Here is a 57671-nt window from a genome sequence, read left to right as displayed (position 1 = left end):
GTGCGCGGATTTTTTTGTGCCGGCGGCGACGTTGCTACGACGGGACGGCCGCAATCCCTTCCAGCGCGATGATCCGCGTCCTCGCGCATGTTTCGCGGATCGCCTTCAGAGGGGCGTACTCGGGCGACTCATACCACGCCATCAACGAAGCCATGTCCGGAAACTCGATGATGACGAGACGATGCGGCTGCCAATCGCCTTCGAGAATTTTCGTCAGTCCGCCACGGCCCAGATATTTGCCGCCATAGCGCGCCTCGGTAGCGGGCACTTCTCGTTTGTACTCTTCGAAAACGGCGGGGTTGGTGACATCGACATCGGCAATCAGATAGGCGGTCATGGCGCAATCCTTTTCGCGGTGTCGTCCCACCGCCGACTGTGACCCATCCATTGTAGTCGGCAAGGACAGCAGTCATTTTTAGCTTTACCCTGGCGCAGTTTTCCCCTACTCCATCTCACTACGGAACCAACCAGCGGTCCGCGCCGCCGGCCTCCCGAACGCCCTCGCTCGACGCCCCGCGAGCCCAAGGTTTGCGCGATCCTCTGTCATCGTGCTATCATGTTCATCGTTCCAACAGCATTTCACCTCATTAACGTTTCTTTTCATTGTGGCCCGCAGTGCGGGTGCCATGTTGAAATCGAACAGTTTTTATACAAGAAGGCTTGTCGGTCGTTTTCCTGCCTGAGGTTCCCTCGCGTTTCCCCAGCGGCGAATAAAGCACCGGCCTTTTTCGTTTCAAGCCTTCCAGCGGCGCCTGGGCCAGCTTTCGGCCAACCCAGCGTCCTCATGCACCTGCCCCCCTTCCACGGCCACGCAGGTGCAACAGTCAGCACGATCCAGACGAGTGTTTTTCGCGAATCATCCGCGAGGCACGGGCGTTGTGTTTTTGCGCCCCGCTTCTTCGTTCCTTGCGACGAGGCATACGCCATCGCGGGTTTCGTGAAACGCACTTTTCCAGCAACCGTGGCGGAACGTTCATGCGCATCATGAGTTTCGTCGCAGTCATCGGAGTTTTAACCTTGACCGCTTCCAGCAACGGCTTCTGGCGACACCACAAAGAAGAACAACGCCTCTCTCTGGACGACATCACCGTCGTCGACAAATCACTCCTCAAGCGGGCCGTCGGCGCAATGGCGCTCGGCAACGCGATGGAATGGTTCGATTTCGGCGTGTACAGCTACATCGCCGTCACGCTCGGCAAGGTGTTCTTCCCGTCGTCGAGTCCGTCCGCGCAGTTGATCGCCACCTTCGGCACGTTCGCCGCGGCGTTTCTCGTGCGGCCGGTCGGCGGCATGGTGTTCGGGCCGCTGGGCGACCGCATCGGCCGTCAGCGCGTGCTGGCGATGACCATGATCATGATGGCGCTCGGCACCTTCGCAATCGGCCTGATTCCGAGCTACGCGACGATCGGCATTTTCGCGCCGGTGCTGTTGCTGGTCGCGCGCCTCGTGCAGGGCTTCTCGACCGGCGGCGAGTACGGCGGCGCGGCCACCTTCATCGCCGAATTCTCGACGGACAAGCGGCGCGGCTTCATGGGCAGCTTCCTGGAGTTCGGCACGCTGATCGGCTACGTGCTCGGCGCGGGGACGGTTGCCGTGCTGACCGCGGCACTGTCGAACGAGGCGCTGCTGTCATGGGGCTGGCGCGTGCCGTTCCTGATCGCGGGTCCGCTGGGTCTGGTGGGTCTGTACATCCGGATGAAGCTGGAAGAAACGCCCGCGTTCAAAAAGCAGGCCGAGCAACGCGAAGCCGAGGACAAGTCGCTGCCGAAGCAATCGTTTCGCGAGCTGCTCGCGCAGCAATGGAAGCCGCTTTTGCTGTGCGTGGGCCTCGTGCTGATCTTCAACGTGACCGATTACATGGCGCTGTCGTATCTGCCGAGCTATCTGTCGGCCACGCTGCACTTCAACGAAACGCACGGTCTCTTCCTCGTGCTGCTCGTGATGGTGCTGATGATGCCGATGACGCTCGCCGCCGGCCGTCTGTCCGACGCGATCGGCCGCAAGCCGGTCATGCTGTTCGGTTGCGTGGGGCTGTTCGCGCTGTCGATTCCCGCGCTGCTGTTGATCCGCATGGGCACGGTGCTGCCGGTGTTCGGCGGCCTGATGATTCTCGGCGTGCTGCTGTCATGCTTTACCGGCGTGATGCCGTCGGCGCTGCCGGCGCTGTTCCCGACCAAAATCCGCTACGGCGCGCTCGCGATCGGCTTCAACATTTCCGTATCGCTGTTCGGCGGCACGACGCCGCTGGTCGCCGCGTGGCTGGTCGACAGCACCGGCAATCTGATGATGCCCGCGTACTACCTGATGGGCGCGTCGCTGATCGGCATCGTCTCGGTAATCGCGCTGCGCGAAACGGCGCGCAAGCCCCTCCTCGGCTCGGGCCCGTGCGTGGCCACGCACGCGGAAGCGCATGCGGTGCTGCGCGGCGAGCGTGAAGCCGCGGAGATGGACGAAAGTTATGCAGCGGCGGCGACGGCGCGCGCGTGACGCCGGGTTGCGCGCTAGCGCGGTAGTTGAGAACTGACGTGTCAGAACGGGTCGGCAAGTTTGCCGGCCCGTTTTTTTATGTCAGCAGGGAATCGAATCGCGCCGTCGCGTGCGCGCCATCGACGATCAACATGCCGGCCGAAACCGGCAGCTTGAAGCGCCGTGGGCCGGCGCTGCCGGGATTGACGAACAGCACACCGTCGCGTTCGCTGACCGACGGCTTGTGCGAGTGACCGGTGACCACCACGCCGATGCCCTCGCTGTGCGGATCGGCAAGCACGTCGGCGATGTCGTGCGCGACGAGAATGGTCACTTGCTGGACGGCGAGCCTGGCGTGCGTCGGCAGCGATGCGGCCCACTCGCCGATGTCGTTGTTGCCGCGCACCGCCGTGACCGGCGCGATCTTCACGAGCGCCTCGAGCACTGCCGGATTGCAGATGTCGCCCGCGTGGATGATCGCGTCGCAGCCGGCGAGATAGCGCAGCGCTTCGGGACGCACGAGGTTGTGCGTGTCGGAGATGAGGCCGACGCGGGTGGAGGAAGCGTTTTTTGTGCGGGCAGTCATGACGCAAGTATCAGCGAAACGGGCTCGGTTTGCGCGCAACGGTTTGCGCGAGTTCGTGCTTGCGACCGAACCCCGCAGCGGCTTGGCCAACTAACGCTGGCAAGCCGCGAATTCAGGTTCGGCGGATTCCGCGCCTGCAGTCAACTAGCGGGGGCACAACGGCCCTACGGCTTCAATCCACCGATTGCCGCTCAACAAGCTCACGCGACAAAGCCCCAACCGGCCGCTTGGCAGCAAGCATCCGCTTGCTCGCGCCTTGCACGATCACCGACACCACCGCCGCGCACGCAAAGCTCAGCCATACACCGTCATGCGGCAGCATCGTCGCGGTCACCGCGAAGAACGCCGTGAACGACGCGCGGCCGATCACCATGCCGCGCATGAGCAACGCGACGAAGTCCGCGCCGTGCGCGCGTTGCGCCGATACCGCGAGCACGATCCCGAGCAACGGAAACACCGAGAGCAATCCGCTCCAGGTCGCGCCCATCGACGCGGACAACGTCGTGACCGCGACCGTCAGCAGCGCGCCGGTAAGCATGCGCACGGCGAGATCGCCGAGCCCGCCGCGCGCGGCCGGCACAGGCCCCGACGCACGCGGCAAGCCGCCTTGCGAAACCGCGACGGCCACGCCTGCCGCCGCCACCGCCCACATGAGCCCGCTCGCCAGTTGCGTGAGCAACATCGCCACGCCGACCCACCCCGCCATGCCGACCGTCAGCGCAAGCGGCCACGCAAAACGCCGGCACGTCCACGCATATGTAAAGTTGAACGCTTCCGATGCCGCAATCGCCGCGATCGACGCCGCCGACGCCTGCGCCGCGAATGCCGGGCCGCGTTCGAGCGCGAGCAGCAGGACGATCGGCCCGGCGACGACCGGCAGCCCCGCCAGCCATCCCGCCACCGACGGTCCCCAGACGCGCCCCGCCACGGTCAGCGCGGCAAGAAACGCCGGCACCAGTGCGAGCTTGAGCGCCAGCAACACGCTTACGCTTCCAGCACGTGCTCGATACGCCGGTCGGGCACCAGCCACCACGCCGCGACCAACGTATAGAGCGCCGCCGAGACCCACGGCACGACGAATGCGAGCGCGATGCCCACCAGGTTGATGACCACCGAGACCTTGCCCTTGAAGTCGCTGCCGACCGCCTTGGCAAGCGTCGAGTCCCCGCCATGCTCGCGGATCAGCACGCGCGTGAGAATGAAGTAGGCGATCGCCGACATGCACAGCACGACGCCGTACATCGCGGTCGGCCACGAGGCCAGATGGCTCTCGCCGATCCAATGCGTGACGGCCGGCATCAGCGACAACCAGAACAGCAGATGGAGATTGGCCCACAACACCGCGCCATTGACCCGCTGCACCGCATGGAACATGTGGTGATGATTGTTCCAGTAGATGCCCACGTAGATGAAGCTCAGCACGTATGCGCAGAACACCGGCAGCATGGGGCGCAGCGCGGCGAGATCGTGGCCTTCCGGCACCTTCAGTTCGAGCACCATGATCGTGATGATGATGGCGATCACACCATCGCTGAAGGCTTCGATGCGTCCCTTGCCCATCGGTCGGTTTCCTGATGATGAATGCGGTTGGGCGCATAGCGTCGCCCGCGTCCCGCGGACGGCTCGCGCCGCCGCCGATTATCGGCGATGCCGCGCCGCTTTGTCGATGCGGGTTCGAACCGCTTGCACACATGCGCGCCGACTCTCGACCGACAACGCATATCTACGGCGCAAGCAACAACGCTCAATCCGCGGCGCCGTCCGGGTAATACACCGCAAGCCATACGCTCGGCTCCGTCTCGCTCGTCCATGCGACCCGATGCCGGCAATGCGCTTCGATCAGCACGTGGTCGCCGGGCTTCATCGGGTGCGGCTGCGGTTCGCCCTCGAATTCGAGCGCGGCCGCGCCGCTCAGCAGCACGACCCATTCGGCGCGCGGGCTGTCGTACCAGAAGCCCGGCGGGCTGGCCTGCCCGGTCGATACGATCCGCTCGATGGTCACCCCGCCGCGCTCGACGAGCGCGTCGACTCGTTCGTCCGAGCTTGCCGGCTCACCGTGGTCGAACAGATTGCCGCTGCGGATTGCGCGTTTCATCGCATGGACTCGCTGCTGGTATTGGTCGATGGTGCTCGTCGATCGCACTCGCCGTTCACTTCATCGGCTTCAGTCCGTCGAGCAAGGTCGGCACCAGTTCGCTGATGGTCGGATGAATGTGCATGGCGTACTGCAAGGTCGGATACGGCGCGCCCGCCGTCATGATGTCGATGAACGTGTGAATCGCTTCGTCGCCTTCAATGCCGTGAATCGCCGCGCCGAGAATCCGCTTGCTTTGCGCGTCCACCAGCACCTTCATGAAGCCGTCGGTCTCGCCGCGTTCGCGGGCGCGGCCGACGCGCGACATCGGCAGGGTGGCGATCAACGCGTCGCGGCCCGACTTGCGCACGTCGGCCTCCGAGAGCCCGACGCGCGCGAGCGGCGGATCGACGAACACCGCATACGCCATGATCCGCGTGTCGACGCTGCGCGCGCCGCCGTCGAGCAGATTGGCCGCCACGATCTGATAGTCGTCGTAGGACGTATGCGTGAACGCGCCGCGCCCGTTGGCGTCGCCGATGGCCCACACGCCGGGCACGCTGGTGCGCAACTGGCCGTCGACGGGAATCGTGCCGTGCTTATCCGTCGCGATGCCGGCGGCGGCGAGGCCGAGGTCGTCGGTATTCGGCTCGCGGCCGGTGGCGAACAGCAAATGCGACGCCTCGAGCGCGGGAACGTTCTGCTCGAAGCCGATGCACACCTCGTTCGCGCGATGCGGATGCGGCTCGACCCGTGAAGGCTGCACGCCGAACCGAAACTCGACGCCTTCGCGCGCCAGCACCTTCTGCACGGATTCGGCGAGATCGGCATCCTCGCGCGTGAGCACGCGCTCGCCTCGCACCAGCACCGTCACGCGGCTACCGAAGCGCCGGAAGATCTGCGCGAATTCGAGCGCGATATAGCTCGCGCCGACGATCACCAGATGACTCGGCAATTCCGTCAGCTCAAGCAGACTGGAGTTGGTGTAGTAACGAATCCGCTCGATGCCTTCGAGCGGCGGCACGACCGCGCGCGTGCCGGTGTTGATGAAGATTTCGTCGGCGTTGAGTTCGTGGAGCAGCGCACCGTCCGGCCCGCTGATGGAAAGCGCATGCGCGCCGGTGAAACGCGCGTGGCCGTTGAAGACCGTCACGTTGTGCGCGCCGCGCAGCCATGTCTCGACACCGTCGCGCGATTGTCCGATGATCCGGTCCTTGCGCGCTTTCACCGCCGCCAGATCGACGCCGACCGCCCCGCTCACCTGCACGCCCAGTTCCGCCGCGTGGCGCGCCACGTGCGCCGCGCGGGCACTGGCCACATAGGATTTGGTCGGCGTGCAGCCCACGTTCACGCACGTTCCGCCGAAGGCCGCGCGTTCGATGACCGCGGTTTTGCGGCCGCTTTGACCGAGACGCACGGCGAGCGGCGCGCCGCCTTGTCCCGTGCCGATCACAACTGCGTCGAAGTGCTGTGGCATGGCAACTCTCCAGAGGCTGGGGTGCAGGTCGTAGCATCTTACGCCCAGCGCCTGAAGTCGCGTCACCGCGTTACCGCTTTACCGCGTTTCCGTTTTTGCGCCGCGAACCGGCACGGCGCGATTCTCCTGTCGCCGCGCTCAGGCGTGGCAATGCGCGGCGCAGATCAATTCGCGCGAGCGTTGCAGCGCGGCCCGCGCGCCGCGCGCCGCCATGACCCAGCCGACCTGGCCGAGATTGAAGTCTTGCGACACCATGACTTGCATGAGGGCGACCATCGGCAAGACCACCGATGGCCGGTAAAGCTGGTTTTTGATCAAGGCTGGCATGACGGCTCCCATCGCACGGGACCGCCGTGGCGCCGCGCTCAACTTCCATTTCGATGGGAGGATTCTAGGGAGAACGACGTCGCGGATAAATACCGCGAACGCGAAGGCACTTGTTTGGGAAACTGAACAATCGGCGCTCCGTGCCGGGAAGCGGCTTGCGCCTGCCCAGCGCCTGCCCAACGTGCGCCCGCGCAAGCGGGATAGCGGCGCAGGCCGCCTACGCGCTCATGACACGTTGACCAGCCGCGCTTGCGCGTCGCACAGGCTGCGGGCGTAAGCATTCGCGCCGACCGGCCGGCTATAGAAGTACCCCTGCTGCTTGTCGCACTTGATCGTCCGCAAGAACGCCGCCTGCTCCGCTGTCTCCACGCCTTCCGCCGTCACGTTCATGCCGAGCGAATGCGCCATTGCCACCACCGCCTGGGTAATCGCAATGGAGTCGCGATGATCCGGCAAGCCCGCGACGAACGAACGGTCGATCTTCAGGTTATGCAGCGGAAACCGCTTCAGATACGACAGCGACGAATAGCCGGTGCCGAAGTCGTCGACGGAAATGCGCACGCCCAGCGCGGTCAACGCGTTCAGCATGGGCAGGACCGTATCGGTGTCGCTCATCAAAAGGCGTTCGGTGATTTCCAGTTCCAGCGCCGCCGGTTCGAGCCCGGAGCGCGCGAGGCAGCGCTCGATCCGCGCCACCAGACCGTCGTTGAACTGCCGCGGCGACAGATTCACCGCGACGATCAGATCCGGCGCCAGCGTGCGCCGCCATTGCGCGACCTGCTCGCAGGCGCGCGTCAGCACCCAGTCGCCGATCTCGACGATCAGACCCGAGTCCTCGGCCACCGGAATGAATTCCACCGGCGAGACGTTGCCGAGTTCGCTGTTGTACCAGCGCAGCAGGGCTTCCGCGCCGATCGTGCCGCCGTCATGACTGTCGACGATCGGCTGATACACGAGGCTCAGTTCGTCGGCGGCGAGCGCGCGCCGCAACGACTGCTCGATCATGAAGCGGCGTTGCAGGTGCTGATTCAGCTCCGCGGTGAAGAACTGGAAGTTGTTGCGGCCGCGCTGCTTCGCGTGGTACATCGCCGAATCGGCATTGCGCATCAGCGTGGCCACGTCCTGGCCGTCCTCGGGAAACAGGCTGATGCCGATGGAAGCGCCCAGGTAGTACTCGTTGCCCGCCACCGCGAACGGCACGGCGATCATGTCGAGAATGCGGTGCGCGAAGCCGATTAGCTGGCCGCTATTCTCATAAGCGCTGATCACGATCACGAACTCGTCGCCGCCCACGCGCGCGAGCGTGTCGTCGCGGCCGATACAGGCCGAGAGCCGCTGCGCCACGCTGCACAGCAGCGCGTCGCCGGCTTCGTGGCCCGCCGTATCGTTCACCTTCTTGAAGCCGTCGAGATCGACGAACAGCACGGCCACGCTCGCAAGCTCGCCTGTGCCTGCCGACCCGCCCGGCTCGAACAGATCGCGCATGCGCTCGGTCAGATAGGCGCGGTTATATAGCCCGGTGAGCGGGTCCCGGGTGGCGAGAAACTTGAGCTGCCGTTGCGCCTCGCGCACCGGCCCGATGTCGGTGAAGGAAATCAGCACCGAGCCGGGCTCGCTCTCGCCCGGCTTGACGATCGGCACGATGTTCTCCGTGATCCAGACGACATCGCCGTCGACCAGTTCCACCCCGATTGTGACGCCGAGCATCGGCTTGCCGGTCGCCAGCACCTGCACGGTCGGGCGCTCGGCCTCGCTCACCAGCGAGCCGTCCTCGTGATAGGCGCGCACCATCGCGGTTCGGATACTGCGCCCGACGATCTGCGGACCGGTGCGCAGAATGCGCTGCGCGCTCGGATTGCAGGCCAGCACCAGGCCCGAGCGCGACTGCACGACGATGCCCTCGTTCAGATGATCGACCACCATCCGGTGATGTTCCTCGCTGTGCGCGAGGCGCCGCGCCATCGTGTCGTGATGGACGGCGAGGCCGACGCTGCGGCCGATGTCGCGCAGCACCGCCTCTTCCTCCACACTCGGGCGGCGCGGCGTGCGGTGATAGACCGCGAATGCGCCCAGCACGACGCCGGCGTCGTTCTCGAACGGCACCGACCAGCACGCCCGCAAGCCGAGCGGCAAGGCGAGATGCCGGTAGTTCGCCCACAGCGGATCGGTTTCGATGTCTTCCGCGACCACGAGACGCCGTTCGAACATCGCGGTGCCGCACGAGCCCACTTGCGGGCCGATCTCGACGCCGTCGATCGCCGCGTTGAACTGCGCCGGCAGCGACGGCGCGCCGCCCACTCGCGCGTGCCGGCCGTCCGCGTCCAGCAGAAGGATCGAACAGGACGCACCTCCGCCGAGCAGCGCTTCCGCGCGGCGGCAGACTTCTTCCAGCAATTCCGGCAGCGGCGTGTTGCGGGTGATGAGCCGCAACACGCTGCGCTCGGACGCCAACACCTCCTTGGCCAGATCCGGCCGATGGCAGGCGCCTTCGGGCGTCGCTCCCATCGCGTTCTCTGATGTCGCTTTCCAGCTCATATGTACGCCCCCTAACCGAACATCGGCATTTCAGTGTAGGCGGCGCATCCGGGTTTACGCGAGCCGCGTGCACTTTTAATCCCCGATGCATACGACGAGGGAGGCAGACGGCGGAGCGGGACGCATGAGGCGGCCCGGATGGCTGGCGCGCTTCTGGAGCGCCAGCCGGCCCCGCCGTTGCTGTTATTGCCGGCCGTTCCCGCTGTTGCCGCCGCCGGGCGGCCGGTTCGCGCCGCCCGGCGGCGGACCGCCTTGTGGACGCCCGCCCCCGCCGCCCTGCGCAGCGCCGCGCGACCCGCCGCCCCGGTTGCCCGATGGTTCGGCCTGATGCCGTCCGCCAGCGTGCTCCCTTGGCTGGCCGCTCGGCGGACGCCCACCCGCATTCCCCTGTGACCGATCTCCGGACGGACGCCCGCTCACATGCCCTTGCGGCGAGCCGCCCGGCGGACGCCCGCCCGCATTCCCATGTGGCCGATCTCCGGACGGACGCCCGCCCACGTGCCCCGGTGGCCGATCTCCCGGCGGACGCCCACCTGAATGTCCCGGCGGCGGCCCGCCCGACGGACGCCAGCCCGGTGGCCGTCCGGCGCCCGGTCGAGGCGGCGGCGGCGGCGGCGGATGATGCACCCAGCGCGATTGCTGGCCGTACCACGGCCGGCCGCGATAATAATTGCCCCAGTAGCTGCCGATCGAGAACGTCACGATCGGCAGGCCGATCACCAGGCCGTAATTGATCAGCGGCACATTGCTGCCCTGGTACGGATAACTGAGCCGCGCCGCATACACCCAGCCGCGCAGGTTCGGCGCGGCGACGTCGCACCATTCGTAGTTGCTGAGGCAGCCCATCACGCTCACCGGCACGCCGCCTGGCAACTGCGTCACGATCGGGTAATCCGGCGCGGGGCCGGCGCGCACGTTGACCGGGCCGTTGGTATAGGCCTGCGACTGCGCGTAGACCGCAGCCGGCAGCGCCAGCAAACCGGCCGCCGTGCAGATACATCGAACGAGGTGTTGTTTCATTCTTGCTCCCGTTTTGCGGACGGCGCTCGCGCGGCCCGCTCTGTGTCCCGGTGCTGTTCCCGGTGCTGTTCCCGTTGAGACAGACCCAGGCGCGCCGCCCCCACGGCGCAAGATTTGGTAACCACTCATCCGAAGTCATGCGTTTTTCGGGCCTCTGCATCGAGGCGTCCCGGCCGATCATCCATTGCATGAAACAACCATGCAACGCCGGGACCGCCATGAAAATCTTCCGCCCGCTTCTTATCGCCGCGCTGACGCTCACGCATCCGCACGCCGACGCCACCAGTTTCGACTGCAACAAGGGGCGCTCGCTCACCGAGAAAATGATATGCAACGATCCCGCGCTCTCGAAGCTCGACGACACCTTGGGGCAACTGTACTGGAAAGCGCGGCGCGGAATCGTCGACCGGCGTGCCTTTCGCACCGACAGCGACAGCAAGTGGGCGTGGCGGGAAGCGAATTGCCGCGATGCGGATTGTCTGGGGACGTGGTACTCGACGCGCATCGAGGAACTGCGGCGGCTGCTCGAAAGCATGCGGACGGGAACGCCGGCCGCGCCCGCCGAACCGGGCACCCGGCGCAAACCGCCGATGCCGGCCGCGCAACCGACCGAAACCACGATGCTTCAATGCACGGCGGCGAGTCCTGGGATCGTGGTGAACGAGCCGTGCCCGACCGTGCTCCGGGAGAAGAGCGGCCAGTGGCAGTACAAGCCGCACGGCGGCGACTGGTTTTGCGGCGTGGCGATGCTCTCGCCGATAGAAACGCAAACGCAAACGCGAACGCAGATGCGCGATGGAGCCGCGCAATAAGCCGAGATAGCGTGCTGGTGCTTGCTTGCCCTGCAACCATGCCCGCACGGCAGGCACGGCTAACCCAACCGCGGTTGAAGCCGAAGAGGAACCGCTATCTGCCGTTCCAGAACCGGCGCTGAACCTCCATCACTTCGCCTTCCACCTCGGCCACCGGCCCGATCACTTCGACCCGCTTCTGGCAATGATCGAAGACATACCGGCAATCGACGCTCATGGTCGGATTCTCGACATGATCGCCGGTCGCCTCGAGCAGCCGCTTCTCGGTCATGCCGAACACCACCCGGCCGATGTTGGCCCAATACATCGTTCCGGCGCACATGCAGCACGGCTCGACCGACGTGTACAACGTGCAACTCCACAGGTACGCCGGCGTGAAATTCAACGCCGCCACGCGAGCCAGCACCGACTCGGCGTGATTCACCGTGTCGACATTGCCCTGCTCCATCAACACGGTTTCCTGGTCCGGGCCGATCAGCACCGCGCCGAACGGATGGTGGCCGAGCAACGTCGCCCGCTCGGCCACCCGGCTCGCATGCCGCAGATGCCGCACGATCTGCTCGTGCGTGGGCGGCAAACCCTGCGGCGGATATTCGGCCGCCGTTGCGGCGGCCCCGGTCGAGACGCTCAGGCTCACGGGCGATCTCCGTTGAGGAGGGTTGATCTGGCAGGCCGATCGATTGGTCACTTCGGCAGCGAGCCGTCCACGCCCTGCACGAACCAGTTCAAACGCAGCAGTTCGGCATCGCTCAGCGACTTGCCGGCGGCGACCTTCACCGTGCCCGACTGATCCGCGATCGGCCCGGCGAACGGATTGAACTTGCCGGAGATGATCTCCTCGCGCTTCTGGCTCAACGCTTTTTGCGCGACCGGCGAAACCGCCTCGGTGTTGATGTCCGCGAGGTCGATCGCTTTCTCCTTCAGCCCCCACCACACCGGCGCGTTGTTCCACGTGCCCGCCATCACCTGCTGCACCAGATAGCTGTAGTACACGCCCCAGTTGCTCACGCAGGCACCCAGTTGCGCGTTCGGACCGAACTTCTTCATGTTGGAGTCCCAGCCGAACGCATGCACCTTCTTCTGCTCGGCGGTCTGCATCGTCGCGGTGGAATCGGTGTTCTGGATCAGCACGTCGGCGCCCTGGCCGATCAACGTTTCCGCGGCCTGCTTTTCGAGGCCCGGATCGAACCAGCTATTGATCCAGACCACCTTCACGCGCGCCTTCGGGTTGACCGAGCGTGCGCCCATCGTGAACGCGTTGATGTTGCGCACCACTTCCGGCACCGGCACCGAGCCGACAAAGCCGAGCGTGTTCGATTTGGTCGTATAGCCGGCGACGAGACCGGCGAGATACGCGCTCTGATAGGTGCGCACGTCGTAGGTGGCGAAGTTGGCCGCTTTCTTGTAGCCGGTCGCGTGTTCGAACAGCGTGTCCGGGAAGTCCTTCGCGACCTTCAGCTCGAAGTCCTGGAAGCCGAAGCTCGAGCCCACCACGATCCTGTTGCCCTTGGACGCCAGATCGCGAAACACGCGCTCCGAATCCGCCGACTCCGGCACGTTCTCCACGCGCGTCACCTTGATCTTGTCGCCGAACTTCGCCTCCACTTCCTTCACGCCCTGTTCATGCGCATAGGTCCAGCCGGCATCGCCCGGATTGCCGAGATAGACGAAGGCGATGCCGAGCGGCTGCGCGGTCGCGGCGGCCGCCGTCGCGGCGCTGAGGGCCAAGGTCGCGCCGACGGTCGCGGCAAGAACGGATCGGATGGTTTTGATGCGCAATGAACGATGCAGCACCCGCGCCAGCTTTGTTTTCATGGATTCTCCGAAGATGTTCGAACGTGCCTGCCACCGCGCGCGGGACTTCTCGCGCAAGGCTCCAGCATAGGGGGCCATATTCGAAGGTCAATTTCACCGCCAAAATTTTTATTCGTTATTCCGGCCATAACCGGGCGCGTATGCTGATCGCGGGCAAACACGTTCGATTCCGTCGAACGGGTACATCGGCAAAGTGGTACGGCAAGCGCCCGCCCGAAGCGCACTATCCGTACATCAACCCGTTTCCACTCTTTCGGAGAAATCAAATGACTCGCTTCCAAGGTAAATCGATCCTCGTCACCGGCGGCAGCAGCGGCATCGGCTTCGCGGCCGCCAAGGCCTTCGCCGACGAAGGCGCACGCGTCGTCATCACCGGGCGCGATGCCGATGCGCTCGACACCGCGAAAGCCGCGCTCGGCGCGAACGCCGTGGCCGTGCGCAACGACGCCGGCTCCGTTGCCGCGGCCCGCGAACTGGCCGCCGCGATCGGCGCCGCCGGCATCCGGCTCGACGCGGTGTTCGTGAACGCGGGCACCGCGAAGTTCGCGTCCTTCCCGGATGTCGAGGAAGCCTTCTGGGATGCGATGTTCAACACCAACGTGAAGGGCGCCTATTTCCAGATTCAGGCGCTACTGCCCCTGCTCAATCGTGGCGCCTCGATCGTCATCAACGGCTCGATCAATGCGCATATCGGCATGCCGGGATCGTCGGTGTATGCGGCAAGCAAGGCCGCGGTGATTTCGCTCGCGAAGACGCTGTCGGCGGAATTGCTGCCGCAAGGCGTGCGCGTGAACGTGGTGAGCCCAGGGCCGGTGCAGACGCCGCTTTACGGCAAGCTCGGTCTCGACGCCGCCGCGCTCGAAGCCACCGCCGCGCAGATTCTCAGCCAGGTGCCGGTCGGCCGCTTCGGCACGCCGGAGGAAATCGCCTCGACCGTGCTGCATCTGGCGGCGCCGGAATCGGCGTTCATCGTCGGCACGGAAATCATCGCCGATGGCGGCATGAGTCAGCTTTAAGGCGGCGCACGGCGCCGGTGGCCCGGCAGGGTCGATATGCGATGCCTGCCGGTGGCGGCGCGGCTCAGGCCGCCCGCGCGCTTAGTGAAGCCGTGGCGCCGGGTCGGCCTGATCCTCGTCCGGCGTTTCGCCATCGCCGAACAGTTCGGCGCACAGGCCCGCGCCGAGTTCGCTCAAGCGCGCCGTGCCCGTGCCTTCCTCGTTGAAGGTGGTATCCACCAGTCCCCCATCGACCAGGGCCGTCAACTGTCGCCGCAAGCCGCTCATCGGCACGGCCGCCTGCTTCGACAATCTGGCGAGCGACCATGCGCCGCCGGGCGTTTCCCGGTGCGCGCGCCACAGTTGCGCCAGCACGGCGACCAGCACCGGATCGAGTTCATCGTTTTCGCTTTCTTCCATCGTGTCTCCTCGTTCTCTGCTTTCAAGCCATGCGCGCCACCAGTTCGCCCAGCGTCTTCAATGCCGCCTCGGTCTGCGCCGTCCACGGATAGCTGTAATTGAGCCGGATGAAATGGCGAAAATCGTCGCGCGTCGAAAACATCATGCCCGGCCCGACCGTGATGCCGCGCGCGAGCGCCGCCTGGTAAAGCCGCATCGAATCGACGCGTTCGGGCAACTCCACCCATAGCACGTAGCCGCCTTGCGGCGCCGACATGCGCGTGCCGACCGGGAAAAACCGCCGCACCATCGCCGTCATGATGCTCGCCTGCTGCCGGTAAACCTTGCGCACGTGCCGCAGATGACGGTCGTAGCCGCCCTGCTTCAGATAATCGGCCACCGCGACTTGCGGCACCGAAGGCGTGGTCAGCGTATTGAGAAACTTGAGCTTCTCGACCTGCGCGCGGTAGCGCCCCGGCATCGCCCAGCCGATCCGGTACGACGCGGTCAGGCTCTTCGAAAACGACGCGCAATGCAACACCAGTCCCTTTGTGTCGAAGTTCTTCAGCGTCGAAGGCCGGGCGTCGCCGAAATAGAGTTCCTGATAAACGTCGTTCTCGATGACGGGAATCTCGTGCGCGGCGAGCAGGTCGACCAGTTGCCGCTTGCGCGCGTCCGGCATCTGAAAGCCGAGCGGATTCTGAAAGTTGGGCATCACCATGCAGGCGGCGATCGTCTGCGTCGCGATCACCTGAGCCAGCGCCTCGATGTCGATGCCGTGCGCCGGATGCGTCGCCACCTCGATCGCGCGCATGCCGAGGCGCTCGATGGCGTGCAGCATCGCGTAATAGGTCGGCGATTCGACCGCCACCGTATCGCCGGGTTTGGCGACCGCCTGCAAGCTGAGGTTGATCGCCTCCGTCGCGCCCAGCGTGATGACGATTTCGCCGGGATCGACCGGCACGCCGTTCTCGGCGTAGCGGCGCGCGATCTGCCGGATCAGTTCGGGATTGCCGGGCGGCAGATCGTCGATCAGATTCCAGCTCGCGCTACGCCGGGCGATCGCGTTCGCATACTGATTGATGCGCCGCCACGGGAACAGCGACGGGTCGGGATAAGGCGAGCCGAGCGGCACGGCGTCGTGGGCGCGGATGCTGCGCAGGGTCGATAGCACCAGCCGGCTGACGTCGACCTCGGCGGCCACGGGCGCGGTCTCGGCTGCCGGCTTGCCGCTCAGGCGGGGCTCATCGAGCGCCGCCGCCCTGGCCGCTCTCGCCGCGGCGTCGCGCACGAAGTAGCCGGACTGCGGACGGCTCTCGACCACCCCACGGCTTTCGAGCAACGCATACGCGCGCAGCACGGTCTTGATGCTCACGCCGTGCTGCTGGCTCGCCTGCCGCACCGACAAAATCCGCTCGCCCGCCGCGAACACGCCACGGCGCACGGCTTCGGTCATGTCGTCGGCGAGTTTTTCGTAGAGTTTCAAGGACCTGGCTCAAACGGAAAGCGTGAGTTGAGGCGCCAGTCTATGACAAAACGCAGACAACTGTATCCCTCGGCTTTCCATTTTTCTGTATGCTGCGCTGCCTTTGGAACACAGTAGGCTTGCAGGTATCGGCTTAAAAGCCTCGTCAAAGCGTATCCGCGGCAACCATCATGAAGAAACCCGAAGCTCGCATCGAACCGTACACGCACCCCGCCGCAGGCTGGGGCGCGCTCAAATATGTCGCGATCAATCTGATCAAGGAAAAGGTCACGGGCGGCAATTACCGCACGCTGTTCAAACAGAATCAGCCCGACGGCTTCGACTGCCCCGGCTGCGCGTGGCCGGATCGGGAGCACGCGTCCACCTTCGAATTCTGCGAGAACGGCGTGAAGGCCGTGGCCGCCGAGGCGACCAGCAAGCGCGTGACGCCGACGTTCTTCGAGGCACACACGGTCGAGCAACTGATGGCGCAGTCGGACTTCGAACTGGAACAGCATGGCCGTCTGACCGACCCGCTCGTCTACGACGCGCTGCGCGACCGCTACGTGCCGATCGGCTGGGACGAAGCCTTCGACCTCATCGCCGGCCACCTGAAGCGCCTCGACGATCCCGACCGCGCCGCCTTCTATACCTCGGGCCGCGCCAGCAACGAAGCCGCGTTCCTGTATCAGTTGTTCGTGCGCATGTACGGCACCAACAATTTCCCCGATTGCTCGAACATGTGCCACGAAGCGACCAGCCGCGGCTTGCCGCATACGGTCGGCATCGGCAAGGGCACGGTCACGCTCGACGACTTCGAACACGCCGACACGCTGCTGATCTTCGGCCAGAATCCGGCGACCAACCATCCGCGCATGCTCGGCGAACTGCGTGAATGCGCGAAGCGCGGCGCGACCATCGTGTCGATCAATCCGCTCAAGGAGCGCGGCCTCGAACGTTTCGCGAGTCCGCAGCATCCGGTCGAAATGATCACGATGGGCAGCACGAAAATCAGCTCCGTGTTCATCCGGCCGAAAGTCGGCGGCGATTTCGCGCTGCTCAAAGGCGTCGCCAAGCGCGTGATCGAACTCGACGACGAGGCGCTCGCGTCGGGCCTCGAGCGAGTGCTGGACGTCGGCTTCATCGCCGGACACACGGTGGGTTTCGACGCGTTCGCCGACGATCTGCGGGCGGAGAACTGGGACACCATCGTCGCCGAATCCGGCGTGCCGTTCGAGGACGTGCTGAAGCTCGGCGACATCTACGTGAAGGGCCGCGCGGTGATTTCCACTTGGGGCATGGGCCTCACGCAGCACAAGAACTCGGTGCCGACCGTGCAGTTGCTGTCGAACCTGATGATGATGCGCGGCAATATCGGCCGGCGCGGCGCGGGTTTGTGCCCGGTGCGCGGGCATTCGAATGTGCAAGGCGACCGCACGGTCGGCATCGAGGAAAAACCGACCGAGGCGTTTCTCGACCGGCTCGGCGAGGTCTACGGTTTCGAGCCGCCGCGCGAACATGGACTCGACGTCGTCAATACGATTCAGGCGATGCTCGACGGCAAGGTGAAGGTGTTCATCGGCCTCGGCGGCAATTTTTCGATTGCGACGCCGGACACGCCGCGTACCTGGGAAGCCATGCGGTCGTGCGACCTGACCGTGCACATCACGACCAAACTGAACCGCAGCCACCTCGTGCACGGACGTGACGCGCTGATTCTGCCGACGCTCGGGCGCACCGAGATCGATTCGCAGAATGGCGTGCCGCAAGGCGTGAGCGTCGAGGATTCGATGAGCATGGTGCATATCTCTTACGGCATGAACAAGCCGGCCTCGGACAATCTGCTGTCGGAGATCGCAATCGTCGCGCGCATGGCGCATGCGACGCTCGGCAGCGACAAGGTGGACTGGCTCGCGCACGCGGCCGATTACTCGCTGATCCGCGACGGCGTCGCGAAGGTGATCGAGGGCTTCGAGAACTACAACGAGCGGTTGAAGCATCCAGGCGGATTCCACCTGGGTGTCGCGTCACGCGAGCGGATCTGGAAAACGCCGAGCGGCAAGGCGCAGTTCATCGTGCACGCGATCGCGCTCGACACGCCGATACATCGCGCGCGCGAAGAGCACGGCGAGCGCCTGATGACCCTGATGACGACGCGCTCGCACGATCAGTACAACACGACCATCTACGGCCTCGACGATCGCTATCGCGGCGTATACGGCCAACGGCGCGTGTTGTTCGCCAACAAGGAAGATCTCGCGATGCTGGGCTTCGCCGCCGGGCAGCGCGTGGATATCACGAGCGTATGGGCCGACGGAATCGAACGTCACGTGAAGGGGTTTCTGCTCGTGGAATACGACATTCCGCGCGGATGTCTCGGCGCTTACTATCCTGAGACGAATCCGCTCGTGCCGCTTTCCTCGGTGGCGGATGGCGCCGGGACGCCGACTTCGAAGTCGATTCCGGTCTTGCTGAAGGCTGCGGAAGCTGACGCGCTGGCTGCTTGATGCTTGACGCGTCGTCAGGCCGGACTTTTCGTCAGTTCCCGATGCGTGAGATAGAGGCGCAGATCGAATTCGATCTGGTGGTAGCCCGGCTGCATGAACTCGCACAGTCGATAAAAGGCTTTGTTGTGGTCGCTCTCTTTCAGATGAGCGAGTTCGTGCACGACGATCATCTTCAGAAATTCCGGCGCAGCGGATTTGAACAGCGAGGCAACGCGGATTTCCTTTTTCGCCTTCAGCTTGCCGCCTTGCACGCGCGAGATGCTGGTGTGCAGGCCCAATGCGTGACGCACGACGTCGAGCTTGCTGTCGTAGGTGACTTTGTCGATTTGCTCCGCGCTGCGCAGATGTTCGCGTTTCAGGTCCGCGCAATAGGCGTAGAGCGCCCGGTCTGTTTGCACGTCGTGTGTGTTCGGGTATCGCTCAGCGAGGTACGGGCCCAGTTGCGCGTCGGCTATCAGCTTCCTGACTTTTTCCTGCAGCGCCGGAGGGTAGCCGGTTAGATATTTCAGGTGAGACAGTCCGGTCATTTTGCCTGGTCTTTGCGTTTCGGGGCAGCGGCGATCGGTGTCGGTAGTGGATTCGAAACGACACCGTCTCTTTGCTGATCCGCATTCTAAACGCATTGGCCTCACCGTTCGGCGTTGCTTCGCGAAGTCGAGGCTCGGGCAACTGTAACGGCAACCAGGAGCCCTCGCCCCTCCCTCGCGTTTCAAGAGAAACGTACTTTCATTCCATAAGCAGTTCGCCCCATTCGAAATCGACGCGGTCGGGAAACATGGGTACGACGCCCGCGCCAGGCGTAAACGTGAGCTCGCCAAAGTACAGCGCATTGTCCGGTGCATAAAGATCGACCCGAACGTAATCGAAGCCGTTGGATAGCTTCGCGGCGGCCTCGAGTATCGCGTCCAGGTTATCTGGCGGAGCGCTCGGCGTGGTGCCGCGCGCGTACTCGCCAATCGTTACGTCGAGATGGTTCCAGTCCGCGTCATACACATCGCCACGCGGCAGCGGTCCAAACCGGTCGCTGATTTTCACGATGTACATGACCGGTCGCCCCGCACTTCGACGAAAGCAATGCACCTTGTAGTCGGCGGGAACCTGACCGTTTCGATCGAGCAGGAGCGTCTCGAAGAATAGCCCCGGTTCGATGTCCCGGTAATGGCGCTCGCGCGCCACCTTGTAAAAATCGGTCGATAGCCACCGGACGGCCAACTGGTGAAGCCGCTCAAAACTCTCTCGTGATTTGTCGCGGACGATCTCGACGAACGTGCTGCCGTGATTCGCCTTCATGACAAACGAGTCTGGAAGAGAATCGAAGTCCGCGCGCGTGAACCTGGTGGGCGCGGCAATCAAAGGAACGAGAAATTCTTCTCCCAGAATCCGGCCCACGTAGTCGCGCACGGCAAGCTTGTCCGTCAACGGCGCAAATCGAGGATCCGGTTGCAGGTTTCGCCTGAGAATGCGTTCGTTGAATGTTCTCGGCTTGATGAGATTGGGAAAGCGGCCCACCTCTTTGCGATGCAAAAGTAACAGGAAGAGAAAATCCGGCAGCAAATCCTTGGCATGCTCTTTTATCCGCCTTTCGAGGCCGACAGGTGTCCCGCCAATGCTCTCTCCCCTCCCGAATGGTGCATTGAGGGCATGGCTTACCTGAAACGCGGTTTCCGCTTGAAAGACTCTTCTTGGACGTGACACAGAAGCCTCCTTAATCGTTGAGTTATCACAGACGTCGACTATTGCGTTGACAGGCGAACGATCACAACTCGAAACGTATTCAATGCGTTGACTGGCAAGCACGCGCCACGGAAGGAAGGCCGATACATGGTCTTCGAACCGCGCGGCGCTGCCGACCGGCCTAATAAGGCACGCCGGAGCCGGGAGGAGCAACCGGCGACACGATGTACGCCGGTTCGGTGGTCAACTCGATCCGTAACTCGCCCACCTGGATAACCGTTCCTTTCGGCGCGTTCGCACCATTGACACGGACGAGAGAGACGAAGAACTCTCGCGAGATTTGATCCACGGCCTTCAACAGCGCCGCGGTAGCGGGATAGTCCAAAGTCACCGCTCCATGATGCGCGGCACCGGAAACTTCAAAGGGACCCAGCGTCCCGATGAAGTGCTGAGCGCGCACCGCCTTATCGCCGAAGTTGTCGGGAAGGTTGAGGTACACGTTGTAGAAATAGCCCCCCGCCGCACCTCGAGCCGTCAGTTTGATGTCGTCGAATACGACCTTCACCGAACGATATTTCCCGGACGTCGTGGCGGTCGTTGTCGAAGGGGCAACCAGGCCTTGCGCGGCCGCGTCGTATGACGCAGCGGTCGCCGAAAGCAAGTCCTGAACGGGTTTAATCGAGGCGGCCTCTCCCAGAATCCGAACCGTGATGGATGCCTCGTTCAGCGCAACGCCGGTGACGCCGCCGATCGAATGCCGCCCAGAGGTAATATCACGCGCCGAGCTTAGGGAGAAGCTGACGACGGGCGGGCGTGCTCGAAGGTCGGTCGTTTGCGCCTGCACCCGAATGATTCGGCCCACCTGTGTTTGCGGCGGCAAGGTGGTGGGTCTCGCCGTGTTGGCGTAGTCATAGCCGAGCCGGGAACGCGGAGAGTACGTTTGCTCCTTGTTGATCGTCAAGGCGGAAGCGTAAGTGAAGGTCCCGGCCCAATACGGATCGGTCGGCGCCGGCATGGTTCTTCCGTCCGGCAGCGCCCACGCGTGCCAAAGCCTGTCGACGTTCGCATGGTGCAGGTAGAAAATCGGATCACGAGGCGATTGCATGGTAGCCATCGAATTGCCGATGATGTTGTGCACCGGATTGTGCGGTGCCGTCTCGAACTTCTCTTCAAATGAATTGGCCGTGCCGCGCTGGAAGTTCACGACCGAGGACGAGAAAGGCGACAGGTCGAGCGCGTTATAGACGTTCGTATTGAGTCGAGGACAATAAAGCGGATTACCGCTTGCCGTATCGGTGAATTCCGCCGGCACGTTCGGGTTGCTGAACCAGTCCCAGTACGGCAGCGTGAAATCGCTGTCACCCGAAATCAGTCTGATCTGACGCTCCAGGTAGTACAGGTATCCGCGATGCCAGGCAAGGAAATATGGCTGCCGATGCGGACAGTAGTTCATGTGGACGTTGGTCCAGTACTGCCATGAATTCGGATCGGCCGCATTCGGGTTGGCCAGCATGGTCCGCACCGCGTTAAGAAATGAAGCATAGTGAGGCGTCGTCTTGAATTGCTGCCATTCGATACGAATCACTAACGTAGTCGACGCTCTTGCCAAAAACGGAAACGACGCCCATGTCATGGCAGTGGCGGCGGCGCCGAGAAAAGTTCTGCGCTTTATCGTAGCGTACGGCATGACTCCTCCATTTAATGGCGGCACCCATGCATTTGCATTGGCCGCGTGTCGTCCCGCTGACACATCTTTGGCGACGGGTCTGCGCTGTCGTGAGATATCGCTTGCCAGTATGGCAATAGCTGGCGCCTGCGCTCGCGTGTTCTAACGCGGGCGTTCAGGCAATTGGCGTGGCCGGATTTGCTCCGGCCTCGGTCTTCCTCAAGCCAATCGGATTCAATTAATAATTTTGCAAAAGTGCGGCAGCGCCGCCTTTCGCGATCCTCGTCTCTGCACAGCAAGCCTAACGGAGACTGAAAAAAATCGTAAGGAATTTACATCCGCAGTTTTGGACAGCATGGCCGAAAATGGTGGACGCATGGTGGACGTATGGGCTGTCAACGCCGTGCGTTCGACGACCGGAACAGCTCCGTATGCAGAGCGCTTTTGAGTCCCGAGAGAGAAGGGCTGGCGCGGGAGCGGGCAGCATCGAGACGATGCAAGGCAGACCAGATAGCTGAGCCGTTCAAGGAAGCCGCAACCTGCCGACCGTCTCTTTAGCACTTGCTTTTGACGCTTCACAGCGACAAGACAGCGACAAGACAGCGACAAGACAGCGACAGGTTTGCGAATGACGGTATTCGCATTGGCCGCGACTCGACAACCGCGGCTCACGGTCGAGCGCCTGGTTGAGTGGCGTCTCGAGTACGTCTGTAAACGATGCAACCGGGTCTCCGCGCGAAGCAGGAGACCCGGTCTTTCGTCACGAATGAACAACCCGTCGATCAGTTGTCCGGGTGGCCCGCCGTGAAGGTCTTGAACGCATTGTACGGCTCGGTTATTGGAACCGTGTTGATCATAATGCCGTAGGTCGTGTTCCCGCTATCCAGCACGTAGTACATCACGGACTGAATGTTGTGCGTCTTTCTCGCTTGATAAAACTCGCCCAATTGCGTGGTGATGTAGTTCGCGCGGAAGGACTCGCTTTGGTCCGGGCCGGTATTCCATTCGGTAATCATGAAAGGCACGCCATATCGGGCCTTGCAATACGTCGGAAGGTCGAAGGTGGGGCCGTTTCCGTCGGAGCCGATTCTGAAAATGTCCCCATACGCATCGTAATTGTGCCAGGTGGTGATATCCCAACGCACCTTCGGATGACCGCCCGTGCCGTCGGGTTGCATGCCTTCCCACAAAGCGTCGGCCGCGCCAATATCGGCAACGCAGAAATTGATACCGCACTTCGCCGTGGACTGGACCGACTTCACGCCGTCGATCATGCCGCGCATGGCGCCGCGCATGGCGGGCCAGTTCGTATTGTTGAAGTCCATCGCCAACGAACCCGCGTAGGAGAAGTTCATGACCGTGGCGTTCTGCCGGGTCAGTTCATTTCCGCATTCGTACATGGTCACGCCGTACGGTTTCATTGCGTTTGCGACAGTCCTGGCACAAGCGAAAGCGCGGGTATAAGCCGCCGACTCGCCAGAAAACACCGTACCGCTGGAGTCGTACACACCTTGCTGGATCAGCACGAGCAGCTTGAGTCCGGCTGACTGGAAGGCTTGCGCGATTTTGACGACGGCATTGATCTGGTTCGGGTCGTCCGTGCAGCCGACGCGATAGGTCGTACAGCCCATGTCTTTCAACATCGAGACCAGTTGAGTAGGCGTGTACGTGTAATCCCAGTGCCCGTTCATTCCGTAGAAGGAACCTGCCGCGGGAGCAACGGCGATACGTGGGTCGCTGCACGGCAGCCATTGGGCCTTGACGTTGCGCACGTCCACGTTCACGTAGAACTGGCCGCCTGAACCCTGATGCCAGATCTTGCCGCCGTACCAGAGCACCAGCGACACATTGTAGGTGTTGCCCACGGTCGCGCCGTTCCTGTAAATGACGCCATTCACGAGGGTCCAGACCGCGGCCGTCTTGTCGATAATGTACGGCGACGTAGGGAGCGTCGTACCCTCCGCTGAAGTGCCGCCCATACGCGGGTCGTTGCACGTTACCCATGTCGAGCCGGTCCATGAATAGAACTGGCCGCCGGAGCCCTGGTGATACACACCGCCGCTGTAGTACAGCACCAATGCGACGTTGTAGGTGTTGCCGGCTTTCGCGCCGTTTCGATACACCGAGCCATTCGCCAGCGTCCACACGGCGCCCGAGTTGTCGGTAATGGAACTTGCAGGGGGAATTGCGGTGCCGCTGGCCGAGGGGGTGCCCGCGTGTGCCGTTGCTTTATTGACGGCTGATTGATCCGTGCTGTTGCCGTCTTCCGAACCGCCGCCACAGGCGCTCAAAATATAACTGCCACCAAGAGCCGTTAGGCAACCAATGAATTGACGTCGTTTCACCATGTCAAATAATTTCCGCTGTCGAGAAAATTCCCGATAAAAAATCCAAGTATTAACTTTCTGGAGTTTTCGAATTGAGTAGATGCGTCAAGACTCGCCGCCCATTAACCCGGAACGCTTAAGGGCGAAGAAAGTCCTGCGCATACGCGCACAAATCTGATGCTTGATTAGTGGTCGACAAAGACGTTTGAAGAGACGCAGTAATCCGCCGCGCGAGCGTCGCCGATCCTCCGGGCGAGCCTACCCGCACGTCCACTATCTCTTTTGCAAACGATGGAGACGACCTGACACGGTATTGATCTGCTGCTCAAACCGCGAGCCGCGCGTGGCGCAAACGTTTCACCGGAAGGACGACCGACGTGGGATCTGTTCGGTAAGTTATTCACAAATGCGGCGCGACGGAGTAAATCGTACCCGGAATGCGGTTTGAATTACAGTGGAAATAGTTTTTTTCCGCCAGAAAGCAGGAATCTTTCGAACAATTTGAGACGCAGCGAAAATTCCTACTTTCTTATGATCATCAGAGGACTGATGCGCTCAATTGGCACTTCGACCCTATTGGAATGGGGCTTTATTTTTCCGCCGGGTAGGCGGCGCGCACCCGCCGAAGTGAGGCCACCCTTCCCCCGCGCGCGGCCGCCTCCCGATGCGCGATGCGCAACCGGGCAAGTTGTACTCACTCGACCGGAGTAGACCGCCGTGGTTGCAACAAGACATTCCTATTCCAACGAGTTGTTTTAAATAGATCGAAATCGGCGATATTTAATGGGCCATTTTCCAATATGGCTAAGTTGAAAATAGAATGTTCTCTTTTGCACTGACCTATCGGCTGCGTTTGTCATTACATTCAATGTACTGACGACAGCGTTGAATGCGTTTCTCGGCGAGCCTCGGTCGAATCCGCCAACACATCGTGTTCAGCGGACATCTTCCACATGCGGCACTCCCTTGACGAACCACGCGCCGCGCTATTCGATACGTTTGGCCGTGAATGCGGAATTTATGCCGCGCGCCGCGTTATTAGCCACGTATCATGGTCTCACTTCACGCTCGCCGTTTCCGTCTTTCTTCTGATCGAACAGGATGGCGAGATCTCTCGCGATTTCTGGCATCCATTCCCGGAGGATAAGTGAGCATTGCGAGCTTTGTTCTGATCGTGACCGGCGTCCTGCTGAATGCAATGGCGCAACTCTGGCTGAAAGCGGGAACCAATGCGCTGGGAGCCTTTGGATTCAGTCGCCAAACAGCCGTTTCAGCGCTCTTCAGAGTGGGATTCGAGCCTCACATCATGGCGGGGCTGGCATGCTACGTACTGAGCGTTGCGATCTGGATCGTGGCGCTGTCCAAGGTTCCGGTGAGCGTGGCGTATCCGATGCTGTCGATCGGATACGTGGTGAACGCGATAGCCGCGTGGTATCTGTTCGGAGAATATCTGTCGACGCAGAAATTGTTGGGCATCGCCGTCATCATCGTCGGTGTCTATCTGGTTGCGAAATCGTAGGGATCGAACAGGGAGTCGCATCATGCGAGTACTGATCACCGGCGCAGCGGGCTTTCTCGGTAGCGAGTGCGTCAAGCAATTCAAGGCGCGCGCTCATGACGTGACTACCACCGACAGGACCGGCCCAGTCGACTTGCCAGGCGATCTCGCCGATGCCGCGTTCACTGCTTCGCTGCCGAACGTCGACGTGGTGGTCAATTGCGCGGCGGTTCAATACGTTACCAAAGGCGTCCCCCTTCTCTTCAGAAAGTCGTTCTTTGAACGGAACAACGTGCTGGCGGCAAGGAACCTTTGCGAGCGCTATCGCTTCCAGGGATCGCATTTCATTCACGTCGGCACGAGCATGATGTACCGCCAAACCGGACAGAACCAGTACGACATACACAGCAGAATGGGTGGTGAAGGCGTGTACAGCCGCTCGAAGATGGCTGCCCAGGCGTTCGTCGACACCGTGCCGGGGGCGGCCACGATCATTCCCTGCATCATTGGCGGAGAAGGAAGAGAGGGCCTGTTCCGAGGCTTCGTCAACATGATGACGAAGTTCGGTCTCGTTGCATTTCCCGGTCACGGCAACCATAAGATCCACATGGTGCACGTCCTCGACGTGGCGAGCCTGATCTATCGCGTCGCGGAAACGCGTGCCGCCGGTTTTTTCAATGCCGCCGATCCAGACCCGCTGTCGATTCGCCAGTGGATCGACGAAATCTCAGCGGAGCTTGGCGTCCGGCATGTGCGAAAAATCGCGATTCCATTGCTTCCCGTGAAGTGGATATCGTCTCTTTCCGGTTACAGGCTGCTCGCGCGCGAACAGTTGCTGATGCTCGAACTCCAGCACGTCCTCTCGATCGACGAGTCGCTTGCTATTGGCTGGCGCCCGCAGTTTTCGAATGCAAGAATCGCAAGGGATATCGCCGTCCACATCAATCGCAGCGCAGCCGCGCGGCCGGGACTTTCCCGCTCGGAATAGTGGCACGCCAGAACAGCGCGAAGACCCCGGAGACGCGAACAGGCGCTCCGGAACGCCCTTTCCTCTTCTTCACATCGCGGCCAGCACAGTCAGCACGCACAGTGCGATGACGAACAGGCTCGCGCGGTTCTTGATCGCGAAGACGATCGGGTCATCGTGCATCTGCCCGCGGAACGCCACCATCCAGATGCGGCTGATCCAATACAGAAGCAGACAAAAGAGAACCCAGAGCCTGTGCGGATGCTGATACAGCACCTTGACGTCGGCCGAATTCATATAGAGCGCCAGCACCAGCACCGCGACGTAGCCGGCTGCCGTTCCGAATGAGCGCACGATGCTCATGTCGTCGGTTAAGTACCCCCGGCCTGCCGCCGAAGCCTTGCCGTCCCGCTGCGTTTTGTCGAGTTCGGTGTAGCGCTTGACCATCGCGAGGCTGAGAAAGATCATCACCGAGAACATGATCAACCAGTCGGACAGCACAACGCCGCCGGCCGCGCCGCCAGCCACGATACGGGTGGTATAAAGCGCCGCGAGCACGAATACGTCCACCAGCATCACGCGCTTCAGGCGAAACGAATACGCGAGCGTCGTGACGACATAGCACGCCAGCACGAACTGGAACGACTGCGGCAGCATGACTGCAAGGCTTGCCGATCCCGCCAGCAGGATGAACATCAGAAAGATGCCGGAGACCAGCGACAATTCACCGGAAGCGAACGGGCGCTTGCACTTGCGGCTATGACGCCTGTCCGCATCGAGGTCGAGCATATCGTTTAACAGATACACGGACGACGCGCAAAAACAGAACGAAAGGAACGCCACGCCCTCTGCGATCAGCGTGTCGATATTGGTGAAGCGATGGGACGCGAGAAGTGGCACGAAGATCAGCAGGTTCTTCACCCATTGATAAACGCGCATTTCCCTGAGCGCGAGCCGCAAGAAAGAACGCTTGCTTTCGAAGAAGACGGTTGTCTGATTCACTTTCTGCGCCGCCGCCTGCATATGCCTGTTTCCCACGACAATCGCCCTGCGCGCCTGCTTCCAGACCGGCACATCGGCGCGAGCATTGCCGCAGTAGTCGAAGCCCTGCACACCGAAGCGCGCCAGCAAGGCTCCCGCCTTGTTCGTGCCGGAGAGATTGCGCGACTCGTCGCTTGCCATCACGCCTTTGAAGAATCCGAAATGCGAGGCGATCTGTTCGGCAAATCGCTGGTCACCCGCCGTGCATAGATAGAGATCACGGCCACTCGACTGCTCGCGTTTGAGGAAATCAACCACGCGGGCGTTATAGGGCAGCAGTGATACGTCGATGGCGACGCGCGAGGCGATCTGGGCCTTCAGATATCCCTTTCCCCGCAGCAGCCAGACGACGCAATAGAACAGATAGAGGGGATTTTTCTTGATCAGAACAAGGAACGACTCGATCAACAGGTCGCTATGGGTCAGTGTGCCGTCGAGATCGACACAAAGCGGGATGCTTGCAGCAGCCATCGGTAGCCTCGAACGATTATCGAAGTGTTAGCCTGAGCAAAGCGCCGGGGCGGCTCCCATCACTTGCGCGTTGAGCCGCACGCCGATGTCTGAACATACGGGGCCGGCGAAGGTGGGACGCGCTGCGTCGCACGATACTCAAATTAGCACGGGGCTCCAATAAAGAGGCTCCCGGGACCTCCCGAAAAGATGACGAAATATCACTGCCGACGGCCAATTGCATGTGGGCTCATACGTGCGAATCATCATCGGCTGACTCATGGGCAATAGCGGGTCGATAGCGGGAAGCACGCTCCTTGTGCGCCGCCGCACATGCGCCCATAATCCTCATTGATATCTTCACGCTAGCGACGTCGCTGTCCACGATCGCCGCGTTCCCTGTCGTGGCAAATTCACAGCTTTGCCGTGCCCCGTTTCGTATCGGCGCTCCTTCGAAACAATGCCGGCTACGGGCAATTCAACAAAAGCAGCATCACCCCCGCAACAATCGCTCTACGTTTTCCCTTACCTGAGAGAAGGCCCATCCATGTCTACGACGACGATGAAAAACACCTTCAAACATGTGGACTGGACCAGGTTTTGCGACTATGTCGTTGTCTTCGTGTTCGCGTCGTCTCTGTACGCGGCGACGCTCTATAACATTGGAATCTACAGCCCGTCATCGCAACGAATCGTCGGGCTTGCCTTTATTGTCGCGATCGGAATATATGGGTATTTTTTCCGGACTGGATGGCGCACAGCGCTTCTCGCCGTAGCGTTCATCGCGGCTGTACTGTTTGGCTACGGACACTTGAGGGAATTTAGTTACGATGGTCTGAATTACCACAGCGCGGTCGCCCTGCTGCTCGACCGCGAATCGGCCTGGTCTGCCGGCATGCGCGCGCCCGGCGGTATCTTCTGGGCCGAGCACTATCCCAAGGCGTTCGAGTTTTTCGCCTACACGGCCAAGGTGCTCACCACGCACTTCAACAGCGGCAAATCGTTCACGTTGTTGCTCAGCGTTCCCGCTTTGATCTGTCTAATGCGGCTGTTCCAGACGGCGATTCAATCCGCGAGAGCCGCGTTCCTAGCCGCGGCGGCCTGCGTCTACAATCCGGTCGCGATCGGCCAGTTGACAACGCTCTACGTCGACGCTGCCCACTATTACTGCTGGACGATCTTCTCCATCAATCTCCTGTTCGCCATCAGAAACCGGCCGTACTCCGCGGTGCAACTGGGTACCGCATTGGTGCTTCTGGTCGGTTCAAAGATGACAGGACTGGTTTTCGCCGGTGTCTCCGTTTTAGTGCTCTTCGCCGCGGCATTTTTCGGCGGAGAAAAAAGAGGCTTTATCGGAAAGCACAAAGTGGTGATCGGGCAACTGGCTGTATGGTCGTTCGTCGCCGTCGCGGTAATCGGCTATTCGCCCTACATCGAAAACATCGCCTCGGGTAAGCACATCTTCTACCCTATTCTCGGCAAGGATAAGGTGGATATCATCGTGCGGCAGGCATCGCCGGAATTTCTAAGCATGAACCCGTTGCACAGGCTCTTCCTGTCGTATTTTTCGGTGCCGAGTAACTGTAATGCCTGCAGTAACGCGCAGCCCAGCTTTTCGCTGTCGCCGGAGCATCTACGCGAGGCGTTCATCGCGCTTCACACGGCCGATACGCGCTTTGCCGGCTTCGGTCCTTTCTTTGGGGTCATGCTCATCATCGGTGTCATCCCCTTCTTCTGGAAAAGGAAGGGCGCCGATCTCCTGACGATTTTCCTGCTCGCCACGCTGGCTATCGTCCTGATCCACCCACAATCGTGGTGGGCGCGATACGTGCCGATGCTTTACGCGGTTCCATTGCTGATCACCGCGGCGTTTTCAACCAGCCGGCAGCAGTTCCATGCAATCATCGTCTTTGCCGCGATGAACTCCCTGTTATCCGCGGCCAGCGTCGCGGGCTACATCATGCTTAAACAGGCCCACTATAAAGGCGCCGTGGCCGCGGTCCACGAAATGTGCGATCAACGGCCAATCAGGTTGACACCCTCCGAGATGAACTGGGCGTTCGACTTGCGGGACGACAATCTCCCTGTCGCCACCGATAATCGGCCAGAGCAACCTGAATGCACCGTCAATTTCGACCAGTTGATGATCATGAAGAAGTAAGCGCTGCGCGGGCAGGCTCTTGAGGAGCCGGTGCGGCCCGGAAATGACCCTCACCGATGGCGAGCCATCCCTACGAGTTCCCTGAGGTGCCGCGCCATCGTGGTCAATACATTCGCCGACGAACTGGCGGATCGCCCTCTGTGCGGCATTCGTTGAAGATCGTCCCAGTCGACTTCCAGCGAGCGTGCGTGACTCTCCGCTGTAAACGGCCATTCCATCACCACCGCGTGCGCGGCGGATGCGCGATGACCGTTTTCGAACCTCTCCAGATACGCGTTGATAGCCGACACTTCGTGCTGGGCCGCTTCTTGAGATGCGGCCGCGATGAAATCGTCCGGTCCTTCTATGTGGATACACCACAACCGCTCGCCAGCGTCCGGATCCGGTTCGGCCTGTCGGTCGTCACGCTCCACTCTTTCCCAATGGCCCAGATCGTCTTCCATTTGAGGCGCATCCTTTAATGCCGTAACAACGCCAACGGCGCGTACATGATCTTCGATAAGGCGGCTCAATAAGCGTTGCGGTGATGGAAACCTTTGAATATCGTCGCAAGAATGATCTTGACGTCCAGTCCGAACGACCAGTTGCGCAGATAGTACAGATCGTGTGCCACGCGCCCCTCCATTTTTTCGATGTGGTCGGTTTCGCCGCGAAAGCCGTTGATCTGCGCCCAACCGGTAATGCCCGGCTTGATCCTGTATCGGTGAATGTAGCCTGACACGATGTTCTGATAGAGATCGTCGTGCTCCAGCGCGTGTGGCCGGGGACCCACCACCGACATGTCGCCGCGCAGCACGTTGAAGAATTGCGGTAATTCGTCCAGGCTGGTTCGACGCAGAAACGAGCCCACGCGGGTGATGCGGGGATCGTCGCGAGTCGCCTGTTTCAGAACACCCTGTTGTTGCTCGTGCAGGCGCATCGTACGAAATTTGTAGATGGTGAACACCCTGCCGTCGGCGCCTTTACGGCATTGCCTGAAGAACACCGGCCCCCGCGAACTCAGCTTGACGGCAATCGCGCACGCAAGCAGGATCGGCGACACCGCGACAAGCGCGCCGAAAGCAAACACCCGGTCGAACAGCTCCTTTATCAGCATGGCGTTCGGCGGCAGCGGCGGCGCCGCCAGATTGATGGTGGGAACGCCCAGCAATTCGGTAATGCTTCCTTCGAACAACGCAAGCGCGCGCACGTCAGGCATGAAACGGATATTGATCAGATCGTTTCTGAACTCGTCGACCAGCTTGAGAATCGCGCGTTCCTCGCTCAATGGCAGAGCCAGCCAAACTTCACCAATCTTCTGCTCACGGACATAGTCGACGAACGCCGCGTGCTGGTCGAACACCGCGACAGACGATGTCACCCGGCCGCCAACGCCCAGGTTGTAAAGCGCCTTGGCGCGGAATCCGGCAGCCTGCTTTGCCTCCATCTTTTGAATGATTTCTTCACAGTGCTCGCCGCATGCCGCGATGGCGACATGCTGCAAATTCAATCCCGCGTGTCGAACACGGCCGAGCAGGCTATGCGTCAAGATGCGTCCGGCAATCATCGCGGCGCCTGACAGGCCCGTCCAATACGCGAACCATAAACGGGACACGAAGTCGATGCGATGCAGTGAAAACATCAACGCCATCGCGCACGCCTGAACGATCAGCCACGCCAGCGCAACCTGCCCCGCGAGCACCCACTTCGAGCGCCCGCGCCACGACTCGTAGACGCCGAGCGCGGGGAAGACCGCGAGCGAAAACGCCGCGGCGAAGGCGACGAACGCCATGTAGAAACTGTGCTGGGAAATGTCGTCGAAACGGAATATCAGCGCGACGAAAGCGCCCCCCACGATTACCGCGACATCGAACGATCTTGCCAGTAAACCAATGATTGCCCGCATTGCAACGCTCCCAGAGCACGCGCATTGTTCATACCGGCCGGTTAGCCGCAACGACCGTATTTATCGTCGAATCGCACGATGTCGTCCTCGCCGAGGTAGGCGCCCGACTGCACCTCGATGATCTGCAGCGGGACACACCCGGGATTCTCGAGACGGTGGCGCACACCCAGGGGGATGTAGGTCGATTCGTTTTCGCTCAGAAGAAGCTGCTCGTCGCCTCGTGTGACGAGCGCCGTTCCGCTCACCACGATCCAATGTTCCGCGCGATGGTGATGCATCTGCAAGGACAGACGCGCGCCGGGGTTCACGACGATGCGCTTGACCTGGAAGCGATCGCCGTGATCGATCGAATCGTAGAAGCCCCACGGACGGCGCACTTTTCTGTGCGCCTCGGCCTCGGGCGATTTCTCTCTTTTGATCCGCGACACCAGACCCTTGATGTCCTGCACATGCGCGCGATCGGCAACCAGCACCGCATCGTCCGTCTCGACCACAACCAGATCGGTCGTACCCACGCAAGCCAGAAGCCGCCCGCCCTGCGAGCGCGCATACGTGCTCGTCGCGCCTTCGAACAACACCCGGCCGCTTCCCGCATTGCCGGATTCATCTTTTTGCATTGCTTGCCACACCGCGTCCCATGAGCCGAGATCGGACCAGCCGGCCTCCAGCGGCACGACTACGCCAAGGCAAGGGGAATCCGCCTTGCCCAGGCGCTCCATCACCGCGTAGTCGATTGAATCGGATGGCGAGCGGCAGAACTCCACCGCGGCGGGAATGACGCAACCCTCCGCCTTTTTTCCATGCTCGTGCGCTTGCGCGCAAGCCGTGTGCATGTCGGGCTGGAAGCGCTTGATCACCTTGAGCCATAGCGAAGCACGAACGACAAAGATGCCGCTGTTCCACCAGAAGTTTCCTGCCTCGACGTACTGAGCCGCAAGTTCGGCAGCGGGCTTCTCGACAAAGCGATCGATCAGATAGGCACCGTCCTGCAGCACTGCGCCAAGCCGGATATAGCCGAAGCCTGTGTCCGGGCGAGCCGGTGGCACGCCCAATGTCACGATCGCGCCGCCCTCCGCATAGCCTGCGGCGATCGCGATCGAGCGATGCAGCGCGTCGAGATCGGCAATCGCGTGGTCCGCGGGCATCGCGACCAATATGGCGTCGTGGCCCTCGGCGGTTGCGGTCAATGCGGCCAGCGTCAACGCCGGCGCGGTATCGCGTCGAGCGGGCTCGACGATGATGCGCGCGTTGACACCGCTGTCACGAGTCTGCTCGTAAGTGGCGAAGTAATGCTCCGCCCCGCAGACAATCACAGGCTCCGGCGCGACTTCCCACCGTCCCTTGAAATTGTCCATTCGCGATACGGTGGCTTGAAGCAGCGTCTTGTCACCAATCACATCGATCAGTTGTTTGGGAAACTGCTCGCGCGATACGGGCCACAATCGTGTGCCTGAGCCACCGGCCAGGATCACCGGAACCATCCGCGAACACGCGGCTGCAGTGTCATTGGCCAACTCGACAGACGAAGCATTGACTTCCAGCGTGACATTGCCCATTTAAAGCCCCTGCAAAGTTGTATCCGTTGGCTATCCGAACTTCGAATGCCGCCACGAAACGCGGTGGGCGTTACTCGATTCAATGATAGGCACGTTACGCTGCACCACAGCATGCGTGGCGCGAACCGTTGAAACTTTGGCCGTGTCCACGCGATCCGTTTGCGCGTTGTAGCTGGCAGGCCGTCATAGGTGCGCGCAAAGTAGAAGCAGGTTTGGAGATCAATGCCGAGCCGTGATAACTTCGAGTCAACGCACCGCGTGGTTGGTGAACTTCCAAAGATAGGATTCCGACGGTCTCGCGCACCCGCTGCCCGCTGCCAGTTGCCCTGTTCGTTACCGGCCATCCGTATGCTCTCGATGGAGTCGCAATGGCTTATATATCCCTGTTGGCGCTATTCCTGACAGTGACCAATCTGCTTCCGGTGAGCGCGGCTGGATTCTTACCGATCGTTTTATGTTCGTGGCGTTTCTTCGGTAGAAGCTACCCGGCTTTCATGTCGGCCCTGACTGCCTTCACGTTATTCGTTCTCATCTCCACGCTGCTCTACGACCCGCGCTCTCTCATCGAATTCGAGTTTTACCGGCGCGACGGCAATTTCTTCGTCTCTTATGCCCCGATCTTCGCCGGGTGCCTCTATGCGCACCGCTGGGATCTCAACAAGGTCTTGCGAACGTTCTTTATCTTCGCCGTGGCGATCAATGTGCCGCCCTACGCCTACTACATTCTGCAAAACGGGCTGCTGAGCATCTTCACGCATCCGGACAACAGCTTCGGCAGCTACTTTATCGCCCGTAACGCGGCGGGCGGCTTTCTTGCGATGCTGTTTTGTCTCGGCACCGCGTGCTACCTGCAAAAACGCGGCAAGCTGATTCTGGCGTTACTCGCCATGAACGGACTGATGCTCTTTTCCACCTATAGCCGCGGGTCGTTGCTCGGTGCGCTGGTGATGCTCCCGTATCTGTATTTTGGCCGTAAGCGCTGGATGCTCGGCACGCTGATGGGCTGCCTCGTAGCCGGCTCGGTGGCGATTGCGTTCATTCATACCGAGCCGAACGTCAACTACATGGGCTACAGCTTCAACATCCATAACCAGGACGCGAAGGTCGCCAACCTCGACACGCGATCCGAATGGTTGTGGCCGCGCGCGCTGGCGTACTTCCGCCAAAGCCCGGTGGTCGGGCTCGGCTTCGGTTCGTATGACGATCAGATCGGCCACGTCGTGTCTTACTTCGATCTCCTGGGAATACCGTCGGACGTGACCGTCGAACACAGCGATTCTCATGCGCACAACTCTTACCTGAATTTACTGGCGGAAATGGGCGTGGTGGGACTGGGCCTGATGCTGAACTTCTTCTGGAAGCTCATTGAATGGAGCCGCAGAGGGGCGGCCAACGCCGAGTTGATGGCCGGTGTGCAGAACTTCGTGGCATTCCGGTTCGTCGAGCTCGCCTCGGTCTGCCTGCTCGTGATGGCGGCAACGGAACACCGGTTGGTGTCGCCGTCGAATGTCCTGATTCTTTCTCTCGTCATTTCGCTACTGCTCGCATCGCGGCCGTTGGCCGCCCCCACGTCCGGACCGCCGGTGTATCGAACACGACGAGGCGACCCAACGATAACGCGGCAGCGGCGCGGCGCCGCGCCACTCGTGCCGAATAACCGTCCGTAGCCCGGACGGGGCGACAAAAGCAAACAACGAAGGAAACGACGACGCCATGTGGCGAATGTTTACCAATCTCGGGGACGCCGCGCTCACGTTGCCCGTGGCGCTGACCTGCGGCATCTGGATCGCGCTATTCGACGTGCGCGCGGCATACCGCTGGCTTCTGGCCTTGGCAGTCGGCATGTCGATCGTAGGCGCCACGAAGATCCTCCACGCGGGGTGGGGCCTGTCTTTCCCGGCTTCTCATTTCCGCGTGATAAGCGGACACGCCATGCTCTCGACGTCCGTATGGATCGTCGTCTTTACGCTGCAATTCAAGTGGTGGCGTCTACCGCCCGCAGCCGGAGTCGTCATGGGTCTGATCGTCGGGCTTCTTACCGGCATGTCGCGGGTATTGAACGGTTCGCACTCGCTACCCGAAGTCTTTGCGGGCTGGGTAATAGGAGTCGCCGTTGCGCTGATCTTTTTACGCGGTGCGCGTCATGTCGACGTGGAGCGGTTCCCGCCGCTCTGGTCGGCGCTCAGCATTCTGCTGGTTGCAGCGCTGGCGTACGGGCACACGACTCCGCTTCAACGGTTGATCGAAAGGCATTCGCCCGCAATCCATCGGCATACGCTTGCATTCGCCACCTATCTCCACCCGCGCCGTCATCCATTCCACTTTCACGAGACCACGGTCGAGAATCGACGCTTGCCGGCCGGCGCGGGCTCGACGGAGCGGTCGCCGGGACGTGATGGAACAAACTGGTCGACGAAGCTATAAGGAAGCCGCGCTTCGATAAAACCGGTCAGCGCCGCCTTGAAATTCTCAGACGAGAATCGCTCGGCGTTTCTCCGGCACTCGCCCGGATCGAAGAGACACGCGTTGCGCTCGAATCGCACCACGGCACTCAACAGCGATTCGGTGGTCTGTTCATGGAAAAAGACCCCGGTCGGCCGCTCCGCGGGCAAACCCACGACGGATTCCAGCGCGCCGCCCCTGCCGAAAGCGATAACGGGCGTTCCGCATGCCTGCGCTTCCACCACCGAAATGCCGAAGTCCTCTTCCGCCGCGAATACGAACGCCCGCGCTCGCCGGAGATGATCGACGAGAACGTCGATGGGCTGATGTCCGAGGATCGTCACGTTCGCTCCGGCGACGGCCTTGATCTTCTTCATCTCCGGGCCGTCTCCGATCACCACCAGCCGCCGTTCGGGGGTCTGCGAAAACGCCTGCACGATGAGGTCGATACGTTTATACGGAACCATGCGCGAGGCCGTCACATAGAAGTCCTCCTTCTCGGCGGACATCGTCATGTTCTTCAAGTCGACAGGCGGATAAATAACCGTCGCTTCGCGTCGATACGCTTTCCTGATGCGGTGAGCGATGAACCTCGAATTGGCGATCAGGTAATCGACGCCATTCGCCGAGCGGGAATCCCATCCGCGGATGTAATGCAGCAGCACCCGCGCCATCATGGACTTCATGCCGCGTGTCAGGTGCGACTCCCTCAGGTACTGATGCTGAAGATCCCACGCATAGCGAATGGGCGAATGGACATAGCTCACATGAACCTGGTTGGGGCCGGTAAGCACGCCCTTGGCCACCGCATGGGAACTGGAAATAACGAGGTCGTAACCGGACAGGTCCAACTGTTCGATCGCCAGCGGCATGAGCGGCAAGTAGCCGCGGTAGCGCTTGCGGGCAAAGGGCAGGCGCTGAATGAACGACGTCTCGACGGACTTGCCCTTCACACAGTCACGGTCTTCCATGAAGTCGACAATGGCGAAGATGTCCGCTTTCGGAAAGCACTCGATGATGTTCTGGAGCACCTTTTCAGCACCGCCCGAAACGACCAACCAATCGTGAACAATAGCGACTTTCACTTCGACCTCCGTTGAGAGCACAACCCGGCACGACGCGTCGGAAAGAACCTTTTACTTATCCTTGGCGCCCGGCGGCACGCGAGCACCCCATGCCAGTCTGAACATACCGAGCGCCCGTTGCCCGCCGGGAACCAGTCCGACCAGTTCGAGGCGAACCATGATGCTCATCAGCATGACGGACAGCGTCGCTTCTCCGATCACGCGAGCCCATGCCATACCGATCGCCCCATAGCGCGGTGCGAGATAGAGCGCCGCCGCGAGATTCGCCACTCCCGAGACGGCGCCGGCTATCGCCAGCAAGCGGTCTTTCTTGCGAGGCACGAACACGTAGAACGCGACGAATTCATTGAACGCGGCAAATGGGAACATCCATGCGAAGCACTGCAGCACACGGGCGCTCGGTTCGAACTCCGCTCCCAGGATCAGGGGTAGCAAGAAAGGTGACAACGTCAGCGCGCCGCACAGAACAATGAACCCGTAGCCCATGAGCAACGCCGCGCCGCGCCGCGTGGTGACATGCGCGCCATCCTTGTCGCCTCGCGCGAGTTGCGCGGATATGGTGGGCACGAACACCTGCGCCGCCGGTCCCATCAGGCTCAACCCGATCGTCGCGAAGCGCTCCGCCGCGCCGAAGTACCCCACCTGCGCCGGCGTGGACAACAACGTAAGCAGATAAGTGGACGAAGCCGTGAGCACCACCGAACCCGACGAATAGCAGAACAGCATCGTCGAACCGCGGATCAGCGGTACGATGCCGGCGGCCCTTAAACGCGGCAGTCCGAGCTGCCAGGTGGTCAGCCCATATGAAATGATCATCGAGGCCACGCCTGCAATCAACAGACTTGCCAGCACCCATTCGGAGTCGGCGGGGCCCTTCACCAGATTCAGAACCAGCACCAGGCTCAAGGCGAAGCCGAACACCTCGATCATGATCGGCGTGCGAAAGTGCTGACGCCCCTGAAACAGCCAGCCGAGGTTGAGCGCGGAGACGACGCCGAGCAGCGTGGCGAGCACACCGATCAGCGGTCGTTCGGACAAGACCGGTGAACACATCGTGGCGACGATGCCGACGCATCCCCCCAGCAGCCCGAGACAAAGACGTGCGCTGGTATGCAGCGAATAAATGCTGTTGCATTCGCCGTTGGACTGCGCTCTCGATACCTCGCGCATGCCGACAAAGGTAAAGCCGTAGCTAGCCAGCATCCAGATGACGTTCATCAGCGACATCGCCGCCAGAACGCGACCGTACTCCGCCACACCGAGTATGCGTCCGTAAAACGGCACCACGATGATGAGGTAGACATACCTCATCAAATAGCCGCCATACACGAATGCGATGATATTGACGTGTTTTCGTCGATCCATCCCGCCTCCTTCAGGCCGATGCAACCGCTGTTCCAGGTGTTATTGCTCAACCGCTCGCCGGCGGGCGAGCGGGTTGTTGATGTAGCGAACCACGAAGTCGGACAGCGGCGAGTACGGTACGAGACAGAGGCACGACAGAACGAGGGTGCCGACTTTCTTCTTCAGGCTCCAGAACGGGTTCGCCACGATCGTATGCAGATAATCGTGCGAGTCGCGCATCATCCAGCGCCACCGCGTCGCAACCGGTGCGTGATAGACGCCCGAGCAGAACAGCGCCTTCTCATGCGAGAAGTCGTAAAACGCTTCTGGAAGATCGATCTGCAATCGGGACGCGGCGGTCGTTCTCAGGATCTGCCATCGCATGGTGAAGGCTTTTGGCGCTTTGTTGATCTGCTCCGAGTTGGCGAACGAGACGTTCGAGCTCTTCGTGTTGTGGACGCGATAACCGCCCAGCGATTTCGGAATGTCCGCGACCGGACCCACCAGGGCCGTTCCGTAGATCGCATAGAAGTCCGCGCCGTAGCGGTCGGCAATCGCCTCCGGAATCGGAAACACCTGTTTTAAAGCGCTTACCCGATAAGCGTTGCCCGAAGCAGGCGGCGAGGGATAGAGCCAGCCGCCTCGCAACAAGGTGTCGCAATTTCGCGGAGCGGAGGAGTTCGGCACATAAGCGCCGGTCGTGTTTCCGGCCGAGTCCATCACGTCAAGGCGAAACTGCACCTTCGCCCAGTCGCCGGTGCCGAACACCTGCATCACTTCCGACGCCGCGGACGGATACAGCAGATCGTCCGAATCGAGAAAGATGGCGAACTCCGCATCGACAATCTCGACCGCATGGTTGTACGCCGACACCTGGCCGCCGTTGCTCTTGAACACCGACTGTATCCGGTCGCCATAGCCTTCGATGATTGCGCGCGAGCCGTCGGTCGAACCGTCATCGATCACGATCACGTGCGTTGCCGCATAGTCCTGTTGCAGCGCCGAGTCGATTGCCGTGGCGAGATACCGCTCGTAGTTGTAGTTGCAGATGACTATTGTGATTCTGTCCATGATCTCGCAATGCTCTGTAAAGAGTTTAATCGGCCGGCAATCGCGGGTTCCAGCCTCCGCTTCGCCGATTCAAATGCCTATGCCGCGCGACGCACCACGATATATGCAAGATGTCTGGGGGGCTTCGCAAGCGGTCCGTTCACCTCGGACGGCACCTTGAAGCGGACATTCAACGTCGCGTCCTTCCACGTCAACGCGATGTTCTCGCCGTCGCTCCGTGCGCCAGTGAGGCCGTCGATCATTTCAACGGTTGCCGTTCTGGCAGCCGGCGGCTTCACGCCGGTCGCGGTGACGCTTCGCCAACCGGTCGCGGCGCTGACCTGAATCACGATATCGCTGTCGGACAGCACTGCCGTCCCCGATGTATCGCCGCCGAACGCAAGCGGTGCCGGAAAGCGCTGCAGCGATCCCGCGACGGTCCGGCGCAGCACCACGAGACTTTGTCCCGATACGTTATAAGTGCGCGCCGGCGGACCGCGATGCGTCAGACGGAAAGGCTCGTAACCATCCCAGTGATAAATCATCGATACGTACTTGTTCGGGTCGTTCCACTCGCGATCGAGCGCCCACGCCGCAAACTCGAAGAAGTAGCGCGGCAAGTAGTGGGGATCCTTCATGTACGTATCGCCGATCTCCGTCTGCCAGATGCCGCGGGCGGGACCGTGCTTCACGTATTGCTCGTAAAGCGGATCGAGCTCGTGGACAGGAAGATAATGGGTGTCGATGTAATCGACCTGGTCGAGCATTCGCTCGTCATAGAGCGGACTTCTGTATTCGAGCCATTGGCGGAAATTGTCGAGACCGCCCTGGTCCGGCCAGCCGCCATAAACGACATAGGCGCCGTAGCTGCGAATGATTCGCGCGGCGGGAAGATGGATTCGCTCGACATAGTCCTGCATGGCGCGCTCGTAGGGCCGTGACAGTTTCCGATCCTCATTGAAATGCGGGCCGTGCCAGAACGATGCCTGCACTTGTCCGCCGGACAATTTGCCCGCCGCCTCGTTCCAGATCTGAAAGTGGCGCAGATTGTAGGGTGGCGCGGAGTACTTGCGCACCACCGCGTCGACGTACCGCTTCCACGCGTCCACATCGACGGGAGCCGATTTCGAGTCGCCCGGCACCGACGCATTCCATTTGGGCGTATAGGCGAGCAGCAGCAGCGAGCGCACGCCATTGCGGTTATTGCGGATCACGACAGGCGGCAGTTCGCTGTTGTATTGAACGCCCGTCCTGTCGACACGCATGGGGTCGCGCGGCGAATCGGGCTGGCCGGGGCCGACCGAATCGCGGCCCCACGTCAGTCCCATCTCGCGCCACATGGCGAGGTCGCTCGCCGATCCGGCCCAGCCGTTGGTTCCAAGCATGTCTGTGATCCGCCTGCCGCGGTTTGCTTGCAACTGCGAGTCGGCAACGGCCGCAAACGACGCCGTCGGGCGCGCGAGCGGTAGCATCGCAGCCGCAAGCGCTGCCAGCTTCGACAACGCCCGGCGCCTTCCCGACACATTGCGGACTTGATAACGTCGCCACCTCGTCAGCATCGATTAACCCGCCGATACGTTCGGTGCAAGCGAGGCGAGGCTGTCGCTCGTCCGACCCTGCAGGATGTCCAGCAACTTCTGCGCCGAACGATCCCAGCGATACTCCCTTGCGTGAAGCAGGCCCTTGGCGCGGTAACGCTGCCGCAGCGCATCGTCCGTCATCATCAGGGAAATCTTTTCGGCAATATCATCCACCGACGTCGCGTCGCAGTACATCGCGGCGTCTCCACATGCCTCGGGTATCGAGGTGCGCGTCGAGGCGATCACCGGGCATCCGCAGTACATGGCTTCGAGCGGCGGCAAGCCGAACCCTTCGTAAAGCGACGGAAATATGAGGCAGCCCGCGTTGCCATAAAGTGCTTTCAATTCCCCGTCGGAAACGAATCCGGCCCAGGTCACCTGCTCGGCGTTCGTTGAACTCGAGACGGAGCCGTTGCCGAAAATACGCGGGTTCCTTCCGCCGACCACCACGAACCTGATGTCGCGCCGGTGCTTGAGCCGGCCAACGGCATCCAGCACGCGCTGAAGATTCTTGCGGGCATCGAGGCTGCCCACGATGACGCAATAGGCGTCCTTCTCGAGTCCTAGCCGCTCGGTTATCGACGCGTCGGAGACAACGCGATCCAGATGATCCGCGCCCGGCGTGACGACCGAGACGCGTGATTCGGCAATCTTCAGGTGTTCGCAAATCCGCGCTTTCGAAAACATCGACACGGTGAGTATCGTGGGATCCATTCTCGGCAGCATCGCAAAGCAGAACCGGTACCAAAGCAGGAACTTGCGCGAGAACCCGTGAGGCACGTCGTACACGGCCATATCGTGAACCATGACGATCTGCCGGCGTTTCAGAACCGGATTGGTATTGCAGAAGTTCAGAAGCGTCACGCCTCTTGCCGCAAGCGGAAGCGTGATCTGTTCCCAAAGCGTGCCGCGCAGCCACGGCAGGCGCCGCTGCCGCTTCAGCAACGCGCCGGGTTCGATGATGTCCTGCGGCACGAACACCTCCACTTCATCGCCCGGATGTGCGCGCATCTGCATGGCTCTCGTTAATTCATAGGCGACTCGCTGAACACCGGTGATCGGCTGCGAGGTGAACTTTCCATTGATTGCGAAGGGCATGGCACTCTCCGTTTTACGCAGTCACAAGAACTCTGACGACAATGTCCCTACTCGCCCACGTATGTCATTTCGTGGTTTCCACGTCGCCGAAGTCGCTCGCATAGTTAGTCGGATAGCCATAGTTCCGCGTGCTGGGCCGTAGCGGAATGCCATTGAAGACCGCACCGGCGATGCGCCCGTCCGAGCGGTCCATCTTCTTCACCGTGTCGGCAATCTCCTCCTCGCTCTGCATCCCGGAGCGCAGAACGAGCAACGAAGCGCCGGCCTCGCTCGCCATGATCGAGGCGTCCGTCACCGCGAGAAACGGCGGCGTGTCGATAATGACCAGGTCGAATTGATTGCCGAGCCGCTGCAGCACCTCCTTGAAATGCGGCTTCATCAGCAGGGCGGCGGGGTTCTCCGGGCGCGCGCCACAGGCGAGAAAAGACACCCCGTCGATACAGGTGCGCCGCACTGCGTTGCGCAAGGGCATTCGCTCGGCGAGTACTTCGGAGAGACCCTCACGATTGCTTTGCTTGAAGAAGGACGCGAGGTGGCCGCGGCGCATGTCGGCGTCGATCAGAACGACGCGGGCGCCGATCTCGGCGTGCAGGACAGCCAGATTGGCCGCCACGAAGCTCTTGCCCGCCGACGGCGTCGGCCCGATGACCATCACCACATTGTTGGGCGTATGCACGAGCTCACGCGCCATCGCGGTTCGCACGGCGCGCAGCGCCTCGACCGAAGGATCATGCGGAAAGCGCGCCGCGAGAATCCGATTGCTGCCTGTACTGAACGGATCCGCCGCATCGACCCGGTTTCCGGAAAGGAGCGGTTCGAGGCGGGCTCCGCCTCGCTGAAACGGCAAACTGCTGCGTCCGCCCGCCGGCAATGGCTTGCGGGTAGCGCCTGATGAATTCGGATTGAGCAGCGCTTGCTGCTGGCTAAACAGGATCTCGCCGAACACCGGCACGCTCAGGCGACGTTCGACGTACTGCGGATCCGTCACGCCGATCATCACGTGGCGACGCATGAAGACGAGGAGCATGCCCGACACCACGCCAAGCGCGAGGCCGGCGGGCAGTACGACGCCGGGCTTGGGTTTCACAGGCCGGTACGGTACGATCGCCGGGTCGACGATATGCGCGCCACCCGTGGTGCTGGCACGCCGGACCTGCAATTGCTCGGCTTTCTGCACCATGCCCAGATAGATCGTTTCGGCAACCTTCTGCGCGCGAAGCAGATCCACGCTTTCGCGCTCGGACGCGGGCATTCCGCCAAAGCGGTTATCGAATTGCGCCTTTGCGGCCTTCAATTGCTCCAGTTGCGTATCGATGCTCTGCACCCAGCGGCTACCCGGTTGAAAGCGATCCAGGAGTTGGGTCCGCTGCAGTTGCAAGCCCGCAATCTGCTTATCGAGGTCGAGACCGCCTTGCAAGTAGGCTTGGGCTTCGGAACCGGGCTGCATGGATTGTGAACTGGACCGAAAGCTCTTCAGCGCAGCCTCGGTCTTCTTCAGATCAGCCAGTAACCTGGGGAGTTCGCCGTTGATGAATGCGAGCGTCTGCGTGTCGTTCGCCTGACGGCTGGCGATGGCGGTTGCCAGGTATTGCCGTCCCAATGCGTTCGCCACTTCCGCGGACTTCGACGCACTCTTGTCCGAGTACTCGATTTCAAGCAGACCGGAATCCTTCACCTTGTCCGTCACCTTCACAAGGTCGTCGAAGCGCTTCAGGGCGTCGAGCGCGTTCCAGCGAATCACCGTAAACCGGGTTCCGGGCCGCGCGACCAGTTGCTTGATGAGCACCGACACGTCGTTTGCGTTTGCGTTCGCGACCGCACCTACCCTGCCTTCGACGAGCAGATCGCCTGATGGAGCGCGCAATTCGTACGCGCCGCCTTCGAGAGCAACGAGCGTGAGCTTCTCCTCTTCGAGATCGCGCGGAACTTTCAATGCGCCGACCTGAACGCTTTCTCCGCCCCATGCGAACGACTTCAATCCGAGCCACGGCGCTGCGGGCTTGCCCGGCGTGGCAAACCTCGCGGCGATGTCGCCCAGTAGTGGAATGGCTTGTGGCGTGACGCTGACGTCGAACCGGTATCGCTCGATGACAGGCCCCAATACCGAACGGCTGCGCATGACAGCCATTTCGGTCACGGGCGATGGTGCGGGAGGCGGTAGCGTCTCCTGGTTCTGCAAGGCAATGCCGAGCGCGTTTTGCTCGGGCGGGTCGACGCGTACGAGAACATCGGCCGAGTAGATCTTTGGCGCGATGAGTAGATAAAGTCCCGCCAGCATCAGGAATATCGCGGTAGTGGCCGCGATCTCCCAAACGTGATCGCGCATCAGATTCAACATCTCGCGCGCGGTGAGCTGACCGCGTTCCGTGACAGCGGCGTGAGGGAGCGAATTTTGATGGTAGTAATCCACCGGCGTATTCCTCACATGTTTATTTGTCGAACGTAAGTGATGCGGTAATGAACTACCGGAGAGCAACGAGGCACGTTTCGACGGCACCACGCCTGCGGCCACTCCATGGCAATCCAATCAATTCGACACGTAAAATTTCCATGCGACAAACAAATCGGCATTTGTTTCGCAATGCAGATTTGAAAGCGAATTGAAACGGCAATCGACCCGCGCGGGGTTGAAAGAGAACTACGACGTGGCTCGGGCAGACCGGTATCCACATGTGACTCACTACAAGAATTTCTTCCAATGCTGCATCGAAGCATAGTCCGCCATAAGCACTAGCGTCGGCGTCGGCATAAAGTCGGGTGCTATTGGCCCATTCAGTTGAATCGGCCAGATGAATGCAAGGACTCCCCTATCGTTGCGTCGGCAAAAACTTCCTTATTTGCTGCGCTTCCGTGTGATTTTTAGCGTGTTGCGCGGCAACAATTTCTCGAATTCGGACGATTTCGCCAATACATCCGGATAACCGGACAGGCCGCCGCATGAGTAATTCGGTACGTTATGCTCAAGGGGTGGAATGTACATTCCGTGCGGAGAATTTATATGATCGGTATTACAAACTTTCCCACGCCGCGTATTACAAATAGCAACGACGACTCAAAGGCTGAGCGCCATATCGGACTGCTGGTCTTTCAGGAATGCTCTGTTGCGACCACTGGGGCGATTGGGGAAGTTTTCCGCCTTGCCAACGCATTGCAACCGCCGCAAGGTGCGCCGCCGCCGTACCGACTTTCGGTTCTCTCGGACGAGGGCGGCTTTGTCGTGACCTCTTCCAGCATTCCAATCTGGACCCAGCGGCTCGAACGGTACAGCCTGGCCGATTTCCATGCGCTCTTCGTTGCTGGTTGCGACGCCGCGATCACGGCGGAGTCTAACGAGCGGCTGCTATCGTGGATCACGCAGCAGGGATTCATCGCATCGAGCGGTATCCGGCAAGGCGCCAGTGTCGCCATCGTGCGCAAGACACCGCTACAGGCAACCGTACCGGTCTTTCTTTTCGACGACGGCCCCGATGCGCCGCCGACGCATGGCGTCACGCCCACGGAAATGGCGCTGACTCAGATCGAGCGTGATCTCAGCGCCGACACTGCGCAAAAGGTAGCTCGCGCCATGCAGGCGAAGTTTGCCGAACATACACGACCCGAAATGGAAGGCGTCAGCATTGTCACGACAGCCGAAAAAATTCGCGCGTCCGCTCGATGGATGCACGAGAACTACAGCAAGCCGATTTCGGTTGCCCAGGCCGCCGAATCCGCGGCAATGAGCAAGCGCAATTATCAGCGTCGTTTCAAGGACGAATTCGGCACGACGCCGCTCGAGTACCTGTTGCGGGTCCGCTTCGACGTCGTTATCACCTTGCTCAGGACGAGCGATCTGCCCGTGGACAAGATTGCCCGACGCTGCGGCATGGGCGATGGAAATCGTCTCGGACGACTGTTCAAGGAACGATACGGAATGTCCCCGACGCACTTTCGCGCGCGCCAGCCATTTGATCCCGGCGCGCCGAACCTGGAGACTGAAAACGGATGTCGATACAGTACCGAATCGCTGCCGATGGAACTGGCGGTGGTGAAGACCTGCTAGCGGCTTCTCTCGCACGGACCGAAAAAACCTACACTCAGTCTGCTTCAAAATAACGCATAATCGCCGGAATCCACTGGCGGAGATCTGAAAGTGCATCGACAAAGTGAACCGACGATCCGGTCGCTCCTGACGAGCTATCACGGTGATCCGGAAGAGCAACACTCGATAGTCAGACGAATCAAGGAGAGGGCGAAGTTCACATTGCCCGATGTACTTTTTTTGAGTCTGTTACACCGCAAATGCATTGGCCGGTACCCCAAGCTCATTCACCCCGCCACTTTCAATGAGAAGATCCTGCAGCGCAGCCTCAAGCCCGATCCGCGTTTCGTCAACCTGACAGACAAGCTTACGGTACGCAACTATGTGGCGGCCAAGCTCGGCCAGGATCATCTGATTCCCCTGATCGCCGTTCCCGATGTCTTCAATCGTCAGGTCTTCGACGCGCTGCCGAACTCATTCGTGATGAAGGCAAACCACGGCAGCAGCTTTGTCGAGGTGGTCGGAGACAAAACGAAGACGTCGTTCGAGCGGCTGGAACAGATTGCCGCACGTTGGCTGTCCATCGATTTTTATAACGTTTCGCGGGAGCGGCATTACCGAAAGATCAGCCCGCGCATCTTCTTCGAACGGCTGCTACTGGATCAGCGTGGACAGATTCCCGCCGATTTCAAGGTGCACTGCTTCGGTGGTCGCCAAGGGCGACCTATCATGTACATTCTCGTGATTTCCGACCGCTTCGGGCCAAACACGCGAGGGGACGTGTACGACGAGAACTGGAATCATCTCGACGTGGCCATCGGCTACTACAAACGTAGCCCAGCTCCGGCGCCTCGGCCACAACATCTCGACTCGGTGCTGGATGCGGCAGTCCGGCTCTCCGAAGACTTCGATTACGTCCGGGTCGATCTGTACGCACCGGATAACGCGGTGTACTTCGGGGAGTTGACGTTTACCCCCGGCGCGGGCGTCTTGCCTTTCACGCCGGACAACATCGACTACGAATGGGGAGAACTGCTGGGTGAAGGAAGGCTGCGGCCTTCGCTCAACGGCGCCGTGGCGAACTGGTGATGCAGAGCAGCCGTCCGCGCCGGCCATGTTCATGCCGCGCGCGACCCGAGCTCATCCGGCAGTGCCCGTGACCTGTGAGCCAGCCCCGTTGCCGTCGACGTTCATCAACGCACGGACATGCGCCATCGTGCCGGTCGCGAGACCCTCCAGACTATAGCCGCCTTCCAGAATCGAAACGATGCGTCCTTCGCATGTCGCATCGGCTATATGCATTAGCTCGTCGGTGATCCAGCCGAAATCACTGTCTTCGAGATTCAGGCCGGCGAGCGGATCCAGGCGATGCGCGTCGAAGCCCGCGGAAATGATGATGAATTGGGGGTTGAACCGGCGTACGGCGGGCAACATGTCCGACGCAATCCGCGCGCGGAACAGCGTCGAATTACAACCGCCGGGCAACGGAATATTCACGATGTTGTGATTCACGCCCGTCTCGGATGCGGCGCCCGTACCGGGATACAAAGGCGACTGGTGGCTGGAGGCATAAAACAATTCCGGGCGATGGAAAAAAGCCGCTTGCGTGCCGTTACCGTGATGAACATCGAAGTCGACGACCGCGACGCGCTCCAGCTTGTGTACTTCGCAAGCGTAAGCCGCGGCGATCGCAGCCTGATTGAAGATACAAAAACCCATTGCCCTCGCCGGCTCGGCATGATGACCGCATGGACGCGTCGCGCAGAACGCGTTGCGCGCCTCCCTGTTCATTACCGCATCGACGCCGGCACACGCCGCGCCAACGCAGCGCATGACGGCTTCCCAGGAACCTGGCGACATCACCGTGTCGCCGGCATCGAGCGGCACATAACCTCGCTGCGGGGCAATCTGCTCGACCTCGTCGACGAACGCCGGGTCGTGGATCAATTGCACCTGCTCGAGTGTGCCCAGCGGCGCCTCGCGCCATTCCAGCGCCGCGAATTCCGGCGACCGCAATGCGCGCAGCACGGCCTTCAGACGTTCCGGCGACTCCGGATGACCGGAACCTGGGCGATGATCCAGACACGCTGCATGGGAAAAAACAAGGGTAGTCGTCATTTAGATTGATGCCTCACCGGCCCATCTCTTCTCATTGCAAGAAGCAAGCATAGGGCCGTCTGCAGCTTGACGACAATTAGACATTCCGTGGGAGATCATAGCCATTCGCTTATGGATAGCCAGCCTCGCGCGTAATCGGTTCTTCCCCTTTCCCCCGCCCGATCAGACGGCGTTCGCCAACATCGACTGCCGACAGTCCGCCGTGGCGCATCGGCACGCATACTGCGCTCTAATGTCTTCGTCGGGCGGATCGTCGGTTTCCAGCAGGTATTCAATAAACAGTTCCTCGCCCGCCTCGATCGGACGAAGCGTGTGAATGAAAATGCGGCAGGCGTCTTCGACGGTCTCGCAGTTAGGCGCGCACGCGTGGTTCAGCCAGCGGGCGCTGTTGCCGCCGCGGCTACCATCGATCACGCGCCCATCCGACAAGCCAAAAAGAAACGTGTGTCCGGCCACGCCTTCACGTTGGTGCCGGCGCACGGCTTTGCGCCAGCTGATTAACTCGCCTTTGTATTCGAGCACCCGCTCGCCCGCCGAAAGCGGCCGCATGGCGAATACGCCCTTCCCATGAACCGAAGATCGCCGGACGATCACGCGCCGCATAGCCTTCCCCTAAGTGGTGTTTGTGCCAGAGTATATGAGAGGCAATTTTCCGCTTCCAGTGGTTCTTGATGCGCGCGGCACGCACGGGTACAAGCTTCGCGGCAACGCCAGGCAAAAAAACCCGGCTTACGCCGGGCAAAAGTTCGCGCTCTCGCGCGCGAATGACGAAACGCCTTGCTTATTGGCGGAGTATTGGCAGAGCCGACATCTAGCCCGCGGGAGAACGCTCCTTCCGCTGACCGCCATCGCGCCGGCGAACAAGCCAGGACGGCAACATCGATTCCAGCGAATCGCTGCGATCCACGAAGTAGTGTTTCAACGCCATCAATACGTGTCCGCAGACCAGAATGGCGATCGCATACGCGAGAAAGATATGCACCTGTTTGAAGACGGGTGCAAGCGCGGGCGTCTTATCCATCAAGGGCGGCAAGAAGAACAGGCCGGCCACCGGAATCTTGAACCCCGCCGCCGAACTCCAGAGCCATCCCGACAATGGCAGTGCAAGCATGCATAAGTAGAGCAGCAGGTGCCCAACACGCGCTGCGGCGCGCTCCAGCGACGGCACGCCGCATGACGCCGCAGGCGCGCCGTGCATGAGCCGCCACGGAATCCGGGCCGCCAGCAGAAACAGCGTGATCGTCGCAATCGACTTGTGCAGCATGATGCTGTCAGTCTGAATCTTCTGCGGAAGACTCAGCGTGCTGGAGTAGTACCCCGCGATCCATGCGCAGATGATTGCTACCGCCATCGTCCAGTGGAGGATCTTTGCGATGGGCGTGTATTGTCTCCTTTCCATTTCAGCTCCTTTATGGGTTCGTCCAGCCGAATCGCTCAATTCGACGATGCGGGCACTGCCGGCGCTGCCTTCTGAGGGGCGGACTTGCGTTCCGCATTCAAAAGGTTCTCGGGATACTGATCGGGCGCTGCCTGCGGCCCATAGCCGTTGCGCTGAAGGTTCTGCAATTCGGCATTTCTCACCTGACGCGCCTGTTTTCTCTCGGCCTTGCGTTGTGCCTCGCGTTGTGCCTTGAGCGCCTGCCTCTGTGCCTTGCTGTCGGCCTTGCTCGCGGAAGCCGGCATCATGTCCGGCTGCGACGGCATGGGGGCGCTCGCCCCCATGCCCTGTGCTTGCGCGACGAGCGGCATCGCCGATATGAGCAACCCCGCGACCCATTGTCGTGAACATCTATGCACGATGATCTCCTCTTTGAAATCCATGTTGTTGGTTTGGGCAAACTGCGAAATTCCACGCCCGCAACGACTTAAACCTCGACACACGTCACCCGCTGCACACCGAGACCATCGATGCCGGCTTCAAGGACATCGCCGGAGCGCAAGTAGCGCCCATGGTGGGTGCCCAGGCCGGCTGGCGTACCGGTGCAGATCAGGTCGCCCGGCTCGAGCCGCGTGAAGCTGGAAAGATAGGCAATCTGCTCGCCGATACTGAAGATCATGTCGCTGGCTGCGCCCTCCTGCATCGATGATCCGTTCAGGCGAAGCCATAACCCGAGCTGTTGCGCATCGGCGATATGCCATGCCGGCACCATCCACGGTCCGGCGGGAAGCCAGCCCGGCCGCGCCTTCGACTGCAGCCAGTCCGCGCCCAATGCGGGTGCGTCCCGACGAAATATCCGCTCACGCAACGTGATGTCATTGACGACGCAATAGCCGGCGACGCAGGCGAGCGCATCTTCGGCGCGGACATGTACCGCGCTTTTGCCGATCACGACGCCAATTTCCACTTCCCAGTCGAGCGTCGTGAGGTCGCGCGAAACAGGCAGCAAGTCGTTCGGTCCCGCAACGCAGGCGGGGCCTTTCAGGCAGATGTAGGGAGCGCCTTCCCGCCGCCGCGTTTCGATGGAATCCAGCAGCGCGGCGCGGCGTGCGGCGGCGCCGGGACCATCCGGTCCGTCGTCCGCATCGAGAGCGGCTTGCAGTAGTTGGCTGCGGTAATTGCCGATCGTGCAATAGACCTGCCGCGGCGCGACCGGAGCGTGCATGCGAAAGCTCGACAGCGGCGCACCGCGTGTTTCGATTGCATCAGCCGTCGCGGGATCGTCGGAGATCCGCTTTAGCAAAGCCGCGTTGGCATCCCACTCACGCAGGAATGTCTCGATGCAGTGCGCCCCGCGCAAACCCACCCGCGCCCAATAGGCCAGCGCAAGCGCATGCGTTTCGGTCGACAACGCTGGAAACGGCGGGCAATCCGCGAATGAAACGTTGACAAGTACTGGGAGCATGGCGGTAATCGTGTTGGTGATGGCGAGCGTGTGTCTTTCGAACGCGAGTTCATGCGTCGCCGTTGCGCGCGATGACTCCGCCAATGCCGTCCGCAGCCGGCTGCGTTCGTGCCGCTTCGTCCCGGCGCTTGCGCGGCGCGGTTTCGATGAGGAAGAACGCAACCACGGCTCCGGTTGCGAGACTGTAAAGCGCGAAATCGAGCGTGCGTGCAAGGCCGAAATGCTGGGCGATGAAACCTGCGATGACCGGCGCAACGCCGCCGCCAAACGTCTCGCCTACGCCCGACACGAAGCCGATCGTCGACGCAATGAGTCCGACCGGCGCGGCCTCCGTCGCGATCGGGCCACTGAGCAGGCTCAACAGACCCATCGAGAACATCGCGACACCGAAGAGCAGAATGAACAGCATCGTCGGATTGGGACCCGTGCGCGAAAACAGATACAGAAGAACGGCCGCGCAGACGAACCCGATCAAGGCAGCCGGGCGGCGACCAATGAAGTCCGAGAGCCCGGCAAGCGCGAAACACCCGATAAAGCCGCCGAATCCCACTGCGGACGCAACGAATCCCATGCTTCGCATGTCGAGATGCACAACGGAAACCAGGTACATCGGCACCATCGCGCCGATCACGAATATCCCGCTCATGGCGCAAAGAATGGCGACGGTCGCGACGGCGACGTTGCGGCTTGCAAACAATTCAGTCCAGCGCGGCCGATCGACCGGTTGCCGCGACGCATGGACCGTGGGCGCATCGCGGTCACGCACGCAGCGCCAGATCAGCGCTGCCACGATAAAGCCGGGCACGGCCGACAGCGTGAACACCCAATGCCAGTTCGGGACGATTTCAAGCAATTGCGTGGCGGCGATAGGTGCGAAGCCGAGGCCCATCAAAGGAATCATGCTGATCTGTATGCCCTGATTCAGCCCGCGGCGCGCCGGCAGCGACGCCTCGCTATTCGCGGCGATGCTCGCCGGCGTGAATGCGCCCTCGGCGACGCCCATCGCGGCTCGCAACAGCAGCAAACTGATAAAGCCGCTCGCCAAGCCGGAAAGACTCGACAGTACCGAGAAGGCGATCATCGTCGTCACGAGAATCTTCTTGCGGCCGATGCGGTCGGCAAGCGGCCCCATGGCGATCGACCAAAGGCCCCACGCGACGCCGAGTATCCCCACGAGGCTGCCCAGTTGCGAGTAGTTCAGCCCCAGGTCGCGCATGATGTGCGGAAACAGCGGAGCGAGCAGCCAGCGATCGAAGCCGACCAGTCCAAACCCAATGCCGAGAAGCGCAAGTGTCCCGCGTTCATAGCGAACGTCGTGCCTAGGGGCGTTCATTGTGGTGTCTCCTTTGTATTGCGTTTATTGAGTCGCCGGTCCTGTCTGCGCAGGTCGGGAAACTGAAGCTGAATTCGATGCTGCGTGCTGCTAGCGGTTTGCGAACGTCGGCGTGGCGCGCCGGGTGGGCGGCGGCAAGACGCTCCATCGACCGTCGCCGTGCTGGAAGAAAAATATCGTCACGCGGTTCTCCGACTGCGGCGACACGACCTGGACACATCGATTCGGTCCCAGTTTCGCCGGCCTGACGCGGCTCACCTCCAATGACGAAATGGCTGTTCGCCCAAACCACTTTTCGACATGGAACCGCAAGGATTTCTCTTCAAACATGGCTTCCCCTCCTGCCCCCGCATAGCCGGCCAATGGCGAATGGACTTCGGCACGGACCACTGCGGTTACCCGACGCGCCCGCTTCATCTAGTGCGCTAACGTTAGCACAATGATAAAGGGCGTTTTTCCACGCGTCAAATAAATCTGGCTATGCAAATGAGCTCGCGTTAGCATTTGCAACCGCGAACTTCAGAGGCAAACGCGGCGATCAGTGGCGCACGGCTCGGTCCATTGCGAGCTTCACCGTTGTGCTATCGTTACAAAAAAAGCGCCTTGAACGGATAACTCAAATGGTCACCATCAAAGACATCGCCGCGCGTCTACAGGTCTCCCCATCCACGGTAGGACGGGCGCTTGCCGACGACCCACGCATCAGCGCAGCCACCAAACAGAAAGTGACTCAAGTCGCGGATGAAATGGGTTACGTGGCCAATCTCGCTGCACGCATGATGCGAGGCGTCTCGAGCAATCTCGTGGGCCTGGTTCTGCCGGACATCAGGAACGGTTTCTACGCGACCATCGCCCATGCGCTGTCGAAATGCTTGCAGGCAGCCGGCTATCAACTGGCCTTGTCGGAAACGGACGACGACCGGATGGTCGAGTTGCAGAGCGTCCGTGAACTGGCGAGCGCGAATGTCGCGGGCATCATCATCGTGCCGACCGCGAAGCCCCATCGCGAAACGATCCGCTTGATCAAATTGTCCCCGCACGTGCAACTGTTGCGCAGGCATGCGGCGATCGGGGATCAGTGGTTCGGAATTGACGATACAGAGGCGATCTTCGAGGCGACCAGTCACCTCGTGCAGCTCGGCCATCGCCGGATCGGCTATATCGGCGGCACAGACGATCTGCCTACGGGTTCCGCGCGCCTCAAGGGTTATCACAAGGCACTGAGCGGCGTTGCAGCGGGCGAGCCCGCCCTTGTGCAACTGGGCGCGCCGAGCGAGGTCGACTTCGGTGCTAACGCAACCCGCCGGCTCCTGTCGTTGTCCAAGCCGCCGACGGCAATCGTGGCCGGTTCGGTCCAGATGACCCAAGGCATCCTGGAAGAATTGCTGGCTCAGGGCGTGCGAGTTCCGGACGACCTGTCGGTCGTTGGCTTCGGCGACGAACTCGGCTTCCGGTGGTGGGGACCGGGATTGACCACCGTGGGACTTCCCGTACACGATCTCGCCACCGCGTGCGGGCTGTGGTTCGTGCATCACGTCCGGCAGAATTCCGCTACCGCTTCACCCTACACATCGATCTCGCCAGCGACACTCATCGTGCGGGGCAGCACGCGCAAACCGGGCTCGCCGACCAAGACATCGGTACGCGCTTCGCCGCGCGGCGCCACGGCTTGACGGATGCGAACACGGTTGTGCCTAACGATGATCGTCGGCAATCCGCTCGACGAACTCAGGCACAAGCGTAAACAGATCACCCACCAGACCATAATCGGCGACGCTGAAAATCGGCGCTTCCGGGTCCTTGTTGATCGCGACGATCACCTTGCTGTCCTTCATGCCCGCCAGATGCTGGATCGCACCCGAAATCCCGACCGCGATGTACAACTGCGGCGCGACGATCTTGCCGGTCTGCCCGACCTGGTAGTCGTTCGGCACGAAGCCCGCATCGACCGCCGCGCGCGAGGCGCCCAGCGCCGCGTTCAGCCTGTCGGCCAGCGGCTCGAGCACCTTCGTGTAGTTCTCGCCATTGCCCAGACCGCGGCCGCCCGAGACGATGATCTTCGCCGAGGTCAGTTCGGGGCGGTCCAGCTTCGTCAGTTCACGGCTCACGAACTGCGAGATGCCCTGGTCCGCGGCGGCTTCGATCTTTTCCACCGCTGCATTGCCGCCTTCGGCCGCGACCGCATCGAAACCGGTCGTGCGCACGGTGATGACCTTGATTGGGTCCTGCGACTGCACCGTGGCGATCGCGTTGCCCGCGTAGATCGGGCGCTCGAACGTGTCGGCCGAATCCACCGCGGTGATGTCGCTGATCTGCGCGACGTCCAGCTTCGCGGCGATACGCGGCGTGATGTTCTTGCCGTAAGGCGTGGCCGGCGCGAGGATGTGCGTGTAGTCCTTCGCGATGTCGAGCACCGTCGCCTCGACGTTTTCCGCGAGGCCCGCTTCCAGTTGCGGCGCGTCGGCCAGCAATACCTTCGATACACCCGCGATCTTCGCGGCCTCGTCCGCCGCGGCCTGCGCGTTGGAGCCCGCCACCAGCACGTGAATGTCGCCACCGATCTTCTGCGCCGCTGCGATCGTGTTCAGCGTCGCCGGCTTGATCGATGCGTTGTCGTGTTCTGCCAATACGAGATTCGTCATTTGCCCTGTCTCCGCGTTTTACTTAAAGCACCTTGGCTTCGTTCTTCAGCTTCTCGACCAGCGTCTTCACATCCGCCACCTTCACGCCAGCGGAGCGCTTCGGCGGCTCGGCGACTTTCAGCGTCTTCAGGCGCGGCGTGACGTCAACACCGAGGTCCTCGGGCTTGAGCGTTTCCAGCGGCTTCTTCTTCGCCTTCATGATGTTCGGCAGCGTCACGTAGCGCGGCTCGTTCAGGCGCAGATCGGTCGTGACCACGGCGGGCAGCTTGAGCGACAGCGTCTCGGCACCGCCGTCCACTTCGCGCGACACGGTGGCCCTGCCGTCGGCCACGACAACCTTCGACGCAAACGTCGCTTGCGGCAGGTTCGCGAGCGCGGCGAGCATCTGGCCGGTCTGGTTCGAATCATCGTCGATGGCCTGTTTGCCGAGAATGACCAGTTGCGGCTGCTCCCGGTCGACCAGCGCCTTCAGCAGCTTGGCGACCGCCAGCGGCTGCAGTTCCTCGTTCGATTCGATCAGCACGGCGCGGTCCGCGCCGATCGCGAGCGCGGTGCGCAGCGTTTCCTGCGACTGCGTGACGCCGCACGACACCGCGATCACCTCGGTCGCCACGCCCGCTTCCTTCAGACGCACCGCCTCTTCCACCGCGATTTCGTCGAACGGATTCATCGACATTTTCACGTTCGCGATGTCGACGCCCGTGCCGTCCGACTTCACCCGGACTTTCACGTTGTAATCGACCACTCTCTTCACAGCAACAATGATCTTCAAAATGTCTTTCCCTTGGCGTTAAGGATAGGGATAAAAACCCTTCCCACTCTTTCGTCCGAGATAGCCGGCGTCCACCATTTCCTTGAGCAAAGGCGCCGGGCGATACTTCGGATCGTTGAAGTCGCGGTACAACACGTTCATGATCGCGAGCGTCGTATCGAGTCCGATGAGATCCGCCAGCGCCAGCGGTCCAATCGGATGATTCGCGCCTAGCTTCATACCCTCGTCGATCTCTTCGGCGCTCGCGTGCCCCTCGTGCAGTACGAAAATCGCTTCATTGATCATCGGTATCAGAATGCGATTGACCACGAAGCCCGGAGAATTCCTCACAGAAATCGCGGTCTTGCCGATACGCTTTGCGAGGTCGACGGTGGCGTCGAAGGTGGCATCGCTAGTTTGAATCCCGCGAATGACTTCGACGAGCGCCATCAACGGAACGGGATTGAAAAAGTGCATTCCCGTCAAGCGGCTCGGGTCATCGAGCATCGCACCGAGCTTCGTGACGGATACCGACGACGTATTGGTTGCGATGATCGCACTCGGCCGCACGATCGCATCCAGCTTCTTCAAGATCCCCTCTTTGATCTGAATATTTTCCGTCGCTGCTTCGATCACGAAGTCGCGGTCGGCAAGGTCAGTCAACAAAGTACTTCCCTTGATTCGTTCCAGCGCCGCCGCTGCCTCCGCCGGCATTGTTTTGCCCTTCGATACCATCCTGTCAAGATTCGCCGCGATACCTTCGATGCTGCGTTTCAGCGCGTGTTCATCGAGATCCGTGACGATCACGTCGAGGCCCGCTATCGCACAGACCAGCGCAATGCCTCTTCCCATTTGCCCCGCGCCGACGATTCCAATTGTTTGCATGTCGCTCTTCACTCACATGTTCGGATAGTTCGGCCCACCGCCGCCTTCCGGCGTGACCCACACGATGTTCTGCGTCGGGTCCTTGATGTCGCAGGTCTTGCAGTGCACGCAGTTCTGCGCGTTGATCACGAGGCGCTCGCCGCCGTCGTCGGTCTTCACGAATTCATAGACCGCGGCCGGACAGTAGCGCGCTTCGGGACCGGCATAGGTCTGCAGGTTCACGTTCACCGGCACGGTGGGGTCTTTCAGCGTCAGATGCGCCGGCTGGTTCTCTTCGTGATTGGTGTTCGAGATGAACACGGACGAGAGCCGGTCGAACGTCAGCTTGCCGTCCGGTTTCGGATATGTGATCGGCGTGCATTGCGACGCGGGCTTGAGCATCTCGTGATCGGCGTGCTGGTGATGCAGCGTCCACGGCACGTTGCCGCCGAACAGCTTCTGCTCGATGCCGACCATCAGCGTGCCGAGGTACAGGCCCTTGCTCATCCACTGCTTGAAGTTGCGCGCGCGATGCAGTTCGGTGTGCAGCCACGATGTGCGGAACGACTCCGGGTAGGCCGTGAGTTCGTCGTTCCGACGTCCGGCCTGCACCGCATCGAACGCCGCCTCGGCGGCCAGCATGCCGGTCTTGATCGCCGCGTGACTGCCCTTGATGCGCGAGGCGTTCAGGAAGCCCGCATCGTCACCGACGAGCGCGCCGCCGGGGAACACCAGCTTCGGCAGCGACATCAGCCCGCCCGCGGTGATCGCCCGCGCGCCATACGAGACGCGCTTGCCGC

General features: G+C 61.4%; 49 protein-coding genes. 12 read left to right on the top strand and 37 right to left on the bottom strand.

Features of this window, described 5'->3' with window-relative positions; all coding sequences use genetic code 11:
* Window positions 1–34: 34 nt before the first annotated feature.
* On the bottom strand, window positions 35–337 hold the full coding sequence (locus BUE39_RS04860) for a DUF1330 domain-containing protein (protein WP_073427522.1): 303 nt from the start codon (window positions 335–337) through the stop codon (window positions 35–37).
* A gap of 647 nt (window positions 338–984) precedes the next feature.
* Between BUE39_RS04860 and proP the strand changes: the two genes are divergently transcribed.
* The gene (gene proP / locus BUE39_RS04855; RefSeq protein WP_235004812.1) at window positions 985–2487 is read left to right on the top strand and encodes a glycine betaine/L-proline transporter ProP; all 1503 of its coding nucleotides are present in this window, start codon (window positions 985–987) and stop codon (window positions 2485–2487) included.
* Window positions 2488–2563: 76 nt separating this feature from the next.
* Here the strand turns inward: proP and BUE39_RS04850 are convergent, their stop codons facing one another.
* The 8 genes from BUE39_RS04850 to BUE39_RS35870 form a co-directional block, all read right to left on the bottom strand.
* Window positions 2564–3052: a metallophosphoesterase family protein gene (locus tag BUE39_RS04850; protein WP_073427521.1), complete on the bottom strand. Its 489-nt coding sequence runs from the start codon at window positions 3050–3052 to the stop codon at window positions 2564–2566.
* Between the two features lie 172 nt (window positions 3053–3224).
* Window positions 3225–4031 carry a hypothetical protein gene (locus BUE39_RS04845; protein ID WP_073427697.1) on the bottom strand — a complete coding sequence of 269 codons (807 nt, stop codon included), beginning with the start codon at window positions 4029–4031 and terminating at the stop codon, window positions 3225–3227.
* 5 nt (window positions 4032–4036) lie between these two features.
* Window positions 4037–4612, bottom strand: a complete 576-nt coding sequence (locus tag BUE39_RS04840; RefSeq protein ID WP_073427520.1) for a TMEM175 family protein — start codon at window positions 4610–4612, stop codon at window positions 4037–4039.
* Between the two features lie 184 nt (window positions 4613–4796).
* Complete coding sequence (locus tag BUE39_RS04835; RefSeq protein ID WP_073427519.1) at window positions 4797–5147, bottom strand: cupin domain-containing protein; 351 nt, start codon at window positions 5145–5147, stop codon at window positions 4797–4799.
* Between the two features lie 55 nt (window positions 5148–5202).
* The gene (locus tag BUE39_RS04830; RefSeq protein ID WP_073427518.1) at window positions 5203–6603 is read right to left on the bottom strand and encodes an FAD-containing oxidoreductase; all 1401 of its coding nucleotides are present in this window, start codon (window positions 6601–6603) and stop codon (window positions 5203–5205) included.
* 138 nt (window positions 6604–6741) lie between these two features.
* Window positions 6742–6930, bottom strand: coding sequence for a hypothetical protein (locus tag BUE39_RS04825; RefSeq protein WP_073427696.1), 189 nt, complete (start codon window positions 6928–6930; stop codon window positions 6742–6744).
* A gap of 225 nt (window positions 6931–7155) precedes the next feature.
* Window positions 7156–9465 carry a putative bifunctional diguanylate cyclase/phosphodiesterase gene (locus tag BUE39_RS04820; protein ID WP_073427517.1) on the bottom strand — a complete coding sequence of 770 codons (2310 nt, stop codon included), beginning with the start codon at window positions 9463–9465 and terminating at the stop codon, window positions 7156–7158.
* A 183-nt stretch (window positions 9466–9648) separates the two neighbouring features.
* Window positions 9649–10485, bottom strand: a complete 837-nt coding sequence (locus BUE39_RS35870; protein ID WP_073427516.1) for an SH3 domain-containing protein — start codon at window positions 10483–10485, stop codon at window positions 9649–9651.
* Window positions 10486–10703: 218 nt separating this feature from the next.
* Between BUE39_RS35870 and BUE39_RS04810 the strand changes: the two genes are divergently transcribed.
* The gene (locus tag BUE39_RS04810; protein WP_073427695.1) at window positions 10704–11297 is read left to right on the top strand and encodes a lysozyme inhibitor LprI family protein; all 594 of its coding nucleotides are present in this window, start codon (window positions 10704–10706) and stop codon (window positions 11295–11297) included.
* Window positions 11298–11391: 94 nt separating this feature from the next.
* On the opposite strand, the gene BUE39_RS04805 is transcribed toward BUE39_RS04810, so the two are convergent.
* Both BUE39_RS04805 and BUE39_RS04800 read right to left on the bottom strand, forming a co-directional pair.
* Window positions 11392–11934, bottom strand: a complete 543-nt coding sequence (locus tag BUE39_RS04805) for a nucleoside deaminase (RefSeq protein WP_176035718.1) — start codon at window positions 11932–11934, stop codon at window positions 11392–11394.
* 47 nt (window positions 11935–11981) lie between these two features.
* Window positions 11982–13112, bottom strand: a complete 1131-nt coding sequence (locus tag BUE39_RS04800) for a BMP family ABC transporter substrate-binding protein (RefSeq protein ID WP_073427693.1) — start codon at window positions 13110–13112, stop codon at window positions 11982–11984.
* 266 nt (window positions 13113–13378) lie between these two features.
* Between BUE39_RS04800 and BUE39_RS04795 the strand changes: the two genes are divergently transcribed.
* On the top strand, window positions 13379–14128 hold the full coding sequence (locus tag BUE39_RS04795) for an SDR family oxidoreductase (protein ID WP_073427515.1): 750 nt from the start codon (window positions 13379–13381) through the stop codon (window positions 14126–14128).
* A gap of 81 nt (window positions 14129–14209) precedes the next feature.
* Here the strand turns inward: BUE39_RS04795 and BUE39_RS04790 are convergent, their stop codons facing one another.
* Window positions 14210–14527 carry a helix-turn-helix transcriptional regulator gene (locus tag BUE39_RS04790; RefSeq protein WP_073427514.1) on the bottom strand — a complete coding sequence of 106 codons (318 nt, stop codon included), beginning with the start codon at window positions 14525–14527 and terminating at the stop codon, window positions 14210–14212.
* A 22-nt stretch (window positions 14528–14549) separates the two neighbouring features.
* Entirely contained in the window at window positions 14550–15992 is a 1443-nt protein-coding gene (locus BUE39_RS04785; protein ID WP_073427513.1) for an aminotransferase-like domain-containing protein, read from the bottom strand.
* Between the two features lie 170 nt (window positions 15993–16162).
* Between BUE39_RS04785 and BUE39_RS04780 the strand changes: the two genes are divergently transcribed.
* Window positions 16163–18478, top strand: coding sequence for an FdhF/YdeP family oxidoreductase (locus BUE39_RS04780; protein WP_073427512.1), 2316 nt, complete (start codon window positions 16163–16165; stop codon window positions 18476–18478).
* Window positions 18479–18492: 14 nt separating this feature from the next.
* Here BUE39_RS04780 and BUE39_RS04775 read toward each other — a convergent pair whose 3' ends face one another.
* The 4 genes from BUE39_RS04775 to BUE39_RS04760 form a co-directional block, all read right to left on the bottom strand.
* Entirely contained in the window at window positions 18493–18996 is a 504-nt protein-coding gene (locus BUE39_RS04775; RefSeq protein ID WP_073427692.1) for a M48 metallopeptidase family protein, read from the bottom strand.
* 208 nt (window positions 18997–19204) lie between these two features.
* Window positions 19205–20086: an ATP-grasp fold amidoligase family protein gene (locus BUE39_RS04770; protein WP_073427691.1), complete on the bottom strand. Its 882-nt coding sequence runs from the start codon at window positions 20084–20086 to the stop codon at window positions 19205–19207.
* Window positions 20087–20333: 247 nt separating this feature from the next.
* Window positions 20334–21839, bottom strand: a complete 1506-nt coding sequence (locus tag BUE39_RS04765) for a tyrosinase family protein (protein WP_084561355.1) — start codon at window positions 21837–21839, stop codon at window positions 20334–20336.
* A 761-nt stretch (window positions 21840–22600) separates the two neighbouring features.
* A complete protein-coding gene (locus BUE39_RS04760; protein ID WP_073427510.1) occupies window positions 22601–24166 on the bottom strand; it encodes a hypothetical protein in 1566 nt (521 codons plus the stop codon).
* Between the two features lie 1126 nt (window positions 24167–25292).
* Here BUE39_RS04760 and BUE39_RS04755 point away from each other — a divergent pair.
* Together BUE39_RS04755 and BUE39_RS04750 are read left to right on the top strand one after the other, a co-directional pair.
* Window positions 25293–25664, top strand: coding sequence for an SMR family transporter (locus BUE39_RS04755; protein ID WP_073427509.1), 372 nt, complete (start codon window positions 25293–25295; stop codon window positions 25662–25664).
* Between the two features lie 22 nt (window positions 25665–25686).
* The gene (locus BUE39_RS04750) at window positions 25687–26631 is read left to right on the top strand and encodes an NAD-dependent epimerase/dehydratase family protein (RefSeq protein ID WP_073427508.1); all 945 of its coding nucleotides are present in this window, start codon (window positions 25687–25689) and stop codon (window positions 26629–26631) included.
* Window positions 26632–26700: 69 nt separating this feature from the next.
* Here BUE39_RS04750 and BUE39_RS04745 read toward each other — a convergent pair whose 3' ends face one another.
* On the bottom strand, window positions 26701–28122 hold the full coding sequence (locus tag BUE39_RS04745) for a UbiA family prenyltransferase (protein ID WP_073427507.1): 1422 nt from the start codon (window positions 28120–28122) through the stop codon (window positions 26701–26703).
* Between the two features lie 526 nt (window positions 28123–28648).
* Between BUE39_RS04745 and BUE39_RS04740 the strand changes: the two genes are divergently transcribed.
* Window positions 28649–30262, top strand: coding sequence for a hypothetical protein (locus BUE39_RS04740; RefSeq protein ID WP_073427506.1), 1614 nt, complete (start codon window positions 28649–28651; stop codon window positions 30260–30262).
* 50 nt (window positions 30263–30312) lie between these two features.
* Here BUE39_RS04740 and BUE39_RS04735 read toward each other — a convergent pair whose 3' ends face one another.
* The 3 genes from BUE39_RS04735 to BUE39_RS04725 form a co-directional block, all read right to left on the bottom strand.
* Window positions 30313–30705 carry a hypothetical protein gene (locus BUE39_RS04735; RefSeq protein WP_235004805.1) on the bottom strand — a complete coding sequence of 131 codons (393 nt, stop codon included), beginning with the start codon at window positions 30703–30705 and terminating at the stop codon, window positions 30313–30315.
* Window positions 30706–30770: 65 nt separating this feature from the next.
* Complete coding sequence (locus tag BUE39_RS04730) at window positions 30771–32147, bottom strand: undecaprenyl-phosphate glucose phosphotransferase (RefSeq protein WP_073427505.1); 1377 nt, start codon at window positions 32145–32147, stop codon at window positions 30771–30773.
* 41 nt (window positions 32148–32188) lie between these two features.
* Window positions 32189–33703, bottom strand: coding sequence for a mannose-1-phosphate guanylyltransferase/mannose-6-phosphate isomerase (locus tag BUE39_RS04725; protein ID WP_073427504.1), 1515 nt, complete (start codon window positions 33701–33703; stop codon window positions 32189–32191).
* Between the two features lie 368 nt (window positions 33704–34071).
* Here BUE39_RS04725 and BUE39_RS04720 point away from each other — a divergent pair, with 368 nt between their 5' ends.
* Both BUE39_RS04720 and BUE39_RS04715 read left to right on the top strand, forming a co-directional pair.
* A complete protein-coding gene (locus BUE39_RS04720) occupies window positions 34072–35370 on the top strand; it encodes an O-antigen ligase family protein (protein ID WP_073427503.1) in 1299 nt (432 codons plus the stop codon).
* A gap of 46 nt (window positions 35371–35416) precedes the next feature.
* Window positions 35417–36127 carry a phosphatase PAP2 family protein gene (locus BUE39_RS04715; protein WP_084561354.1) on the top strand — a complete coding sequence of 237 codons (711 nt, stop codon included), beginning with the start codon at window positions 35417–35419 and terminating at the stop codon, window positions 36125–36127.
* On the opposite strand, the gene BUE39_RS04710 is transcribed toward BUE39_RS04715, so the two are convergent.
* The 6 genes from BUE39_RS04710 to BUE39_RS04685 all read right to left on the bottom strand — a co-directional run bounded on the left by BUE39_RS04710 (window position 36028) and on the right by BUE39_RS04685 (window position 44712).
* Window positions 36028–37230, bottom strand: a complete 1203-nt coding sequence (locus BUE39_RS04710) for a glycosyltransferase family 4 protein (RefSeq protein WP_073427501.1) — start codon at window positions 37228–37230, stop codon at window positions 36028–36030. The two genes, BUE39_RS04715 and BUE39_RS04710, sit on opposite strands and share 100 nt — an antisense overlap.
* Window positions 37231–37281: 51 nt before the next feature.
* Window positions 37282–38595 (bottom strand): lipopolysaccharide biosynthesis protein, encoded by a 1314-nt coding sequence (locus tag BUE39_RS04705; protein ID WP_073427500.1) that lies wholly within the window; start codon window positions 38593–38595, stop codon window positions 37282–37284.
* 39 nt (window positions 38596–38634) lie between these two features.
* Window positions 38635–39645 carry a glycosyltransferase family 2 protein gene (locus BUE39_RS04700; RefSeq protein WP_073427499.1) on the bottom strand — a complete coding sequence of 337 codons (1011 nt, stop codon included), beginning with the start codon at window positions 39643–39645 and terminating at the stop codon, window positions 38635–38637.
* Between the two features lie 77 nt (window positions 39646–39722).
* Window positions 39723–41183 carry a hypothetical protein gene (locus tag BUE39_RS04695; RefSeq protein WP_073427498.1) on the bottom strand — a complete coding sequence of 487 codons (1461 nt, stop codon included), beginning with the start codon at window positions 41181–41183 and terminating at the stop codon, window positions 39723–39725.
* 3 nt (window positions 41184–41186) lie between these two features.
* A complete protein-coding gene (locus tag BUE39_RS04690) occupies window positions 41187–42302 on the bottom strand; it encodes a glycosyltransferase family 4 protein (RefSeq protein WP_073427497.1) in 1116 nt (371 codons plus the stop codon).
* 64 nt (window positions 42303–42366) lie between these two features.
* Window positions 42367–44712, bottom strand: a complete 2346-nt coding sequence (locus BUE39_RS04685; RefSeq protein ID WP_235004804.1) for a polysaccharide biosynthesis tyrosine autokinase — start codon at window positions 44710–44712, stop codon at window positions 42367–42369.
* A 591-nt stretch (window positions 44713–45303) separates the two neighbouring features.
* On the opposite strand from BUE39_RS04685, the gene BUE39_RS04680 reads away from it, so the two are divergent.
* Window positions 45304–46341 carry a GlxA family transcriptional regulator gene (locus BUE39_RS04680; RefSeq protein WP_374709850.1) on the top strand — a complete coding sequence of 346 codons (1038 nt, stop codon included), beginning with the start codon at window positions 45304–45306 and terminating at the stop codon, window positions 46339–46341.
* Between the two features lie 114 nt (window positions 46342–46455).
* Window positions 46456–47409 carry an ATP-grasp fold amidoligase family protein gene (locus BUE39_RS04675; RefSeq protein WP_073427688.1) on the top strand — a complete coding sequence of 318 codons (954 nt, stop codon included), beginning with the start codon at window positions 46456–46458 and terminating at the stop codon, window positions 47407–47409.
* Window positions 47410–47460: 51 nt separating this feature from the next.
* On the opposite strand, the gene BUE39_RS04670 is transcribed toward BUE39_RS04675, so the two are convergent.
* The 6 genes from BUE39_RS04670 to BUE39_RS04645 all read right to left on the bottom strand — a co-directional run bounded on the left by BUE39_RS04670 (window position 47461) and on the right by BUE39_RS04645 (window position 52614).
* Window positions 47461–48438, bottom strand: a complete 978-nt coding sequence (locus tag BUE39_RS04670; RefSeq protein ID WP_073427495.1) for a histone deacetylase family protein — start codon at window positions 48436–48438, stop codon at window positions 47461–47463.
* A gap of 162 nt (window positions 48439–48600) precedes the next feature.
* Window positions 48601–49041, bottom strand: coding sequence for an SET domain-containing protein (locus tag BUE39_RS04665; RefSeq protein ID WP_073427494.1), 441 nt, complete (start codon window positions 49039–49041; stop codon window positions 48601–48603).
* Between the two features lie 208 nt (window positions 49042–49249).
* On the bottom strand, window positions 49250–49837 hold the full coding sequence (locus tag BUE39_RS04660; protein WP_073427493.1) for a cytochrome b: 588 nt from the start codon (window positions 49835–49837) through the stop codon (window positions 49250–49252).
* 35 nt (window positions 49838–49872) lie between these two features.
* Entirely contained in the window at window positions 49873–50259 is a 387-nt protein-coding gene (locus tag BUE39_RS04655; RefSeq protein WP_235004803.1) for a hypothetical protein, read from the bottom strand.
* A gap of 44 nt (window positions 50260–50303) precedes the next feature.
* Window positions 50304–51182 (bottom strand): fumarylacetoacetate hydrolase family protein, encoded by an 879-nt coding sequence (locus tag BUE39_RS04650; RefSeq protein WP_235004811.1) that lies wholly within the window; start codon window positions 51180–51182, stop codon window positions 50304–50306.
* Window positions 51183–51330: 148 nt separating this feature from the next.
* Window positions 51331–52614: an MFS transporter gene (locus BUE39_RS04645; RefSeq protein WP_073427492.1), complete on the bottom strand. Its 1284-nt coding sequence runs from the start codon at window positions 52612–52614 to the stop codon at window positions 51331–51333.
* 620 nt (window positions 52615–53234) lie between these two features.
* Between BUE39_RS04645 and BUE39_RS04635 the strand changes: the two genes are divergently transcribed.
* Window positions 53235–54287 (top strand): LacI family DNA-binding transcriptional regulator, encoded by a 1053-nt coding sequence (locus BUE39_RS04635; protein ID WP_073427490.1) that lies wholly within the window; start codon window positions 53235–53237, stop codon window positions 54285–54287.
* A gap of 21 nt (window positions 54288–54308) precedes the next feature.
* On the opposite strand, the gene BUE39_RS04630 is transcribed toward BUE39_RS04635, so the two are convergent.
* The 4 genes from BUE39_RS04630 to BUE39_RS04615 form a co-directional block, all read right to left on the bottom strand.
* On the bottom strand, window positions 54309–55256 hold the full coding sequence (locus BUE39_RS04630; protein ID WP_073427489.1) for an electron transfer flavoprotein subunit alpha/FixB family protein: 948 nt from the start codon (window positions 55254–55256) through the stop codon (window positions 54309–54311).
* A gap of 22 nt (window positions 55257–55278) precedes the next feature.
* Window positions 55279–56028 carry an electron transfer flavoprotein subunit beta/FixA family protein gene (locus tag BUE39_RS04625; protein WP_073427488.1) on the bottom strand — a complete coding sequence of 250 codons (750 nt, stop codon included), beginning with the start codon at window positions 56026–56028 and terminating at the stop codon, window positions 55279–55281.
* 18 nt (window positions 56029–56046) lie between these two features.
* On the bottom strand, window positions 56047–56892 hold the full coding sequence (locus BUE39_RS04620) for a 3-hydroxybutyryl-CoA dehydrogenase (RefSeq protein ID WP_073427685.1): 846 nt from the start codon (window positions 56890–56892) through the stop codon (window positions 56047–56049).
* Between the two features lie 12 nt (window positions 56893–56904).
* Window positions 56905–57671 (bottom strand): electron transfer flavoprotein-ubiquinone oxidoreductase (locus BUE39_RS04615; protein ID WP_143169495.1); only part of this gene is annotated, 767 nt, incomplete at its 5' end.

Source organism: Paraburkholderia terricola (assembly GCF_900142195.1).
Lineage (GTDB): Bacteria > Pseudomonadota > Gammaproteobacteria > Burkholderiales > Burkholderiaceae > Paraburkholderia > Paraburkholderia terricola.
Note: the sequence above shows the minus strand (reverse complement) of the source record. Positions and strands in the feature narration are given on the sequence as shown.

Excerpts from the sequence above, each read along its gene's own strand:
- BUE39_RS04835 (WP_073427519.1), bottom strand. The coding sequence starts at position 5,147 with ATGAAACGCGCAATCCGCAGCGGCAATCTGTTCGACCACGGTGAGCCG.
- BUE39_RS04705 (WP_073427500.1), bottom strand. The coding sequence starts at position 38,595 with ATGGATCGACGAAAACACGTCAATATCATCGCATTCGTGTATGGCGGC.
- proP (WP_235004812.1), top strand. The coding sequence starts at position 985 with ATGAGTTTCGTCGCAGTCATCGGAGTTTTAACCTTGACCGCTTCCAGC.
- BUE39_RS04800 (WP_073427693.1), bottom strand. The coding sequence starts at position 13,112 with ATGAAAACAAAGCTGGCGCGGGTGCTGCATCGTTCATTGCGCATCAAA.
- BUE39_RS04665 (WP_073427494.1), bottom strand. The coding sequence starts at position 49,041 with ATGCGGCGCGTGATCGTCCGGCGATCTTCGGTTCATGGGAAGGGCGTA.
- BUE39_RS04630 (WP_073427489.1), bottom strand. The coding sequence starts at position 55,256 with ATGACGAATCTCGTATTGGCAGAACACGACAACGCATCGATCAAGCCG.
- BUE39_RS04620 (WP_073427685.1), bottom strand. The coding sequence starts at position 56,892 with ATGCAAACAATTGGAATCGTCGGCGCGGGGCAAATGGGAAGAGGCATT.
- BUE39_RS04825 (WP_073427696.1), bottom strand. The coding sequence starts at position 6,930 with ATGCCAGCCTTGATCAAAAACCAGCTTTACCGGCCATCGGTGGTCTTG.
- BUE39_RS04670 (WP_073427495.1), bottom strand. The coding sequence starts at position 48,438 with ATGACGACTACCCTTGTTTTTTCCCATGCAGCGTGTCTGGATCATCGC.
- BUE39_RS04700 (WP_073427499.1), bottom strand. The coding sequence starts at position 39,645 with ATGGACAGAATCACAATAGTCATCTGCAACTACAACTACGAGCGGTAT.
- BUE39_RS04795 (WP_073427515.1), top strand. The coding sequence starts at position 13,379 with ATGACTCGCTTCCAAGGTAAATCGATCCTCGTCACCGGCGGCAGCAGC.
- BUE39_RS04760 (WP_073427510.1), bottom strand. The coding sequence starts at position 24,166 with ATGGTGAAACGACGTCAATTCATTGGTTGCCTAACGGCTCTTGGTGGC.
- BUE39_RS04850 (WP_073427521.1), bottom strand. The coding sequence starts at position 3,052 with ATGACTGCCCGCACAAAAAACGCTTCCTCCACCCGCGTCGGCCTCATC.
- BUE39_RS35870 (WP_073427516.1), bottom strand. The coding sequence starts at position 10,485 with ATGAAACAACACCTCGTTCGATGTATCTGCACGGCGGCCGGTTTGCTG.
- BUE39_RS04745 (WP_073427507.1), bottom strand. The coding sequence starts at position 28,122 with ATGGCTGCTGCAAGCATCCCGCTTTGTGTCGATCTCGACGGCACACTG.
- BUE39_RS04810 (WP_073427695.1), top strand. The coding sequence starts at position 10,704 with ATGAAAATCTTCCGCCCGCTTCTTATCGCCGCGCTGACGCTCACGCAT.
- BUE39_RS04720 (WP_073427503.1), top strand. The coding sequence starts at position 34,072 with ATGGCTTATATATCCCTGTTGGCGCTATTCCTGACAGTGACCAATCTG.
- BUE39_RS04860 (WP_073427522.1), bottom strand. The coding sequence starts at position 337 with ATGACCGCCTATCTGATTGCCGATGTCGATGTCACCAACCCCGCCGTT.
- BUE39_RS04790 (WP_073427514.1), bottom strand. The coding sequence starts at position 14,527 with ATGGAAGAAAGCGAAAACGATGAACTCGATCCGGTGCTGGTCGCCGTG.
- BUE39_RS04645 (WP_073427492.1), bottom strand. The coding sequence starts at position 52,614 with ATGAACGCCCCTAGGCACGACGTTCGCTATGAACGCGGGACACTTGCG.
- BUE39_RS04740 (WP_073427506.1), top strand. The coding sequence starts at position 28,649 with ATGTCTACGACGACGATGAAAAACACCTTCAAACATGTGGACTGGACC.
- BUE39_RS04730 (WP_073427505.1), bottom strand. The coding sequence starts at position 32,147 with ATGCGGGCAATCATTGGTTTACTGGCAAGATCGTTCGATGTCGCGGTA.
- BUE39_RS04690 (WP_073427497.1), bottom strand. The coding sequence starts at position 42,302 with ATGCCCTTCGCAATCAATGGAAAGTTCACCTCGCAGCCGATCACCGGT.
- BUE39_RS04840 (WP_073427520.1), bottom strand. The coding sequence starts at position 4,612 with ATGGGCAAGGGACGCATCGAAGCCTTCAGCGATGGTGTGATCGCCATC.
- BUE39_RS04820 (WP_073427517.1), bottom strand. The coding sequence starts at position 9,465 with ATGAGCTGGAAAGCGACATCAGAGAACGCGATGGGAGCGACGCCCGAA.
- BUE39_RS04725 (WP_073427504.1), bottom strand. The coding sequence starts at position 33,703 with ATGGGCAATGTCACGCTGGAAGTCAATGCTTCGTCTGTCGAGTTGGCC.
- BUE39_RS04715 (WP_084561354.1), top strand. The coding sequence starts at position 35,417 with ATGTGGCGAATGTTTACCAATCTCGGGGACGCCGCGCTCACGTTGCCC.
- BUE39_RS04830 (WP_073427518.1), bottom strand. The coding sequence starts at position 6,603 with ATGCCACAGCACTTCGACGCAGTTGTGATCGGCACGGGACAAGGCGGC.
- BUE39_RS04750 (WP_073427508.1), top strand. The coding sequence starts at position 25,687 with ATGCGAGTACTGATCACCGGCGCAGCGGGCTTTCTCGGTAGCGAGTGC.
- BUE39_RS04660 (WP_073427493.1), bottom strand. The coding sequence starts at position 49,837 with ATGGAAAGGAGACAATACACGCCCATCGCAAAGATCCTCCACTGGACG.
- BUE39_RS04695 (WP_073427498.1), bottom strand. The coding sequence starts at position 41,183 with ATGCTGACGAGGTGGCGACGTTATCAAGTCCGCAATGTGTCGGGAAGG.
- BUE39_RS04780 (WP_073427512.1), top strand. The coding sequence starts at position 16,163 with ATGAAGAAACCCGAAGCTCGCATCGAACCGTACACGCACCCCGCCGCA.
- BUE39_RS04635 (WP_073427490.1), top strand. The coding sequence starts at position 53,235 with ATGGTCACCATCAAAGACATCGCCGCGCGTCTACAGGTCTCCCCATCC.
- BUE39_RS04735 (WP_235004805.1), bottom strand. The coding sequence starts at position 30,705 with ATGGAAGACGATCTGGGCCATTGGGAAAGAGTGGAGCGTGACGACCGA.
- BUE39_RS04655 (WP_235004803.1), bottom strand. The coding sequence starts at position 50,259 with ATGGATTTCAAAGAGGAGATCATCGTGCATAGATGTTCACGACAATGG.
- BUE39_RS04765 (WP_084561355.1), bottom strand. The coding sequence starts at position 21,839 with ATGCCGTACGCTACGATAAAGCGCAGAACTTTTCTCGGCGCCGCCGCC.